This window comes from Rhodococcus sp. DMU2021 (assembly GCF_019641445.1).
Classification (GTDB): Bacteria; Actinomycetota; Actinomycetes; order Mycobacteriales; family Mycobacteriaceae; genus Rhodococcus; species Rhodococcus pyridinivorans.
In genome coordinates, this window is the sequence record NZ_JAIFKB010000003.1 from 230687 (window position 1) to 288357 (window position 57671).

Sequence of the window (57671 nt, forward strand, 5' to 3'; positions counted from 1 at the left end):
GTGCGCCGGGGGCGGGAGCTTCGGGAGGACGTTGCGGCGCACCCAGGCTCCGGCCCGGGTCGGGTCGAACTCGGTCGACACCGCGTAGAACTCGCGGCCGTCCTCGCAGGCGACACCGATCGAGACGAGTTCGATCGTGCGTCCGTCCTCGATGAACTCGCAGTCGTAGAAGTAGCGCACCTGCTCACCCGGCACGCGTGTCGGGAACGCGGTCCGCGACGGGACCGTCCTGCGGCGGGGTCGCGGCACTGCCGTTCGTCGACGCGCCCGTATCCCCGACCCCCGACTCGTCCGCCGAGCCCTTGTTCTTGAGGGAGGCGGCGTAGATGTCGACGTACTCCTGGCCCGACAGCTGCATGAGCGAGTACATGACCTCGTCGGTGACGGTGCGCTCCACGAACCTGTTTCCGCCCATGCCCTCGAACCGGGAGAAGTCGATGGGCTCACCGATCCGGACGGTGATCTTCGCCGGTCGCCACATCTTCGACCCGATGGGGTTCATCCGGTCGGTGCCGATCATGGCGACGGGGATCACGGGGACGCCGGTCTCCAGCGCCAGTCGCGCGAGGCCGGTCTTGCCCTTGTAGAGGCGTCCGTCGGGTGAGCGGGTGCCCTCGGGATAGATGCCGAGCAGCTTGCCCTGGCCGAGCACCCGGACCCCGGCGTTGAGCGCATCCTGCGCGGCGTCGGCGCCGGTGCGGTCGATGGGGACCTGCCCGACGGACGAGAAGAACCAGCGCTGGAAGGCGCCCTTGAGTCCGGTGCCGGTGAAGTACTCACTCTTCGCGAGGAAGGTGATGCGCCGACGTACGAGGAGAGGAAGGTAGAACGAGTCGAGGACGGCCCGGTGGTTACTGGCCAGGATCGCCGGTCCGTGCGCCGGAATGTTCTCGCCGCCTTCGAACTTCGGACGTCCTATGAGCCACAGCAGCGGCCCCAGGAGGGCGTACTTGAACAGCCAGTACCACATGGCATCCTTCCCGAATCCGATCATCCCCCACACGGATCGGTGCAGCACCGCCCGCCGGTCGACTCTACGACGACGCGACTGCCCCTCGCACATCGCCCCAGTGCTCGACCCCACCCTTTCAACGTCGACGTGACGATAATCTCACCTCCGGCGAATCTCACCTCCAGTGGAATTCGACTACAGCGGCGGTCGTGAGGTTTCGATCGCGGATCGGGCGAGATCGGCGGCACCGATGAGCCCGGCGGCGTCGCCGAGCTGCGCGACCCGGACGCGCGCGAGAGGACGATGGCCGGCGCCGGTGGTCACGGCCGCGTAGTGCTCGCGCGCGGCGTCGAGGAACAACGGCGCGGAACCGGAGACCCCTCCCCCGATGACGACGAGCTCGGGGTCGTAGACGTCGGCGACGAGCGCCAGTCCGAGCGCGAGCCTGCGGGCGAAATCGTCGAAGGCCGCGAGAGCGACGGGGTCGCCGTCGTGGGCCGCACCGGCGACCCGCCGGCCGGTGAGCGATCCGGGATCCGAGGCGATCTCGCCCGCGAGAACGGACCGCCCGGGTTCGGCCGCGAGCATCTCGACGGTCGTGTCCACGAGACCCGTTCCGCTGCAATACCTCTCCCAACATCCCTGCTTGCCGCACGGGCAGGGCCGCCCGTCGGGCACGACCTGCAGGTGACCGAGTTCGGGCGCCACACCGTAGGCACCGCGATAGATCCTGCCGTCGAGCAGCAGGGCCGCGCCGATGCCCGTTCCGAGCGCGACCATCACCGCGATCGTGCTGCCCGCGGCGGCGCCGAAGCGGTACTCGGCCCAGGCCGCGGCATTGGCGTCGTGTTCGAGAACGACCGGCAACCCGAAGCGTTCGGTGAGCGTCTCGGCGAGCGGCGTATCGCGCCAGGGCAGATGCGGTGCGAACCGCACGGTGGTGCGGTCCTCGGTGAGGAAACCCGCGACCCCCAGCCCGACCGCGCCGATGTCGTTGCGCTCACGCAGATGCTCGACGAGCCGGTGCAGCGCGTTCTCGAGGGCGACCGCGGAGGACGGCGTCTGCGTGCGCACACTGTCGACGACGTCGCCGTTACGGTCGACGGCTGCCGCGCGGATGCTCGTGCCCCCGATGTCGATCCCGACCGTGAGCCCGGGGTCGTGCGTGTTCACGTGCGGAGGTTGACGGAGATCGGCTCGAAGGCCGGACGATCCCGTGTCGGCGGATCGGGGGTCGGCTCGGGCGGGACGCCACCGGTCGAGGGCAGGAACTGCGCGAGGAACTTCCGCAGCAACGCGATCAACGCCGCCAGTTTCGACGCCAGCCTGCTGACCAGTTCGTGGTTCTCGCCGCGAACCAGGGCTGCGGCGGCACAGAGCGGGCACCACGCGCACCCGTTCGGGGTGGTCGCGGCCTCGGCGTCACCCGGCGCCGTCGAACCGGTCGCGGTATCGGGGGATGTATGGGCCGACGCGTCGCCGGTCGCGGCGACGAACTGCTGCACCGTGCCCTCGACGCGGTCGAGCACGGCGTCGGCGAGCAACAACAATTCGGAGATCAGGGCTTCGTGGTCGTCCCTCACAGCGGCCACACCGCCGGATCCGGTACGAATCGCACCACCAGATCGGTTCCGTCGAACTCGGCGTCGGAGACGGTGCACCGCCGCAGCCCCGAGGCGAGTCGCACCCGGCGTCGCATGCCGTCGGCGCCGACGACGAGGTCGTCGCCGATCCGTCCGAGTGTCAGGGACGCGGGATCGGCGAGCGGCAGGTACATGCGCATCGCGTACACCGACTCCACCCCCGTTCCCGATTCGTGCTGCACCCGGACCGGCTCGTCGGTCTCCGACGAGGGAACGAGTGCATCGCGGCGGAGCGCCGTGGCGAGCTCCTCCAGAGCTGCCAACCCTACCGGCTCCGCGGCACGGCGCTCGCACACGATCACGGGAACGTCGGTGACGGCCGCCCCGATCTCGGCGACGATCGCCTCGTGCGCGGCCCGTTGATCGGCCAGCAGCCGTGCAGCCGCACCCGAACCGCCCACCGCGGGGACGACGCCGTTGACGACGACCGCGTCGACGCGAATGCCGGACAGGGCGAGCCACGATCGCACCCGTGCGAGCTCGGCACGACCGGCGCGGTCGGGCGTCGCCACGATCACCGCGGCGCTGCGTCCACGATCGTCGAGCAGGTCGCGTACCGCGGTGATCCCCGACAGCAACCGATCGAACAGCGCGACGAAGACACCCGTGCGGGGGTCCGGACCGGTGGCCGCCGCGACCCGGCTGTGCTGAGGCCAGATCCGTTCCAGCGAATCGGAGACCGTGCGCGGCGCGGTGAGGGTGCGCAGGGCGTCGGCGGAGGCCGGGGCGTCGACGACGACGAGAGCCCACCGTCCGCTGTCCGCGAGTCGCGCGACCTCGGCGAGCACGAGCAGTTCCTCGACGCCGGGAAGCCCGGTCAGTTCGTCGGGCTCGGGCAGGTCGAACTGGTCTGCGCGCTCGTGCGTCCCGGCGAGCGCCGCCATCGAGGCGAGGACCGCGTAGCGCGTGCGGAGCAGCTGCAGCGAGTCGATCTCGACCATGCCGAGGTTGTCCTCGACGGTGCGGATGTCCGTCGCGCCGGCGTCCCGGTTCGTGGCCGGAGGCAGGTCGAGCACGTCGCCGAGGGAGTGCGCCCGGTCGATGGACACGACGAGCACAGGTTCTCCCGCACGGGCGGTCGCGAGCGCCTCGGCCGCGGCAAGGGTCGTCTTCCCGGCACCGCCCTTTCCGAGGAACCATCGCACGCGGGCCGGGGCGTGCCGGACGTTCAGCCCTCCACCTGCTTCTTGAGTTCCTTCAGCGCGGTGTCGGTGATGACCTTCTCCGCCTTGCGCTTGAACAGACCGATCATCGGGATCGTGAGATCCACGGTGAGCTGGTAGTCGACGACCGTGGTGCCGCCGGGGGCCTCGGTCAGCACGTACGAGCCGGACTGGGCCTTCTGGATCTCACCGCTCTCGAGCTCCCAGCTCACGGCACGGTTGTCGGACGCCCACTTGTACCGCAGGACGTAGGTGTCCTTGACGATGCCGGCGTCGAGGACGAAGCGCACGCGTTCGGCGCGGCCGTCGGGACGATGTTCCACGACCTCCACGGTCTTCGCCGCCGACACCCACGTCGGATAGGCATCGAAATCTGCGATGACCTCCATGACACGCTCGGCCGGCGCGTCGATGGTGATCGACCTCTTCGTCTTCTCGGCCATGTGGTGACGGCTCCCTTTCTCGGTCCCTCGGGTGTGCACCGATCAGTCCCGCCCCGAGGGTCTATCACACACCGTGGGAACAACGGTATCGGGACGACGCTCCTTCGGTGGCTTCAGTGTCGCGGCGGTTCACCTGCCGGACGACCGGCCTCGAGACGCTGCTTGACCTCGAAGGTCATCACCTTCCCTTGGACCCGGCGCGTACGGTTCATTCCCGCGAGGTCGAGACCCGCCACCCGCTCGGGCGCGACACCGGCCGGCTCGCAGTGCAGGAAGTAGTGGATCACCGCGCCGTCGAGAACCGGCTCGATCCACACCTCCATCGTTCCGTCGAGCGGACCCGACACCGTCCACCGGATGCCCTTCTCGGCTCGGTCCTCCCGCACGGTCAGTACGAGATCGGGCCACCATGCACGCCACCGATCGAGGGCCGCGACCTCCTCGGCGATGCGCTCCGGAGGCGCCGCTACGAAGGTCTGGTCCGCCACCTGAATGCTGCTCACGCAGAACAGCTTCACATATCGCGTCGGCGGCCCGTCCGGTCACCCCGCCGACGGCGTCACCGTCTCGTTCGGGGGCGCCGAGGCGTCGAGATAACCGCGCAATCTTGCGCCCAGGACGTCCCATCTCCAATCGCTGGAGACCCACTCTCGACCGGCCGCGCCCATCGCGGCGGCACGATGGGGATCGGCGAGGACACCGGACACCGCGGTCGCGACGGCTGTGACGGAGGTGCCGTCGACGACGTAGCCGGTGCGACCGTCGCGCACCGTTTCCGGGGCACCACCCGACCGGCCTGCCACGACGGGCACCCCGGTCGCGGACGCCTCGAGGTACACGATGCCCAGGCCCTCGACGTCGAGACCGCCGCCGCGGGTCCGGCACGGCATCGCGAACACGTCAGCGATGGTGTGGTGCGCGGCGAGCTCGGCCGACGGCACGGTGCCGGTGAATACGACGTGCTCCTCGACATCCGTGCGGCGCGCGAGCTCCCGCAGGCGCGACTCGTACGGTCCACCGCCGACGATGACGAGGACGGCACCGTCGATCCGCTTCCGGATCGCGGGCAGCGCGCGGATGAGCACGTCCTGTCCCTTGCGCGGCACCAGGCGCGACAGACACAGCACGGTGGGCCGGTCGCCGAGACCGTAACGTGCCCGCAGTTCGGCGCGGGCCGCCGGATCCGGCCGGAATACGTCGGTGTCCACCCCGGACGGCAGGTGTTCGAGACCCGCTTCGGGGCCGAATGCCGAGGCGAACCGCCCCCTCGTGTAACGACTGACGTAGGTGACGGTGTCGGTGTGCTCGCCGATCTGCCGCAGCGCCTGCCGGGCGGCGGGAAGCATCGACCATCCCACCTCGTGGCCGTGGGTGCTGGCGACGATGCGATGAGCGCCGGCGCGGCGCAGCACGGGCGCCAGCAGCGCCAACGGTGCAGCCGCTCCGAACCAGACGGTGTCGCAGTCGTGTTCGGTGAGCAGCCGCGTGGCCCGTCGCGCGACGTCGGGTGTCGGCAGCATCAGTGTCGTGGGATGACGGACGACCTCGAAGGGGACTCGTGCGTCGAACTTCACATGGCTGTCGCCGCGCCACCGCGGCGCGTAGACGACCAGGTCGTCGGACGGCAGCTGGTTCGCGAAGGCGTGCAGATAGGACTGGATGCCCCCCGGTCGGGGCGGGAAATCGTTCGTCACCAGCAGGGTCCGCGACATGAGACCACCGTAGAAGCAGCGCGACGGGAAGGCGCCGACGGGTCCCGAGCTCCGGACGGTGCCGATGGGCCCGGCCCGGACCGTCCCGGTCAGCGGATGTCGCGGATGCGCTCTCCGAGCCAGCGACCCCAACCGCCCACGAAGCCGGCGGTGTCGACGCCGAGCAGGTCTGTGAGCACGTCGTCGAGGTGTTCGTCGGTGACGGGACCCGCGGCGAGGGCGCGGTAGAGGGAGACGAGCGTGTCGTGTCCGAACTGGTCCGCGGTGTACGCGGCGATCGACCAGGAGCTCTCGTAGGCGAGCGTCGACCGGTCGCCGATGAAGTCGCCGTCGGCGGGCAGCGACGTCGGTGCACCCGACGCCCGTACCTGCCGGGTCAGCGTCGGCGCGATCCGCTGCACGTCGACCGGCCCGGTGGCGAGGCCCTCCGCGGCCGTGCGGTGGCCGACGTAGTCGGCGAAGCCCTCGAGGACCCAAATCGGGGAGCCGTCCACGGTGCCGGCGCGTGCGGCGACGTGCACCGTCTCGTGCGCGAGCACGATCCGGCGGGAGGTGTCGTCCAGCCGGTCGCTCGCGGCCGGGTTGAAGACGATGCGCTGCCCGGTGGCGATCCCGCGCTCGTGGTCGACATCGTCGGAGACCGCGACGGCCGCGATGTCGTCGCCGTCGTGTCGTGGCCCGACGAGGTGCGAGAACTCCTCGTGTGAGGACGTCACGACCACCAGTGCGCGTCGCGGCCAGGAATCGCCCCAAAGGTCGTCGACAGCCTCGACCACCGACGGCAGGTCGCCTGCTAGGTCGTCGACGAAGGCGGCGTTGTCCGGGTGTCCGATCACGAGCGAGCGACCACCCTCGGTCTGCGCGGTCGCGAGGTGGAGGCTGCCGTGGTCCCAGGGCCCTCGCCAGGTGACGGTCTGCGCCCCGGCGAGATCGGGTGCGTCGTCGGCGATCCGCCAGCCCTGCGGCCGGTGGACGAACAGCACGGTCACCGGTCGCCGGGTGGGTATGTCGTCGATTCCGTCCACGGCGTACCGCAGGTGGACGCGGTGCGCCCGTACCTCGTCGGCCGCGAACCGGGCGATCGTCTCGGGCGGCAGGGGCAGCGCGGGTTCGGAGGCGAGTTCGTAGCCGAGATCGGCGAGGGGAACGGCGGAGATCGCCGCGATCCGCTCCCGTTCGGCGTCGAGGAGTTCCGGAGACGCGTCGTCGATCAACTCCGCGAGGGACCCGTCGTCGCCGGTCCGGACGGCGTGCGCCCAGTCGTCGAGCACGACCTGCAGTTCGGCCCGTACCCGGCTGTCGGCGTCGTCGGTGTCCACCGGGTCGACGGCCAGCAGCAGTCCTGCCGTGACCAGCGCGACCACGAGTCCGGCCAGGCCGAGACGTTCCCACTTGCGGGTACCGGCGGTGAAGGGCGATCGCGCGGGCACCGCGTCAGTCTAGGTCGGTGTCCGAGGGTGGTCCCGTACGCCCTCGCCCACCGGCTGCGATCCCGCCTCTACCCGGTCAGTACCGCCGGGCGCTGTGGAACGGGAAGCGATCGATCGACTGCACCTTCACCGGCACACCGAAGGTCGACGCGTGCACCATGTTGCCATCGCCGACGTACATGCCGACGTGGGAGGCGTCGTCGTAGAAGATCACGAGGTCGCCGGGCTGCAGATTGTCGCGGGAGACGGGGATGCCGCCCTGCGCCTGGGCCTGACTCGACCGGGGCAGTGATTTGCCGACCTGGTTGTACGCCCACACCATGAGTCCCGAGCAGTCGAACTGGTCGGGGCCGGTCGCGCCCCACACGTACGGCGAGCCGATCCGCGACAGGGCGGCGCGGAGCGCGGCGCCGTTGCTGCCGGGGACGAGGTGCTGCAGGATCTTCTCGGCGTCGAGGCCCGGAGGGAAGGGAGTGCCGGCGAGTTCGGCCTTCTCCGCGTCGCTCAGCGCCTCGAAGGCGTTCAGGACCCCTTCGATCTGCTCCTCGAGTTCGGCCTGTCGCCGCTGGAGTTCGTCGCGGAGGGTCTGGGCCTGCTCGGCGGCGGCACGCGCCTCGTCGGCGGCATGCTGCGCGGCGACGGCCGCCTCGGCCGCAGCGGCGGTGGCCGCCCGGAAGCCCTCGACCTCACGCGAGGTCTGCTCGCCCAGGACGTCGAGCAGGACCATCTGGTCGAGCATCTGCTGGGGCGAGTCGCTCACCATGACGGCGAACAGCCGGTTGGTGCGCGCACCGCGGTAGTTGGCCCGCGCGAGCTTGTCGACGGTGGGCTTGAAGCGGGCGATCTCGGCGCGAGCGGCGCCGAGCGCGTCGTCGGCCTGGCCGGCACGCACCTCTGCCTCGTGCTGCGCAGCGACCTTCGCTTCGAGATCCGCCCCGGCGGCGTGCAACGCCTCGGTGGCCTGTTCGCTGCGACGCGACAGATCCGCGAGGTGCTCGAGGCGTGCTGCCGGGCTCTCCCCTGCGGGTTGCGCCGTCGCCGGCGCCAGGGTGAAACCGAGGACCATCATCACGAGGGCTACGACGAGCGCCGGACGGCCGGTCCGTCGCCTGTCCTGCACTCGTACGAGGTGCTTCGTCCTGTCGGAAACCACGTGGGCTCGCATCCTTTCCCAAAGGTCTCGATCAGGTTACGGAATTGCATAGGTTTGTGTCTACCTGCGAGTAGCCCTCCCACGCAGCGGCCGTTTGTGCAAGCAGTTCCTGCATCGGAAAGGACGTGCAGACACACGAGGAGGGTGGGTCCGGTACGTACCGGACCCACCCTCCTCGGGCAGTGCGTCGGCGCTGGAGCGGGGTGCTCAGCCCGATCGGAAGCGACGGGCGCCGACCGATCAGAAGCGACGGGCGCCGTCGACGGGCATCGAGTTCAGCGGTGCGATCTTGACCGGCTGGCTCGAGGTGGAGGCGTGCACGATGTTGCCGCCGCCGATGTAGATGCCGGTGTGGCTGCCGCCGTAGAACGACACGACGTCCCCGGGCTGCAGAGCCGCGACGTCCACCGGGGCACCGGCGGAGGCCTGCTCGTAGCTGGTGCGCGGGACGCTCAGACCGGCCTGCTTGTAGGCCCACTGCACGAGACCCGAGCAGTCGAAGGAGCTCGGGCCGGCAGCGCCGTAGACGTAGGGGGCACCGATCTTCGACTGCGCGGCGTCGGCAGCGCGCTGGCCGACAGAGCTGAAGGGGGCGGTGAAGGAACCGGACTGAGGCGCGGGGGCGGCCTCGGGGGCCGGCGGAACGATGTTGGCGATCTCCGGCGGCACGGTCACACCGGCCGGGAGGTCGAACGTTCCGACACCGGGAATGTTGATCGGCTCGGCCATCGCCGGGCCGGCCGAGACGGTGACTGCTCCGAGAGCAATGGCACCGGCGACGAGTGCGCGCCGGACGGTGCGCGTGCTGTTGTTCGAAACCACGAGGGGACGTTCTCCGTTTCTTCCGTTCACCCGCCGACCGAGTTAGCTGACGGGTTCGGGCCGGAAGATCAGCCCTACCCCTCCCCGCGAGCAGCGGAGGGGATTCACCCCGAGTACTACGTGTGGGTCCCCGGCTCACCGCTCCCGCAGACGGGAGAAGCGATTAGGCGGTAACCGTGCGGCTCCGACCCGGGGGTGGGCCGGAAACTCTCCGCTCGGTCTCGAAAAGATTACGAAACGGCATCGGTGAAGTCGACCGCCTTGCCGTGCGACCCGACCTTCTCGGCCCACCCCTGGAGGAATGCCGTCGCGGGGCAACGGTCCGATAACGGCGCGGTAACGGCCACTGTCCGGCGCACCTCCGCTCGGGAGAGGCCCGGCGCCCGTTTCACCCGAGTTCCTTCCGGAAGAACCAGGTCAGGGCACGCTGACTCATCGACCGTCGACGAGGCGATGCGCCCGATTCGCCGGATTGTCGTTCCCGGAGGCCGATCGGTCTGTTCTCCGGCCTCCGTTTACCCTTCATCGAGCCGAAAAGAACGCAGTGTGATCCTCGTCTCCCCGTGCTCCGAACCCCGCTCCGAAGCCCGCTCGACGGCGTGTCGGTGACGCTTCCTAGGCTCTGCCGCATGACCTCGCCGCAACCATCCGCCCTCGGCGTGCAACTCGGTTTCGACGAGCTCGACACTCCGCTGCGCGAGACCACCTTCGTCGTCGTCGACCTCGAGACGACCGGCGGGAAGGCAGCCGAGGACGCCATCACAGAGATCGGCGCGGTGAAGATCCGCGGGGGCGAGGTGCTCGGCGAGTTCGCGACCCTCGTCGATCCGGGGCGACCCATCCCCCCGTACATCGTGCAGCTCACCGGCATCACCACCGCGATGGTCTATGCGGCGCCCAAGGTCGAGGAGGTGCTGCCCGCCTTCCTGGAATTCGCGTCCGGAGCGGTGCTCGTCGCACACAACGCCGGATTCGACGTCGGCTTCCTCGAGGCGGCCACGGCGCAGTGCGAACTCGCGTGGCCCCGCTTCCAGGTGCTGTGCACCGTCAAGCTGGCCCGCCGCGTCCTCGGACGCGACGAAGCGCCGTCGGTGAAGCTGTCCGCGCTGGCCGAACTGTTCCGGGTCTCCACCGTGCCCACCCACCGCGCCCTGGACGACGCACGCGCCACCGTGGACGTCCTGCACGCCCTCATCGAACGGGTCGGCAACCAGGGCGTCCACAGCCTCACCGAACTGCGCGACTATATGCCGGTGGTCACCGCCGAGCAGAGGGCCAAACGCGCACTCGCCGCGCATCTGCCGCGCAAACCGGGTGTCTATATGTTCCGCGGCCCGTCGGACGAGGTGCTGTACGTCGGCACGGCGGTCGACCTGCACCGCCGTGTCCGTACCTATTTCACGGGCTCCGAGACGCGACCGCGGTTGCGCGAGATGGTCGCGCTCACCACACGCATCGATCACGTCGAATGCGCCCACGGGCTCGAGGCCGGCGTCCGCGAACTCCGGTTGATCGCGGCCCACACCCCTCCCTACAACCGCCGGTCGAAATATCCGATGCGCGGTTGGTGGATCATCCTCACCGACGAGGCGTTCCCGCGCCTCGCCGTGAGCCGCACCCCCGGACCCGACTCGGTCGGCCCGTTCTCGGTGCGCGCCGACGCCGCGGATGTCGCGGCACTGCTCGCGGAGATGTGCGGTCTGCGCACGTGCACGCGCAGGATCGGCCGTACGGCCCGCCACGGCGACCGCTGCCCGCCCGTCGCGGTCGGGGGCTGCGCCGCAGCCGCCTTCGGGGTCCAGGACGCCTCCGCCTACGCAGCCCAGGTCGAGCGTGCGCGCGCGGTCGTCCGCGGAACCGCCGACGACGCCGTCGAATCGGCGCAGCAGCGACTCGACGCCCTCGTGCGCGACCAGCTGTTCGAGAACGCCGCCCGCCTGCGCGACCGCCTCGCCGCCGCCCTCGTCGCGCTGCGGCGCACGCAACGCCTCGCGGCACTGGCGGCCGTCGACGAACTCGTCGCCGCGCGACCGCGGGCCGAGGGCGGGTGGGAGTTCGCCGTCGTGCGCGCCGGTCGTCTCGCGTCCGCCGGAGTGGCACCGCGCGGTGTGCGCCCGATGCCCGTCGTCGAGGCGATCGTCGCCGCGGCCGAGACGGTGCGGCCGTCACCCGGCCCGCTCCGGGGCGCGTCCCCGGAGGAGATCGGTCTGGTCGCACGATGGCTCGACGGCGAGGGCATCCGCATCGTCCGGGCGAGCGAGGGCTGGTGCGAACCGACACGGGGTGCGGGCCGGTGGAGCACGTGGGCCGAGCTCGCCCGCGACGCCCGCGCGGTCCGCAGGCTCCTCTCCGCCGACGACCCGCACCGCTTAGGCTGATGCAATCCCCGAGGAAGGTTGAAGGAGACCACATGATCAACGCGATCGTCCTGATCGATGCCGAGGCGAACCGTATCCCCGAGACCGCGCAAGCGGTGGCCGACCTCGACGGTGTCGACACGGTGTACTCCTGCGCGGGCGACGTCGACCTCGTGGCCGTGGTCCGGGTCCGCGACCACGAGAAGATCGCGGAGGTCGTCACCCGGGGCATCAACAAGATCGACGGCGTGACGAAGACCGTCACCCACATCGCGTTCCAGTCGTACTCGAGCGCCGACGTCGAGGCCGGTTTCTCGATCGGGAACTGACACCCCGCAGCACCACCGACGACCGCCGGGCCCGCACCGATGCAGTGCGGGCCCGTCGTTCGTGTGTCCTTACTCTTCTCCGGTCATTTCTGTCCGGAACCGGCACCCAGCCGCGTGGTGACCTCGGCCCACTGCTCCAGGACGGCCGTGGCCCGGCCGCTGTCGATCGCTTCTGCCGCCGTCTCGAGCCCGGCCGTGAGGGCATCCTCGAGAACGCCGTCGACGCCCCGGAAAGCCGCGATTGCCCCGGCGGCGTTGAGGAGCACGGCATCGCGCACCGGCCCTGTCTCCCCCGCCAGCATCGCCCGCGCGATCGCCGCGTTCTCCGTGGCGTCGCCTCCGCGGAGTGCCTCGAGCGGAACCCGTTCGATACCGAGATCGCGCGGATCGAGCGTCACGACCCGGACCTCGCCGCCGTGGACGACGTGCACGCGCGAGGTCGTGGAGGTGGTCAGTTCGTCGAGACCGTCGTCGCCTCGGACGACGAGCGCCGAATTGCCGCGCTGCGCGAGCACACCGGCGACGGTCGGGACGAGCGGTTCGAAGGCGCACCCGATCAGGCCGGCGCTCGGGCGGGCCGGATTGGTGAGCGGGCCGAGGACGTTGAAGACCGTCGGGATGCCGATCTGCTTGCGCGGTGCGGCCGCGAAACGCAGCGCCGGGTGGTAGACCGGCGCGAAGCAGAATCCGATCCCGGCCTCGGCGACCGAGCGGGCCACCTCGTCGGGTCCGAGATCGATGTGCACTCCGAGCGCTTCGAGCACGTCGGCGCCGCCGCTCTTGGACGAGGCGGCGCGGTTGCCGTGTTTGACCACGCGAATACCCGCTGCGGCGACGACCAGCGAGGCCATCGTGGAGATGTTGACGGTGTTCGCCCGGTCGCCACCGGTGCCCACGACGTCGACCACGTCACCGTCGACCGGGACCAACCGGGCGTAGTCGAGCATCGTGTCGGCGAGTGCCCGCACCTCCTCGGGTGTCTCGCCCTTCATCTTCAGAGCGACACCGAAGGCCGCGATCTGAGCGGGAGTGGCGTTGTCGGAGAAGATCTCGCTCATCGCCCATCGCGCCTCCGCTGCGGACAGGTTCTGCCCGGCCGTGAGCACTCCCAGGACGGAGGGCCAGTTCTGCGTCACCTCGTCCGCGTCTCGCGTCGCGTTCATCGCACCTGCCCTCGCCGCATCTCGCTCCTCACCGGGCACCGGCGTGCCCTCCGACCGGTCAGCTTAGCCAGCGGAATCCTGCGGTTGCAGAGCGTCCCATCCCAGGCCCGTTCCACCGAGCCGCTGGGCGAGCGAGGCCATGCGCGACTTCTCCTGCGCACAGTGCAGTGCATCGAGGACCTGCACGCGCTGCAGGATCACCGAGGCGCCCGCGACGGCCGCGGCTGGGACGTTCCCGCCGCCGGTCCCGGCCACGACGTAGCCGTCCTGCCCGGCCAGTTCCGCCGCCCGGTCCACCCTGTCGGCGGGCAGGGCGAGGTGGTGCCGCAGAACCGCCTCGTCCTCGGCCTGCCACACAGGTGTCGCCTCGGCGGCACGCTCGAGCGCCGTCGAACACGCCTCCGCGTCGTCGAAGGACGAGACGACCACGACCAGATCGGGCCGGTTCGCGTCGAGCGGTTCGCTGCGCCGACCGATCAGGGACCGCAGCCACCCCCGAACACCCTTTCCGGTACTCATGTCACCACGATCGCACGTGACCTCCGCGACCCTCCGAAATGTCCCGTGTGGCACCCCTCCGAGCACCCGCCACCGAGTGCCCACCTGGAGAAATACAGGTCCGGGACCTGCACGGACGCGCCGATTTCGGCCCCGATTGCCCAAGACGTACTACGACGGGTCATACTAGCCAGCGTGACGAGCGCAGTAGGGACTTCAGGATCTGCAATCACACAGCGCGTGCACTCGTTGAACCGGCCCAACCTGGTCAGCGTCGGCACCATCGTGTGGTTGTCCAGTGAGCTCATGTTTTTCGCAGGGCTCTTCGCCATGTACTTCGTGGCACGGGCACAGGCCCCGGAGGGCATGTGGCCGCCCCCGCCCACCCACTTGAACCTGTGGTTGGCGGTACCGATCACCATGGTGCTGATCGCTTCTTCCTTCACCTGCCAGCTGGGCGTCTTCGCCGCCGAGCGCGGCGACGTCTTCGGCCTGCGACGGTGGTACATCATCACCCTCGGCATGGGCACCTTCTTCGTGCTCGGTCAGGGCTACGAGTACATCACCCTGGTGAAGGACGGCACGACCATCCCCGGCAGCGTGTACGGCTCGGTGTTCTACATGACCACCGGTTTCCACGGCCTGCACGTCATCGGCGGCCTCATCGCATTCGTGTTCCTGCTGTTCCGCACGAAGGTCAGCAAGTTCACGCCTGCACAGGCCACTGCGGCCATCGTCGTTTCGTATTACTGGCACTTCGTCGACATCGTTTGGATCGCGCTGTTTGCCACGATTTATTTCATCCGTTAGCCAGCTGAACGCCCAGGCAGCCCCCTGACGTCCAGTCCGTCCCGACATAAAAAAAGGGATACAGATGAGTTCATCCCCACCTCTCGCCTCCGAGGGTGACATGCCCGGTCGATCCTCTGCAGCCGATGCTGCGAAGTCCCGCCGCCAGCGCAAGATGCGCCGGCGCGTCACCGGAGCGTTGGTCCTTGCGCTCGGTCTCCTCAGCGCAGGCTTCATCGCCTCCGCGCTGACACCTGCCCCGCAGGTGGCTACAGCGCAGGACGACCAGAGCGCTCTGATCCGCGAGGGTCAGCAGCTCTACGAGACCTCCTGCGTGACCTGCCACGGTGTCAATCTTCAGGGCGTCCAGGACCGCGGTCCCAGCCTCATCGGTGTCGGCGAGGCCGCCGTCTACTTCCAGGTCTCCTCGGGCCGCATGCCGATGATGCGCAACGAGGCCCAGGCCCTCCGCAAGGACCCGAAGTTCGACGCTGCGCAGACCGACGCGCTCGGCGCGTACATCCAGGCCAACGGTGGAGGCCCGACGGTCATCCGCGACGAGAACGGCGAGATCGCCCAGTCGTCACTGCGCGGCAACGACATCGGACGCGGTTCGGAGCTCTTCCGCCAGAACTGCGCGTCCTGCCACAACTTCACCGGACGCGGCGGCGCGCTCTCGTCCGGCAAGTTCGCACCGAACCTGGATCCGGCCAACGAGCAGCAGATCTACACCGCGATGCTCACCGGCCCCCAGAACATGCCGAAGTTCTCCGATCGTCAGCTGACGGTCGAGGAGAAGAAGGACATCATCGCGTACATCAAGTCCGCCAGTGAGACGAGAGACCCGGGTGGCTACGGGCTCGGCGGCTTCGGCCCCGGTGCCGAAGGGCCGACCATGTGGGTCGTCGGCATGGTCGCCGTCGTCGGCGCTGCACTGTGGATCGGAGCAAGGTCATGAGTGGCGGCGAAACGCCGAACAAGCACACGGTCGAAGATCTCGACCGGATGAGCCGGGACGATCTCGTCACGCTCGGCACGAACCTCGACGGCGTCGACGTCGCGTTCCGCAAGGATCGCTGGCCCGTCGAAGGCACGCGTGCCGAGAAGCGGGCCGAGCGCAACGTCGCATTCTGGTTCGCCCTCGCGGGCATCGCGGGTGTCGCGTTCATCGCGATCTACCTGTTCTGGCCGTGGGAGTACCAGGGCATCGGCGACGAGAACTACGGCTGGTACAGCCTCTATACCCCGATGCTCGGACTGACCCTGGGTCTGTCCATCCTCGGCATCGGCGTGGGCGCGGTGCAGTTCACCAAGAAGTTCATCCCCGAGGAGGTGTCGATCCAGGATCGGCACGACGGCGGCTCGCCCGAGGTCGATCGCAAGACGATCGTCGCCGAGCTCTCCGACTCGCTCGAGACGTCCACCCTGCCGCGCCGTAAGCTGATCAAGCGCACCGCGATCTTCGGTGGTGGCGCGCTCGGCCTCGGTCTGATCATGCCGCTCGGCGGCCTGATCAAGAATCCGTGGGCCGAGGGTGACCAGTCGTCGCTGTGGGTGTCGGGCTGGACTCCGCGCTACCCCGGCGAGACCATCTACCTGCGTCGCGACACCGGTCGCCCCCAGGACATCGTCCTGGTGCGCCCGGAGGACCTCGACGCCGGCGGTATGGAGACGGTGTTCCCGTTCCGCGAGTCCGATCGCGGTGACGACCACGCTCTGCTGCAGAGCCTGCGCGGCATCCGCAACGCCGTCATGCTCATCCGCCTGCGCACCGAGGACACCGAGCGTGTCGTCAAGCGCAAGGGCCAGGAGAGCTTCAACTACGGCGACTACTTCGCGTACTCGAAGATCTGCACGCACCTCGGCTGCCCGACCTCGCTCTACGAGCAGCAGACGCACCGCATCCTGTGCCCGTGCCACCAGTCGCAGTTCGATGCGCTGGAGTACGGCAAGCCGATTTTCGGTCCCGCTGCTCGCGCACTGCCGCAGCTTCCGATTACAGTGAACGAAGAGGGCTTCCTGGTCGCCAACGGTGACTTCATCGAGGCACTCGGCCCGGCATTCTGGGAGCGTCGCCCGTGAGTACTGCAACCCCGTCCCGCGCCGCACAGATCGGCGAGAATCTCGATTCTCGCTACCACCTGTCCGCGGGCATCCGCCGCCAGATCAACAAGGTGTTCCCCACCCACTGGTCCTTCCTCCTGGGTGAGATCGCGCTCTACAGCTTCGTCATCCTGTTGATCTCGGGTATCTTCCTCACCCTGTTCTTCGACCCCTCGATGGCGCACGTCATCTACGAGGGCGTCTACACGCCGCTGCGCGGTGTGGGTATGTCCCGCGCCTACGAGACGACCCTGAACCTCTCCTTCGAGGTCCGCGGTGGTCTGTTCGTGCGACAGATCCACCACTGGGCAGCACTGATGTTCGCAGCGTCGATCGTCGTCCACCTGCTGCGCGTGTTCTTCACCGGTGCGTTCCGGCGTCCGCGTGAGGCCAACTGGGTGATCGGCTCGCTGCTGCTCATCCTGGCGATGTTCGAAGGCTTCTTCGGTTACTCCCTCCCCGACGACCTGCTCTCGGGCACCGGCCTCCGCGCCGCGTTCTCGGGCATCACGCTCTCGATCCCGATCATCGGTTCGTGGATGCACTGGGCGATCTTCGGTGGCGACTTCCCGGGTGAGCTGATCATCCCGCGCTTCTACGTCCTGCACGTGCTGCTCGTCCCGGGCATCATCCTGGCCCTGATCGCCGCGCACCTCGCGCTGGTCTGGTACCAGAAGCACACGCAGTTCCCCGGCCCCGGCCGCACGGAGCAGAACGTCGTCGGCGTTCGTATCCTCCCGGTCTTCGCCGTCAAGTCGGGTGCTTTCTTCGCGATGACCTTCGCGGTGCTCGCCCTGATGTCCGGCCTGCTGCAGATCAACCCGGTCTGGAACATCGGCCCGTACAACCCGTCGCAGGTATCCGCCGGCTCGCAGCCCGACATCTACATGATGTGGACGGACGGCATGGCCCGTATCTGGCCCGCCTGGGAGCTGTACCTGTTCGGCCGGTACACGATCCCGCAGCCGTTCTGGATCGCGCTGATCATGGGCCTGGTGTTCGTTGTGCTCACGGTCTACCCGTGGATCGAGAAGAAGTTCACGAAGGACGACGCACACCACAACCTGCTGCAGCGTCCGCGCGACGTGCCGGTCCGCACCGGCATCGGGTTCATGGCCCTGGCGTTCTACGCCGTCGCCACGATCATGTGTATCAACGACATCATCGCGTACAAGTTCGACATCTCGATCAACGCGACGACCTGGATGGGCCGCATCGGTCTCGTCCTGCTCCCGCCGCTCGCCTACTACATCGCGTACCGGTTCTGCCTGGGTCTGCAGCGCAGCGACCGTCAGGTGCTCGAGCACGGCATCGAGACGGGCATCGTCCGTCGCCTGCCGACCGGCGAGTACATCGAGATCCACCAGCCGCTCGGCCCGGTGGACGAGCACGGCCACCCGATCCCGCTGGAGTACCAGGCCGCCCCGGTTCCGAAGCGGATGAACAAGCTCGGCACCGCCGGCAAGCCCGGCTCCGGCAGCTGGTGGAGCGCGGACCCGGCCGACGAGGCCGCCGCTCTCGAGGCCGCCCACCACGAGGCCGAGCTCGAGCTGCGGAACACGCTCCGCGAGTACCAGGAGCGCGTCCACGGCAACGGAGACGGCGCAGCCCAGCTGCCCGACAAGTCGCAGCACTGATCCGCATCAGCGGCTCGTAACGGGGCCCCGGACCATCACGGTCCGGGGCCCCGTTCGTCGTTCGGGGGTTCTCCCATCCCCCACCGGATATCGTCCGGAGCGTACGTCTTGACCTTGACACTGTGACAAGCGCTCGAATGGGTCGTGAAGGAGGTGCCTCCCATGCGCACACATCAGGACCCGTCCACCCGCCTCGTCGAGGCCCTGTCCACCCGCCTCGTCGAGGCCCTGTCCACCCGCCTCGTCGAGGCCCTGTCCGCCGACGACGCCTCCGTGCGTCTGCGCGCCGCACTCGAGTCGGGTACCGCACCCGATCCCGAAACGGTGACCGCTCTCGTCGACCGGTGCGCGGTGGAGCCGGACTTCTTCGTCCGCGACATGCTGACCTGGGCGCTGTGCCGTCTGCCGGCCGGGGTGACCGTGCCGCGTCTGCTCGCCGAGCTCGGTTCGGATGTCTCGCAGGCACGCAGTCAGGCCCTGCACACGTTGTCGAAGATCGGCGATCCCGTCGCATGGCCGAAGGTTTCGGGGATGCTCCACGACGAGCACGACGAGGTGGCACGCAGCGCGTGGCGCGCGGCGGTCGCTCTCGTGCCACCGGGCTCGGAAAGCGGCCTCGCTGCGGCTCTCGGCGCCGAACTGGGCCGCGGCGACCGCGACCTACAACTGAGCCTCGGTCGCGCTCTCGCGGCACTCGACGAGGCCGCGGCGCCGGTCCTGGACACGGCGATGAACAGCCCCGACCCGCGCGTCCGCGCTCACGCGGAGGCCACCGAACGGATCCGCGTCGACCCCGACAGCGCGTTCGTCCTCTCTGTGGAGTCGGCGAAACGCGTCGCCGCACTCGGCGCGGACGGTATCCGGGAGTGAGCCGGTGCTGATCGGTGAGGTCTCGCGGCGCTCCGGTGTCAGCAGCCGCATGCTGCGGCACTACGACCGCCTGGGGCTGGTGACGCCGACTGGCCGTACCTCGGGCGGCTACCGCGAGTACACCGAGGACGACCTCAGGAGGCTCTTCCACGTGGAGAGTCTCCGGAGTCTCGGCCTGTCGCTGAACGAGGTCGGACGTGCGCTGGGGGAACCGGATTTCGCTCCGGCGGATCTGGTGCAGGAGCTGATTCGGCACACGCGCGGACGGATCGCCGCCGAGACCGAACTCCTCGCTCGTCTCGAAGGCGTCGACTCGGCCTCCCCCAGCGGTTGGGACGACGTCCTGCGCCTCGTCGCGCTGTTGCGCGCGTTCGAATCCGATTCCGGCTCCCGCCGCCAGCAGGCGATCCTGTCCCAGGACGAGGACACGACGCTGCCGGTCGCAGCGCTGGTCCGGGCGGCGCTGTCGGAGGAGGATCCGTTCGTCGCCGGCGCGCTGCGCTGGTCGCTCGCCCGAGCAGCGGAGGCATTCGACGCTGCGCTGCCGGCACTCGCGGAGGGCCTTCACTCCGACGAGGTGCCGGTGCGGCGACGGGCGATCGCGACACTCGCGGAACTCCGTGTGCCCGAATCGACGAGGCTCCTGGAGGGGACCCTCGACGACACCGATCCCAAAGCACGTTCCACGGCGGCTCTGACGCTCGGGGCGCGAGGGGTGGACGTGGCCGTCCCCGTGCTCGTAGAGATGATCGTGGAGGGCCGGTCGGACGTCGAGGCCGCCGAGGTACTCGGCCTGCTCGCAGATCGGCCGCTGTCGTCCGCCGAGATCGTGCGGTTGCTGCAGCACGCGCTCGGCGGCTCGGACGATGCCGGTGTCCGGCTACGTCTCACGCAGGCACTCGCGGAGATCCCCGGGTCGGCCGCCGACGACGCGCTCGAGGCTCTGACCGACGATCCGAATCGTACGGTCGCAGCGACCGCGAGGGTCGTCCTCACCACGCGTCGGGCTCCCTGAAGAACTGAACCTCGAGAACGACGACGGAAACGACGCAGGCGCCGCACCCGAAGGTGCGGCGCCCGTGTGGTCGAGGGTACCGGCTCAGTGCTTCTCGGGTCCGATGTGGTACTCGAACACCAGGCCGGCTGCTGCCGCGATGATGAGCGCGACCGCGAGGACGATCATCCACGGCTGGTAGAAGGCCAGTGCGACGGCGGCGAACGCTGCTGCGCCGGCGAGCAGGATCGGCCAATAGCTACCCGCACTGAAGAAACCGAGGTCGCCCGCACCGTCGCTGATCTCGGCGTCCTCGTAGTCCTCGGGACGGGTGTCGAGACGACGAGCAACGAAGCGGAAGTACGTTCCGACGATCAGGGTCAGACCGGCGGAGAGGACGATGGCCGTGAGGCCGGCCCATTCGATGCCCTTGTCCGAGAGCCCGGTGAACACGCCGTACACGATGGCGACGAGCACGAAGAACACCGTCACGACCTCGAAGAGCTTGGCTTCGATCTTCATATCAGCACTTGTCCTTGTCGGAGGGGGTGGCCGTCACTCGCCTGCGGCGACGGTCGCCGACCGATCCGTGCGGTCGGTCTTGAACGGAGTCGTCGAGGTCGCGATCGGGCTCTGGCCGATGGCTTCGAGCGCACGAGCGTTCGACAGGCCTTCGCCGCCGTCCTCGACCGGCTTGCGGAGCTCGATGTACCGGGCGAAGTCCTCCGGGCTGACCGCGCGGACCTCGAAGTTCATCATCGCGTGGTAGGTGCCGCACATCTCGGCGCAGCGGCCGACGAACGCGCCCTCACGCTCGATCTCGGAGATCTGGAAGACCGGATCGGAGTTGTTCTCACGCGGGTTCGGGTTCACGTCGCGCTTGAACAGGAACTCCGGCACCCAGAAGGCGTGGATGACGTCGGAGGACGCCAGCTGGAACTCGATGCGCTTCCCGGTGGGAAGAACGAGCACCGGAATCTCTTCGCTGGTGCCGATCGTCTCGATCTTGTCGTAGTGCAGGTAGGACAGGTCCTCGGCGGGCTTGCCGTGGATCGCTCCCGGAGCCTCGTGCTCCTCACCCGATTCACCGTGCGCGGTGGACGGGTCGAACGGCTCCTGTGCGACTGCCGCCTCGGCGACCTCGTCGATACCGTTGTAAGGGGCCGTGCCGTCCTGCAGATCGATCGTCCGGTAGCCGAACTTCCAGTTCCACTGGAACGCCGTCACGTCGACCACGACGTTCGGGTTGTCTTCCTTCTCCAGGACGTAGTTCTGCACCACGACCGTGAAGTAGAAGAGGACACACACGGCGACGAACGGCGCCGCGGTGTAGGCCAGCTCGAGCGGCACGTTGTATGCCGTCTGACGCGGGAACTCCGGATCGTCCTTCCGACGCCGGTAGGCAATGATCACCCAGAAGGTGAGTGCCCACACGAGAATTCCCATGACGAGGGCGGCGACAACCGACCACGTCCACAGTTCACGCATACGCTCGGCCTGAGGAGTGATGCCCTCCGGCCAGCCGAAACGAAGGATTTCTTCGCTCGAGCACCCGGTCAGCACCAAGGCTGCAATGCCGAGTGATGCTGCGAGCCCGAACCGCCGAAGGATCCGACCTTGCGCCACGTTCACGCCTTCCTGATCGCCGCAATTCCACTAGGGCACACCCGGAGGGCCGGCCCAATTACTACGCAGCGTAGACCAAACCCGGGCGCTATCCATCGCCGGGGCACGAAGAAAGTGTCGGACTGGGCGTTTCGACCGGAAGACCCGGCTCGTGACGTCGGTTTTCTCCTGTCGGGCGAGTGATCGTCGGTGGCGTCCGGGCGCGGCTGCCCGATGTCGACCGTCTGCGGCATACTTCGGTAGAACCAACGCCGGACCCCGAGTGGTAGTTCCCGGTGTCATGCGCGGTGCGGTGTCCCGCGCTGGGCACCCACCGGGGTTCTTCGCGACACCCCCGACCGGAATGAGGTAACCCACGCGTGTGCGGATTGCTCGGGTTTCTGACCACTGACGGCACCAGCGACGACGCCGTCGCGAAGGTGGACTCCGCGATGCACTGCCTGCGCCATCGCGGCCCCGACGAGCACGGCACCTGGCACGACGCCGACCTCGTCTTCGGATTCAACCGGTTGTCGATCATCGACATCGCGCACTCGCACCAGCCGCTGCGCTGGGGCCCGCCGGAGCAGCCCGACCGCTACGCGCTGACCTTCAACGGTGAGATCTACAACTATCTCGAACTGCGCAAGGAGCTCACCGAGACGTTCGGTACCTCCTTCGCGACCGAGGGCGACAGCGAGGCGATCGTCGCGGCCTACCACCACTGGGGAGTGCGCGCGGTCCAGCGCCTGCGGGGTATGTTCGCCTTCGCGATCTGGGACACGCACACCCGCGAGCTGTTCGTCGCCCGCGACCCGTTCGGCATCAAGCCGCTGTTCCTCGCGACCGGCACCGGCGGTACCGCCTTCGGCAGCGAGAAGAAGAGTCTGCTGGAGCTCGCCGACGTGATCGGCATCGACACCGAGCTCGATCCTCGTGCGATCGAGCACTACACGGTGCTGCAGTACGTTCCCGAGCCCGAGACGCTGCACCGGCGGATCCGCCGCCTCGAGTCGGGCTGCTACGCGCGTATCACGCCCGGCGCCGAGCCGGAGATCACGCGATACTTCCATCCCACCTTCCCGGTCCGGCCGTTCGCGGCGGGCCGCGAACAGGATCGTTACCGCGAGATCGCCGAGGCCCTCGAGGACTCGGTGGCCAAGCACATGCGCGCCGACGTGACCGTCGGGTCGTTCCTCTCGGGTGGCATCGATTCGACGGCCATCGCCGCGCTGGCGATGCGCCACAACCCGAAGCTCATCACCTTCACCGCGGGTTTCGAGCGGGAGGGTTACTCCGAGGTCGACGTCGCCGCAGAGTCGGCGGCCGCGATCGGTGCCCGGCACGTGGTGCGGGTGGTCTCCCCCAGCGAGTTCGCCGCGGCTATCCCCGAGATCATCTGGTACCTCGACGACCCTGTGGCCGACCCGGCGCTCGTGCCGCTGTGGTTCATCGCCCGGGAGGCCCGCAAGCACGTCAAGGTCGTGCTGTCGGGTGAGGGCGCCGACGAGCTGTTCGGCGGTTACACGATCTACCGCGAGCCGCTGTCGCTGCGTCCGTTCGAGTTCCTGCCGCCGGCGCTGCGCCGGGCTGCCGGGAAGCTTTCGGAGCACATCCCCGAGGGCACCCGAGGCAAGAGCCTGCTGCACCGTGGCTCGATGACGCTCGAGGAGCGCTACTACGGCAACGCCCGCAGCTTCAACGACGCGCAGCTGCGCTCGGTGCTGCGCGACTTCCGTCCGGAATGGACGCACCAGGACGTCACCGCCCCGATCTACGCGCAGTCTGCCGGCTGGGATCCGGTGGCACGGATGCAGCATCTCGACCTGTTCACGTGGCTGCGCGGCGACATCCTCGTCAAGGCCGACAAGATGACGATGGCCAACTCGCTCGAGCTGCGCGTGCCGTTCCTGGACTCCGAGGTGTTCCGGGTGGCGTCGCAGGTTCCGCTGGACCAGAAGATCACGAAACAGACGACGAAGTATGCGCTGCGGCAGGCGCTGGAGGGCATCGTCCCGCCACACGTGCTGCACCGCGCGAAGCTGGGCTTCCCGGTGCCGCTGCGGCACTGGCTGGCCGGCACGGAGCTGTTCGACTGGGCGCACGAGGTGATCGCCGAGTCGCAGACCGATCACCTGCTCGACAAGGGCGCGGTGGCGAAGATGCTCGACGAGCACCGGACCGGCCCGATCGATCACAGCCGTCGTCTGTGGACGGTGCTGTGCTTCATGGTCTGGCACGGCATCTTCGTGGAGAAGCGCATCGTGCCGCAGATCCAGGAGCCGGCCTACCCGGTCGAGATCTGATCACCCGACCCGTACGCGACGGCCGCGAACATCCCCAGGGATGTTCGCGGCCGTCGCGTTTCCAGGATCGGGTGTTCCGCCGCTCAGGCGCCGAGAATCGCGCCGATCTCGTCGGCGGCGGCGGTGCCGTAGGCGTCGGCGAGACGCTTGAGGGCGTCGGTGCGGTCGAAGTTCCACTCCTGCGTGCCGGTGGTCTCGAGGACGTGCACCGCGACCAGCGAGCCCAGCTGCGCGGCCCGTTCGATGCTCAGACCGGAGCGGTGTCCGAGCAGGAAGCCGGCGCGGAAGGCGTCGCCCACACCGGTGGGGTCGACCTTTGCGCGCTCGGGCACCACACCGACCTGCACCTGGTTGCCGTCGCGGTCGACGATCGTCGCGCCGTCACCGCCGAGGGTGGTGATGCGCATGCCGACCTTCGCCTGCACCTCGTCCTCGGTGAGACCGGTCTTCTGCAGCAGCAGTCCCCACTCGTACTCGTTGGTGAACAGGTACTCGGCGCCGTCGATGAGCTGCTCGGCCTGCTGCCCGTCCAGGCGGGCGAGCTGCTGGGACGGGTCGGCGACGAACGGGACGCCGAGCCGGCGGCACTCCTCGGTGTGCCGGATCATCGCGTCGGGATCGTTGGCGCCGACGAGCACGAGGTCGACGCTGTGCTTGCTCACCACGTCGGCGATGGAGATCTCGCGGGCCTCGGACATCGCACCGGGGTAGAACGAGGCGATCTGCGCCATGTCCAGGTCGGTAGTGCACACGAAGCGGGCGGTGTGGGCGGTCTGCGAGATCCGCACCGACGAGCAGTCGACCCCGTGGTCCTCGAGCCAGGTGCGGTACTCGGTGAAGTCGGCGCCGACGGCGCCGACGAGCACCGGCGTTCCGCCCAGGACACCCATCGCGAAGGCGATGTTGCCGCCCACTCCGCCGCGCCGGACGACGAGGTCGTCGACGAGGAAGCTCAGGGAGATGTGCGCGAGCTGGTCGGCGAGCAGCTGCTCGGCGAACCGGCCGGGAAAGCGCATGAGGTGGTCGGTGGCGATGGAGCCGGTCACGGCGATGGTCACGTGGCTGAGCCTTTCCGCGGATGTCGATGGTGTGGCTGCTCACACGGAGAGCCGGAGCGGTCCCACGGTACTACCGCGGAAACGACGGAACCCCGGCGCCGTGAAGCGCCGGGGTTCCGAGGTGCGTTCTCGGTTCAGTTGAACGAGTCGCCGCAGGCGCACGACCCCGTGGCATTCGGGTTGTCGATGGTGAAGCCCTGCTTCTCGATGGTGTCGACGAAGTCGATCGACGCACCCTCGACGTACGGCGCGCTCATCCGGTCGACGGCGAGCGTCACACCGGCGAATTCTTTCGTGAGGTCGCCGTCCAGCGTGCGGTCGTCGAAGAACAGCTGGTACCGCAGACCGGCACAGCCTCCGGGCTGCACGGCGATACGCAGTGCGAGGTCGTCGCGGCCCTCCTGATCGAGCAGTGCCTTCGCCTTCGCAGCGGCGGCCTCGGTCAGGATGACGCCGTGAGTATCGGTCTCTTGCTGCACAGTCATGGGCGCTCCCTGTCGTTCGTGTCGAAACCCGATGGTTCAACGGTACCGCGCCGGAATCTATTCCTCGTGGACGAGTTGCGCCGAGCGTGGTATGGCGTGCGGAATTTCCCGCTTCTCTCCACTATCCCATAGCCTGGTGGTGTGAAGTTGCTACGCCGCGGTGGTTCCGACGACTCCGCCGATCACCAGGTTCCTGCGACCGAGGACTCCCCGGCCGCGACTCCCGACGATTCCGCGTCCGCGAAGACGACGACCGGTAAGGGGCGTCCGACGCCCAAACGGCGCGACGCCGAGAACCGTCGTCGCGGTCCCGTCGCCCCCGCTCCACTGACTGCGAAGGAAGCCCGCGAGCGCCGCAAGGCCGCGCGCAAGTCGCAGAGCAAGGAGGAGCGCAAGGCGGCCGCCGCGCAGCGTCGCGCCGACGCGTCCGAGCGTCGCAACCGGATGCTCGCGGGCGAGGAGAAGTACCTGCTCCCCCGCGACCGCGGCCCAGTGCGCGCCTACGTGCGCGACATCGTCGACAGCCGGCGCAATCTCGTCGGCCTGTTCATGCCGCTCGCGCTCGTGCTCATCATGTCGATGTTCCTCGGGCCGGTGGTGCAGCAGTACGTCACGCTCGCGATGTTCGTGATGATGTTCCTGATGATCATCGAGGGCATCTATCTCGGGCGAATGGTCAACAAGAAGGTGCGCGAGCGCTTCCCCGATTCGACCGACGGTGGCTTCGGCCTCGGCTGGTACGCCTTCGTGCGCGCCTCCCAGATCAAGAAGCTGCGTGCACCGCTCCCCCGGGTCGGCCCGGGGGACGCCGTCTGACCTCCCGGCGACCTCAGTTGTGAGGCGCCCCGCACACCACCGGCGGTAGCTCCGGATCTCGGCCGCGGCCTGCACGTCCTGCGACATGCGGTGCCGCGGCCGAGTCGTCCGTGCGGGGCGCTCCCAGTGGAGTCGCCAGGGCGCGCGCCGGACCCAGGCCGGCGCGGTAGCGGTCCGCCGGCGGAGCACCTCGAGACCGATGATCAGGGTGGACAGGACCAGGACGGTGACTGTGAGTTCGATCATGTCTCGATCCTCCGACCGAATCCGATCGCCGAGAAGTGGCAGTGATGACGCATAGCATCGGATTTCTGCCAGAGCGGGCGGTTGATAGCGTTCTCGCGTGAAGATCCGTCCGAGAGGTGACCTGTGACCAGCGGTTCCGATTCCCCCGCCGACGTCGAGTTCCCGCGCGTCGACCCACCCGATCTCGAAGCACGCGTCGCCGCCGAGGAACGCCAGCGGGATCTGACGAAACCCGCCCGCTCACTCGGACGGCTCGAGGAACTCGGGTGCTGGGTCGCCGCCTGTCAGGGCGAGGTCCCGCCCCATCCCTTCCGCCGACCGCGGGTCGTGGTCTTCGCAGGTGACCACGGCGTCGCGCGCAACGGGGTCTCGGCCTATCCGCCGGAGGTCACCGCGCAGATGGTGGCGAACCTGTCCGCGGGTGGCGCCGCCGTGAACGTGCTCGCCGCCGCCGCGGGCGCAGGAGTGCGGGTCGTCGACATGGCAGTCGAGAGCGACACCTCCCCCGAGGTGTCCGAGTTCAAGATCCGTCACTCGAGCGGCAGCATCGACCGCGAGGACGCGCTCACGCACGACGAGACGGTCCGCGCGATCGAGGCCGGCCGTGCGCTCGCCGACCGCGAGGTCGACGAAGGCGCCGATCTCCTCGTCGCGGGCGATATGGGGATCGGGAACACCACTCCTGCAACCGTTCTCATCGCCATCCTCACCTCCACCGAACCCGTGGCCGCGGTCGGCCGCGGCACCGGCGTCGACGACGCGGGGTGGATGCGCAAGGTCACCGCGATCCGCGACGCCATGTGGCGGGCGCGGCCCCACGTACGCAATCCCGTCGCCCTGCTGCGCACCGCCGGTGGCGCGGACTTCGCTGCGGTGGCGGGATTCCTCGCGCAGGCCGCGGTCCGCCGGACGCCGGTGATCCTCGACGGCGTCGTCGTCACCGCTGCTGCGATGGTCGCCGAGGAACTCGCACCCGGCGCGGCACGCTGGTGGGTGTCCGGTCACCGGTCGGCCGAACCCGCCCACACCATCGCGCTGCGTCATCTCCGGCTCGAACCGATCGTCGACCTCGGTATGCGCCTCGGCGAGGGATCGGGAGCCGTGACGGCGCTGCCGGTGCTGCAAGGTGCGGTCGCGATTCTCGCGCAGATGGCCACCTTCTCCGAAGCGGGCGTGAGCACCCGCGACGAGAGCGTCCCGGCAAACGCCGACTGATGATCCGCGCCTGGCTCGGCGGGGTCGCGCTGGCCCTGTCGTGGTTGACGGTCCTGCCCGCGCGAGGCCCGACGGAGATCGACCGGACGGTCGCCGGACGTGCGATCTCCGCGGCGCCGATCGCCGGTGCCGTACTCGCCGCCGCGGCCACAGCCCTCTGCCTGATCGGTTCCGCCGTCGGGACGCCACCACTGGTGACGGGCCTGGTGTGTGTCGGGGTGCTGGCGGTCGGCACCCGCGGAATGCACGTCGACGGCCTGAGTGACACCGCCGACGGTCTCGGCTGCTACGGCCCGCCCGAGCGGGCGCGCGAGGTGATGCACAGCGGCGGCGCGGGTCCCTTCGGTGTGGCGGCGCTCGTCGTCGTCCTCGGTCTGCAGGCCGCCTCGTTCGGTGCGCTCGTCGACACCGACGCGTGGGGGGCGGTCGGGTTCGCGGTCTTCTCCGGACGTGTGGCCGTGGTCGTCGCGTGCCGGCGCGGTGTCCCGGCAGCGCCCGGCAGCGGCTTCGGCTCGCTCGTGGCGGGGACGCAGGGTGTCGTGCCGATCACGGTGTGGACGGTGGCCGCGGTGGCACTGTCGCTCGTGTGCCTGCCCGGTCCGCTCTGGGTGGGACCGCTCGTCGTCACGGTGGTGCTGGTCGCCTCGGTGCTTTTCGCCCGTCACTGCGTCGCGCGCTTCGGCGGCATGAACGGCGACGTGCTCGGCGCGGTCACCGAGGGCACGGTCTCTGCCGTCGCGGTGGCTGCGGCGGCCTTGCTCTAGATCGCACTGCGTCCGGAAACGACGAAGGGGTGCTGCCGGAAATCCGGCAACACCCCTTCGCGTTCGTGGCTACGTCACTTGCGCAGCGTCGTCATCCATCCGTGGGTGTCGGCGAAGGTACCGCGCTGGATGCCGGTCAGGGTGTCGCGCAGGGCCATCGTGATGGGGCCGGGCTCGCCGTCGGCGATGGTGAACTCGCCGTCCTTGTCCTTGACGCTGCCGACCGGCGTGATGACCGCGGCGGTACCGCACGCGAATACCTCGGTGATCTCACCGCTGCCGGCCTTCTCGCGCCACTCGTCGGTGCTGATGCGTCGCTCCTCGACCGAGAGACCGGAGTCCTTGGCGAGGGTGAGCAGCGAGTCGCGGGTGATGCCGGGGAGCAGCGAGCCGGACAGCTCCGGGGTGACCAGACGCGCGTCGGCACCGGACCCGTACACGAAGTACAGGTTCATGCCGCCCATCTCCTCGACGTACTTGCGCTCGATCGCGTCGAGCCAGACCACCTGGTCGCAGCCCTGCTCGGCAGCGTGCGCCTGCGCGACGAGCGAAGCCGCGTAGTTGCCGGCGAACTTCGCGGCGCCCGTGCCGCCCGGGGAGGCGCGCACGTACTCGCGGGAGAGCCACACGTTGACCGGCTTCACGCCGCGCGGGAAGTAGGCACCCGCCGGGGACGCGATGACGAGGAACTTGTACTCCTTCGCGGGCCGCACGCCGAGAGCCGGCTCGGTCGCGAAGGCGAAGGGACGCAGGTAGAGCGAATCCTCGCCGCCGGCGGCGGGAACCCACTCGTTGTCGACCTCGACCAGCTCGGTGATCGCCTTCACGAACAGCTCCGGCGGCAGGTACGGCATCGCGAGCCGCTCCGCGGACCGGTTCATGCGCGCGGCATTGGCGGTCACGCGGAACGACGCGATGCTGCCGTCGGCCTGCCGGTAGGCCTTGAGACCCTCGAAGATCGCCTGCCCGTAGTGCAGGACCATCGCGGCCGGGTCCAGGGATATCGGGGCGTACGGCTCGACTTTCGCGTCGTGCCAACCGATCCCGCCGGTGTAGGTGATCGACACCATGTGATCGGTGAAGTACTGCCCGAAACCGGGATTCGACAGAACCTCCTGGCGCCGCTCCGCAGAGCTCGGTGAAGGATGCTGGACGCGGGCGAATTCGAGGACACCTGTCATGGAGGACAATGGTACAACCGCCTGCAGAAGCCCTATCTGGTGTGGTCCTCGACGAACGGCGGAGCCACCACTTCGGCGCGCAGCGACCGTCCGCGCACGTCCACGCTCACTTCGTCGCCGGGTTCGAGTCCGGCGGCGGTGTCGAGGAGTGCGAGGGCGATGCCGATCTTGAGGGTCGGCGAGAAGGTGCCCGAGGTGGTCCGCCCGACCTCGTCACCGTCGCGACGCACGGTCAGGTCCTGACGCAGGACGCCGCGGTCGAGCGCCCGCAGGCCCCACAGTTTCCGTGCCGGGCCCGCCTCCTTCTCGCGGACCAGCGCGTCGCGACCCCAGAACTGCGGCTTCTTCCAGCCCACGGCCCAGCCGACCCGCGCTTCGAGCGGCGAGATGTCGACGGACAGCTCGTGCCCGTGCAGCGCGTAGCCCATCTCGGTGCGCAAGGTGTCGCGGGCGCCGAGACCGGCGGCCTGACCGCCCTGTGCGCGGACGGCGTCGAGCAGCGCGCGGAAGACACCTTCGGCGTCGTCCCAGCGCGGCAGCACCTCGTAGCCCCGTTCACCGGTGTAGCCACTGCGGCACACGCGCACCGGAGCACCCTCGTACTCGGCGTCGGCGAAGCCCATGTAGGCGATGTCGGTGGGCAGGCCGAGCGCCTCGAGGACCTCGACGGCCTTCGGCCCCTGGACGGCGAACACCGCGTGGTCGCGATGCTGGTTCGTCACTGTGACGCCGGCCGGTGCCGCGGCGGTCAGCGCCTCGACGACCGCTGCGGTGTTGGCCGCGTTCGGAACGAGGAAGAGCTCGTCGTCGGAGACGTGGTAGACGATCAGGTCGTCGACGACACCGCCGTTCTCGGTGCAGCACAGGGTGTACTGCGCCTTGCCGGGACCGATGCGGGTGAGGTCGTTGCTGAGCGTGGTGTTCAGGAACTGGGCGGCATCCGGTCCGGCGACGAGTGCCTTGCCCAGGTGGCTGACGTCGAACAGTCCCACGTTCTCGCGCACGGCCGTGTGCTCGGCGACCGTCCCTGCGTAGGAGACCGGCATCTCCCAGCCGCCGAACGGAGCGAAGGTCGCACCGAGTTCGACGTGCACGGTGTGGATGGGGCCCTGCTTCAGTTCCTCGTCGCTCATGGCGTACGACGCTATCCCACCGCCACCGTGTCCGACAGCGACGCCGGGCGTCGTTGTCATTAGGGTCGATTACATCGAGGCGATTCCCCTCGCACCGAACGACGCCGCAAGAGAACGACTCGCTCGTTCCCGACCAAGCTCCAAGGAGATGCCCTGTGAGTGCACCCACTCCCGATCTTCCCGAACTCGTTCTCGCCGGTTCGGTTTCCAAACGAGCCGATGTCCTGGTGATCGGCGTGACCTCCGCCGACGGCACCCCCGAGATCCTCGCGGGCGATGCCCCGATCGACGAAGCGGTTCTCGGCGAACTGCTCGACTCCCTGGTCGCCGTGGGCGCGAAGGGCCGCGGCGAGGAGCTCACCCGCGTGCCGGCGCCTGCCTCCCTGCCCGTGGCGAGCGTGCTCGCCGTCGGTCTCGGCGACGCCGACAAGATCGACGCCGAGCAGGTCCGCCGCTCCGCCGGTACCGCGGCGCGCGCACTGACAGGTGTGGAGACGGTCGCGACCACGCTGTCCGCCGTCGACCTCGGTGCCGCGGCGGAAGGTTTCGCGCTCGGCGCCTACACCTACACCGAGTTCCGGTCGGAGAAGTCCGCACCCAAGAAGGACGCGCAGCCGGTCGCGCGGGTGGAACTGCTCGTGCCCTCGACCCGCGACCGCGCGGCGAAGGCGGCGCTCTCCCGCTCCGTCGCGATCGCCGAGGCCGTCGCGACGGCCCGGAACTTCGTGAACACCCCGCCGAGCCACCTGTTCCCGGCCGAGTTCGCCGAGCGCGCGAAGGCACTCGGCGAGGCCGCCGGTCTGAAGGTCGAGATCCTCGACGAGAAGGTGCTCGAGAAGAAGGGCTTCGGCGGCATCGTCGGCGTCGGCAAGGGCTCGTCGCGTCCCCCGCGTCTCGTGCGCCTGTCCTACTCGTCGAAGAAGCGCAAGGCCCCGAAGGTCGCGCTCGTGGGCAAGGGCATCACCTTCGACACCGGCGGCATCTCCATCAAGCCCGCCGCCGGCATGGAGGCGATGACCTCCGACATGGCCGGCGCCGCCGCGGTCGTCGCGACCGTCGTGCTCGCCGCGAAGCTCGGTGTCGCCGCCGACGTCACCGCGACCGTGCCGATGGCCGAGAACATGCCGTCGTCGACCGCGCAACGTCCGGGCGACGTGCTGACCCAGTACGGTGGAACCACCGTCGAGGTCATCAACACCGACGCCGAGGGTCGCCTGATCCTCGCCGACGCCATCGTGCGCGCATGCGAGGACGATCCCGACTACCTCATCGACACCGCGACCCTCACCGGCGCACAGATGGTCGCCCTCGGCACCCGGACGCCGGGCGTCATGGGTCACGACGAGTTCCGCGACCGCGTGGCCGCGCTGTCCCAGGAGGTCGGCGAGAACGGCTGGGCGATGCCCTTCCCGAAGGAACTGCGCGGTGATCTCGAGTCCCGCGTGGCCGACCTCGCGAACGTCTCCCCCCACCGGTGGGGCGGCATGCTCACGGCCGGCATCTTCCTGAAGGAGTTCGTCGCCGAGGGTGTGCAGTGGGCGCACATCGACGTCGCCGGCCCGGCCTTCAACACCGGCGGACCGTTCGGTTACGTCGGCAAGGGCGGCACCGGCGTGCCCGTGCGCACCATGCTCGCCGTGATCGAGGACATCGCCGCCAACGGATGATCTTCCGCACCGGTCCTCTCCCCGCCTGGCCCCGCCCCGGGGCGAGGGAGAGGACCGGTGTGATCGGTAACAGCGGAACCCCGGTGTGAGGTGATCCGCCCCTCCCCGAACATCACCGAAAGATAGGTGCAAGGATGGGAGGGGCCATGCCCCGCCGGTATCGGCCCGACCGAACACGTGAACCAGCAGGCACGGGGTTCCTGGCCCGCGCACAATGGTCAACGACCACACAATGGTCGGCGACCACGAGTCGGTACAACTCAACACACACGAACACAACCGTCGAGGAGTCAACAGACATGGCCTTCTCCGTCCAGATGCCAGCGCTTGGTGAGAGCGTCACCGAGGGAACTGTCACGCGATGGCTCAAGCAGGAAGGAGACACGGTCGAAGTCGACGAGCCCTTGCTCGAAGTCTCCACGGACAAGGTCGACACCGAGATCCCGTCGCCTGCAGCCGGCGTGCTGGTCAAGATCGTCGCCCAGGAGGATGACACGGTCGAGATCGGTGGCGAACTGGCGGTGATCGGTGACGCCGGTGAGGAAGCCGGCGAAGAGTCCGCACCCGCCGCCGAAAAGGCACCGGCCGAAGAGGCTCCCGCGGAGGAGCCCGCCGCGGAGTCCGCCCCCGCGCAGCCCGCATCCTCGGGTGGTAGCGGCGAGGGCACCCCGGTCACCATGCCGGCACTGGGCGAGTCGGTCACCGAAGGCACCGTCACCCGCTGGCTCAAGGCCGTCGGCGACGAGGTCGCCGTGGACGAACCGCTCCTCGAGGTCTCCACCGACAAGGTCGACACCGAGATCCCCTCCCCGGTCGCCGGCATCCTCACCGAGATCACCGCTCAGGAGGACGAGACCGTCGAGGTCGGTGGACAGCTCGCCGTCATCGGCAGCGAGGCCCCGGCCCAGCAGTCCGCTCCCGCCGAGCAGTCCGCCCCGGCCGAGGAGTCGGCGCCGGCCGCCGAGCCCACCACCGAGCCGTCCGAGGAGGCCGCTCCGGCTCCGTCCGCCCCCGCGCAGCCCGCATCCTCGGGTGGTAGCGGCGAGGGCACCCCGGTCACCATGCCGGCACTGGGCGAGTCGGTCACCGAAGGCACCGTCACCCGCTGGCTCAAGGCCGTCGGCGACGAGGTCGCCGTGGACGAACCGCTCCTCGAGGTCTCCACCGACAAGGTCGACACCGAGATCCCCTCCCCGGTCGCCGGCATCCTCACCGAGATCACCGCTCAGGAGGACGAGACCGTCGAGGTCGGTGGACAGCTCGCCGTCATCGGCAGCGAAGCCCCGGCCCAGCAGTCCGCTCCCGCCGAGGAGAAGCCCGCGCCGAAGCAGGAGGTTCCGAAGCAGGAGACTCCGAAGCCCGCCGAGCAGAAGCCCGCCGCACAGCAGCAGGCCCCGAAGGTCGAGCAGGCCACCCCGGCTCCCGCACCGAAGCCGGTCGGGACCGCGGCGACGACCCCGAAGCCCGCGCCTCAGGAGGAGTCCACCCCGAGCGGTGCGACCCCGTACGTCACCCCGCTCGTGCGCAAGCTCGCCTCGCAGCACGGCGTCGACCTGTCGACGGTGAAGGGCACCGGTGTCGGTGGCCGCATCCGCAAGCAGGACGTCCTCGCTGCCGCCGAGGGTGGCAAGGCCGCCGGTGGCGAGCAGCAGAAGTCTGCTGCTCCGGCGAGTCCGGCTCCGGGTGTGCGCCCCGAGCTCGCCAAGCTGCGCGGAACGACCCAGAAGATCAACCGCATCCGCCAGATCACGGCGAAGAAGACCCTCGAGTCGCTGCAGACCACCGCGCAGCTCACCCAGACCTTCGAGGTCGACGTCACCAAGATCGCCCAGCTGCGGGCCCAGGCGAAGAAGGCGTTCTCCGAGCGCGAGAGCGTCAACCTCACCTTCCTGCCGTTCTTCGCCAAAGCCGTCGTCGAGGCGCTGCGCGCGCACCCGAACGTCAACGCCTCCTTCGACGACAGCAAGAAGGAGATCACCTACCACGCGGCCGAGCACCTCGGCATCGCGGTGGACACCGAGCAGGGCCTGCTCTCCCCGGTGATCCACAACGCCGGAGACCTGTCGCTGGCCGAGCTCGCCCGCGCGATCGCCGACATCGCCGAGCGTGCCCGCAAGGGTGGTCTCAAGCCCGACGAGCTGGCCGGTGGCACCTTCACCATCACCAACATCGGTAGCCAGGGCGCGTTGTTCGACACCCCGATCCTCGTGCCGCCGCAGGCCGCGATGCTCGGAACCGGCGCGATCGTCAAGCGTCCGGTCGTGGTGATCGACGAGACCGGCAACGAGTCCATCGGCGTCCGCTCGATGTGCTACCTGCCGCTTACCTACGATCACCGCCTGATCGACGGTGCCGACGCGGGCCGCTTCCTCAAGACGATCAAGCATCGTCTCGAGGAGGGCGCGTTCGAGTCCGATCTGGGACTGTAGGTTTCCGGATCCGGACTATCCGTCCGACGACCTCCGACGGGGGCATCACCACTGCGGTGATGCCCCCGTCGGCGTCCGCGCCACAGCGGGTGCCCTCCCCCTGCGGTGCGGCGTAGAGTTCAGGAACATGAGTGATCCCTCGTCTTCCGCCCGTTCCGATTCGGCTCCCGTCGCCGTCGCATGTCTCGGAACCCTCGGTTATCTCGAGGCCTGGGAGAGGCAGCGCGAACTCGCGAACGAGCGCGCCGACGGCATCGGCGCCGACACCCTGCTCCTGCTCGAACACCCGCCCGTCTACACGGCCGGGCGCCGCACCGAGGACGGCGACCGCCCCACCGACGGCACGCCCGTCATCGACGTCGACCGCGGCGGCAAGATCACCTGGCACGGCCCCGGGCAGCTCGTGGGCTACCCCATCGTCAAGCTCGCCGAGCCGATCGACGTCGTCGGCTACGTGCGTCGCATCGAACAGGGCCTGATCCGCGTCTGTACCGACATGGGCCTGAACTGCGGCCGCGTGGAAGGACGCTCCGGTGTCTGGCTTCCCGCCGAGCTGCGCGACGGGCACTGGCTCCCCGAACGCAAGATCGCTGCGATCGGCATCCGGGTGCAACGTGGTGTCGCCATGCACGGCTTCGCACTCAACTGCAATTCGGCTCTCGACGCGTTCGACTCGATCGTCCCGTGCGGCATCCGCGACGCCGGAGTCGCGTCGCTCACCGGCGAACTCGGCCGGGAGGTCACCGTCGACGACGTGATCCCGGCCGTCACCGAGGCCGTCATCGCCGCTCTCGACGGCCGAATCCCCGTGACCGAGTGCGACATCGAGCGGGTCACCTTCGAGCACGCCGTCGGGGCGTCCGGAATTCCCACCACCACCCCGGAATTCACGACACACCGGTTCTGAGGGTCGGTCGCACCCGCCGGGTCCGGGCAGGACCGGCGGCGTACGATCGAGTGCGTGACTGTGGCCCCAGAAGGACGCAAGCTGCTGCGGATCGAGACCCGAAACGCGCAGACGCCGATCGAACGCAAACCCAACTGGATCAAGACCCGGGCGAAGATGGGCCCGGAGTACACCGACCTCAAGGGCCTGGTGCGACGCGAAGGTCTGCACACGGTCTGTGAGGAAGCCGGTTGTCCCAACATCTACGAGTGCTGGGAAGACCGCGAGGCGACATTCCTCATCGGTGGCGAGCAGTGCACCCGTCGCTGCGACTTCTGCCAGATCGACACCGGTAAGCCCGCCGCGCTCGACCGCGACGAGCCGCGTCGTGTCGCCGAGTCGGTCCGCTCGATGGGTCTGCGCTACTCCACGATCACCGGCGTCGCCCGCGACGATCTGCCCGACGGCGGCGCATGGCTGTATGCCGAGACGGTGAAGCAGATCCACGCGCTCAACCCGGGCACCGGCGTCGAGAACCTCATCCCCGACTTCAACGGCAAGCCCGACCTGCTGCAGGAGGTCTTCGAGTCGCGTCCCGAGGTGCTCGCGCACAACGTCGAGACCGTGCCGCGGATCTTCAAGCGCATCCGTCCGGCCTTCCGCTACGAGCGGTCGCTCGACGTGATCCGGCAGGCCCGCGACTTCGGACTGGTCACCAAGTCCAACCTCATCCTCGGCATGGGCGAGACCCCCGAGGAGGTCACCGAAGCGCTGCACGACCTGCACGACGCCGGCTGCGACATCATCACGATCACCCAGTACCTGCGGCCCTCCCCGCTCCACCATCCGGTCGAGCGCTGGGTCAAGCCGCAGGAGTTCGTCGATCACTCCGAGACCGCCCGCGAGATCGGGTTCGCCGGTGTGATGGCCGGTCCGCTGGTGCGTTCGTCGTACCGCGCCGGTCGCCTGTACGCGCAGGCGATGGCCCACCACGGACGCGAACTTCCCGCCGACCAGGCGCATCTCGCCGAGGAGGGCACGGCGTCCCAGGAAGCCGGCGCCGTTCTCGCGCGCTTCGGCAACTGACCTCCCGCCGCTCGTCGCGGCAGGTCCTCAGGCGGCCCCGGTGGTGGTAAACGTGCCACCACCGGGGCCGTATCCTTGAGTACATGGCGAAGGGCAGCAAGACCGACAAGGAAGCGAAGGCCGCGGCGAAGGCCGCACGCAAGCAGGCGTCGAAGGAGCGTCGAACCCAGCTGTGGCAGGCGTTCCAGATCCAGCGCAAGGAGGACAAGGCACTCCTGCCGTGGATGATCGGTGCCCTCGTCGGTTCGATCGTGGTGTTCTTCCTCGTCGGCCTGATCTTCGACATCCAGTGGTTCCTGCTGCCGGTCGGCATCCTCGTCGGCGTCCTGTTGGCCTTCATCATCTTCGGGCGCCGCGTGCAGAAGAGCGTGTACGCGAAGGCCGACGGCCAGGCCGGTGCGGCCGCGTGGGCGCTCGACAACCTGCAGGGCGCGTGGCGCGTGAGCCAGGCGGTCGCGGGCACCACCCAGCTCGACGCCGTGCACCGCGTCATCGGACGTCCCGGCATCATCCTCGTCGGTGAGGGCAACCCCGGTCGCGTGAAGGGCCTGATGGCCCAGGAGAAGAAGCGGGTCGCGCGTCTCGTCGGCGACACCCCGATCTACGAGTTCGTCGTCGGCAACGAGGAGGGCCAGATCCAGCTCTCCCAGCTGCAGAAGCGTCTGAACAAGCTGCCCCGCAACATCGATACCAAGCGGATGGACACCATCGAAGGTCGCCTGTCGGCGCTGAGCACGAAGAAGTCCGGGCCGGCCATGCCCAAGGGCCCGCTTCCCGCCGGCGCGAAGATGCGCAGCGTGCAGCGCACCATGCGCCGCCGCTGATCTTCCGAACTACGCCGAAGGCCGCCTCTCGTCCCGGGGACGAAGGCGGCCTTCGGTGTATGCGGAGAAGTTTGCGTGTGGTCGCGGTCAGCGCGAACGGACGACCGCGCGTCAGCGCGAACGGACGACCGCGGTGCCCGTGGCGCGATCCTGCAGGCCGCGACCGTCGATGTCGGTGACGAGCGCCGGGGCGATGAACACCAGTAGCACCTGACGTGCGAGCGCGCGCACGATGCCGACCCTCGCGGGGGCGTCCACCCGCACGACCTGCAGCCCGGCGACGAACTGTCCGGGGGTGAACGAGAACAGGCTCACGCATCCCACGCCCACCACGAACCAGATGATGAGGGTGTACGACGACAGCAGCGGACTCTCGAGCGGGTTGCCCCCGACGAGGCCGGCCGCGATCGCCATGGACATGAACCAGTCGACCGCGAGGGCGAGTACCCGGCGGACGGTGGGCACCATGGAGCCGGGGCCGTGTTCGGGGAGGCCGAGCAGTTGCCCGGGATAGTCCTGCTCCTGCTGGAGACCTTTGGGAAGCGCCGCAGCAGGCCCGGAAAGCCAACTGCCCGTCATGCGTGCCATGGCACCAGGATAAGCTCTCATGGGCGGACCAGCGTCGACCCGTGTTGGCCGCGGTGACTTATACCACCTTTTCGACCTCACAGCAGGACGAAGGCATGTGTAACACCCGCGAAACATAGGCTTGATGGACGGGCAACACCAGATCCATAACGTCTGATCCGACGCAGGCGCCCAGCACCCATGGCGCGCACCGACTGAAGGAGCACAAGCGTGGCGTTCACCACGGCCGAAGAGGTCTTCAAGTTCATCGCGGAAGAGAACGTCGAATACGTCGACGTCCGCTTCAGCGACCTGCCCGGCATCGAGCAGCACTTCTCCATCCCGGCCAAGGCCTTCAACGAGGACGTGCTCGAGGACGGTCTGGCATTCGACGGTTCCTCGGTCCGTGGGTTCCAGTCGATCCACGAGTCCGACATGCTGCTGCTCCCCGACGTGACGACTGCGCGTCTGGATCCGTTCCGCGCCGCCAAGACGCTCAACATCAGCTTCTTCGTCCACGACCCCTTCACCCGCGAGTCCTACAGCCGCGACCCTCGCAACGTCGCGCGTAAGGCCGAGGAATATCTGATCAGCACCGGCATCGCCGACACCGCCTTCTTCGGCGCCGAGGCCGAGTTCTACATCTTCGACTCGATCGCCTACGACTCGAAGATGAACGGTGCCTTCTACGAGATCGACGCGATCTCCGGTTCCTGGAACACCGGCGCCGAGTACAACGCCGACGGCACCCCCAACCGCGGCTACAAGGTCCGGGCGAAGGGCGGCTACTTCCCCGTCGCGCCGTACGACCACTACGTCGACCTGCGCGATCAGATCGCCACCAACCTGTCCAACGCCGGCTTCGAACTCGAGCGCGGCCACCACGAGGTGGGCACCGGCGGTCAGGCCGAGATCAACTACAAGTTCAACACGCTGCTCGCCGCGGCCGACGACCTGCAGCTGTTCAAGTACATCGTCAAGAACACCGCGTGGCAGGCCGGCAAGACCGTCACCTTCATGCCGAAGCCGCTGTTCGGCGACAACGGGTCGGGCATGCACGTGCACCAGTCGCTGTGGAAGGACGGCAAGCCGCTGTTCCACGACGAGGCCGGCTACGCGGGCCTGTCGGATGTGGCCCGCTGGTACATCGGTGGCATCCTGCACCACGCGCCGTCGCTGCTCGCCTTCACCAACCCGACGATCAACTCGTACCACCGCCTGGTGCCGGGCTACGAGGCTCCGATCAACCTCGTGTACAGCCAGCGCAACCGTTCGGCCGCCGTGCGTATCCCGATCACGGGCAACAACCCGAAGGCCAAGCGCCTCGAGTTCCGCGCTCCCGACTCCTCGGGTAACCCTTACCTGAACTTCGCGGCGCAGATGATGGCCGGCCTCGACGGCATCAAGAACAAGATCGAGCCGCTCGCTCCGGTCGACAAGGACCTCTACGAGCTCCCGCCGGAGGAGGCCAAGAACATCCCGCAGGCCCCCACGAGCCTGTCGGCCGTGATCGACAACCTCGAGCGCGACCACGAGTACCTCACCGAGGGCGGTGTCTTCACCACCGACCTCATCGAGACCTGGATTTCGCTCAAGCGCGAGCAGGAGATCGCTCCGGTCAACCTGCGTCCGCACCCCTACGAGTTCCAGCTGTACTTCGACTGCTGAGTCGAGTCCGGTAAGAGAGGCCGTCCGTCCCTTCCGGGAGGGGCGGCCTCTCGCCTTGTCTGCGCCCTTCCGCTCCGGCATCCTCGCGCGCCGCACCGGGGTTCGCCCCTGCTGCAGCAGTAGCAAGCCCCGGTTCGGCGCGCGAGATGCGTTCGTTCGTCATCGAATCCGGCGAAATCGCGACCGGTTCCAGAAAAGTGGTCCATAGTGGGCACGTGCCCTCGACGCGGGATTTCTCCGAGCGGTTACGCGCGGCCGGTCTTCGCGTGACCCGACAGCGTCTGGCGGTGCTCGATGCGGCGCACGAGCACCCGCACGCCGATGCCGATCGCATCTTCGACGCGGTCGGCGCCGTCGTTCCCGGCATCGGTCGGCACACCGTGTACGACATCCTTCACGCACTCTCGGCACACGGCCTGCTCCGACGAATCCGGCCCGCAGGTTTCCACGCGCGGTACGAGGTGCGTGTCGGCGACAGTCATCACCACCTCGTCTGCCGGTCCTGCGCCGTGATCTCGGATGTCGACCACACCGTCGGTGACTCGCGTTGCCTGTCACCGGTGGACGACGCAGGTTTCGACGTCGACGAGGCCGACGTCGTCTTCTGGGGCCTGTGCCGCGACTGTTCGACAGACGATCCACGACAACAGCCCTGAATCGGTCCGATCGACCCTGATCCGGAAGGAAACCGCAGTGTCCGAAAGCGAAAACCCGGCAGTCCCCTCCCCCGAGCCGTCACCGCACCGGCCGAGGACCAATCAGGACTGGTGGCCGGACCAGCTGGATTTGACGGTCCTGCACCAGCATTCACCGCTGTCCAATCCGTTGGAACCCGACTTCGACTACTCGAAGGAAGTCGAATCCCTCGACGTCGAGGCGCTCCGTCAGGATCTGATCGACCTGATGACGGATTCCCAGGACTGGTGGCCGGCCGACTTCGGTCACTACGGGGGTCTGTTCATCCGTATGAGCTGGCACTCGGCCGGCACCTACCGCATCGCCGACGGTCGCGGTGGCGGCGGCAAGGGCGCGCAGCGGTTCGCTCCGCTCAACAGCTGGCCCGACAACGTCAGCCTCGACAAGGCCCGTCGTCTCCTGTGGCCGATCAAGCAGAAGTACGGCCGCAAGCTCTCCTGGGCCGACCTGCTGGTCTTCGCCGGCAACTGCGCCTACGAGTCGATGGGGTTCACGACGTTCGGCTTCGCGTTCGGCCGCGAGGACATCTGGGAGCCCGACGAGGTCTTCTGGGGCCCGGAGGACACCTGGCTCGGCGACGAACGCTACGCCGGTGAGCGCGAACTCCAGGGCCCACTGGGTGCCGTCCAGATGGGTCTGATCTACGTCAATCCCGAAGGCCCCAACGGCAACCCGGAGATCCTCGCGTCCGGACGCGACATCCGTGAGACGTTCGCCCGGATGGCGATGAACGACGTCGAGACGGCCGCGCTCATCGTCGGCGGTCACACCGTCGGCAAGACGCACGGTGCCGCTCCCGCCGACAATCTCGGTCCCGAACCCGAGGGTGCCCCGCTCGAACAGCAGGGTCTCGGCTGGAAGAACTCGTACGGCACCGGTGTCGGTGGCGACACGATCACCAGCGGTCTCGAGGTCACCTGGACGCCCACTCCGACCAAGTGGGACAACAGCTTCCTCGAGACGCTGTACGCCTACGAGTGGGAGAAGACCAAGAGCCCCGCCGGTGCGTGGCAGTGGACGCCGAAGGGCGGTGCCGGCGCGGACACCGTGCCCGACGCCCACGACCCGACGAAGAAGCACGCGCCGGGCATGCTCACCAGCGACCTCGCGTTGCGCTACGACCCCGTCTACGGCGAGATCACCCGGCGCTGGCTCGACCATCCCGAGGAACTCGAGCAGGAGTTCGCCAAGGCGTGGTTCAAGCTGCTGCACCGCGACATGGGTCCGATCTCGCGGTACCGGGGGCCGTGGATCCCGGAACCGCAGATCTGGCAGGACCCGGTGCCGGAGGTCGACCACGAGCTGATCGACGACAGCGACGCCGCCTCCCTCAAGGCGAAGATCCTCGACTCGGGAGCGACGATCCCGCAGCTCGTCGCCACCGCCTGGGCGTCGGCTGCGAGCTTCCGCGGCACCGACAAGCGCGGCGGCGCGAACGGCGCGCGCGTGCGGCTCGAGCCGCAGAAGAACTGGGAGGCCAACGAACCCGAACAGCTCGCACAGGTGCTGCAGATCCTCGAGGGCATCCAGCAGGACTTCAACGGCTCCGGCGGCAACAAGAAGGTCTCCCTGGCGGACCTGATCGTGCTCGCCGGTAACGCCGCGGTGGAGAAGGCCGCCAAGGATGCGGGACACGACATCACGGTTCCGTTCTCCCCCGGCCGCACCGATGCGACGCAGGAGTGGACCGACGTCGAGTCGTTCGAGGTGCTCGAGCCGAAGCACGACGGTTTCCGCAACTACCTGCGCGGCGGCGAGAAGCTCCCGCCCGAGAAGTTGTTCCTCGAGCGCGCCAACCTGCTGACGCTGACCGCTCCCGAGACGACGGTGCTCGTCGGCGGTCTGCGTGCGCTCGGCGCGAACCACGGCGGCAGCAAGCACGGGGTCTTCACCGACCGGCCGCAGACCCTGACGAACGACTTCTTCGTCAATCTGCTCGACATGGGGACCGAGTGGAAGGTCTCGCAGAACAGCGAGGGCGTCTACGAAGGACGCGCTCGGGGTTCGGACCAGGTCAAGTACACCGCGACCGCCGTCGACCTCGTCTTCGGGCACAACTCGCAGCTGCGGGCGCTCGCCGAGGTCTACGCGACCGACGATGCCGGCCCGAAGTTCGTCCACGATTTCGTCGCGGCCTGGACGAAGGTGATGAACCTGGATCGTTTCGATCCGAAGAAGTGACCGCGCCGGCGGTCCACGACCGCGCCTGACGCACCGTCCCGGAGCCACCCCTCGTATTCGGCGGGTGGCTCCGTCGTGTGCAGGGGGGTCGTGCGCAGGTCGGCCGAGCCGAAACCGACGGGACCGCCGTACTGCACACGGGTGTACCGTGAGGATACAGCTTTGGTGATGTTCGTCACGCCCGCTCGCGGGGGAGTGGATGCGACGTGGTCCGTATCCGAACGACAAGTCTCCTCGGGAGGCCACCATGCGTAGATCCCTCGTTTCAGCAGCATGCGCCGCCGTCATGCTGTCCTCCGTCCCTCTATCCGTCGCACTCGCGGGCACCGCAGCGGCGCAGACCGACATTTCTGTCGTCGGCATGTCGCAGGAGCAGGCACAGCACGTGCTCTCCGACGCGGGAGTCCCCTACATCATCCTCAACCGTTCCGGCAGCACCATGCAGAACTGCCGGGTGACCGAGCAACGCGACCGTGGCTACGACGTCGAGGTCGAGTACGACTGGGACCACGAGAACAAGGAGTGGGACAAGACCGAGGTCGAGGTCTGGCGAGGACTCGCACTCGTCGTCTTCTGCGACTGACGCTCGGCTAGTCCCAGAACACCCGCTCGACGACCGCCCGCGCACGACGCGTGACGCGCAGGTAGTGGTCGAGAAACTCCGACGCGTCCTCACCACGCCAACCCGTCACGCGGGCAACGGCTTCGAGCTGCCGTCCCGGCCCCGGGAGCTGGTCGGTCGGCTTGCCGCGGACGAGCACGAGACAGTTCCGCGCATCCGTCGCGGTGATCCATGCCGTGCGCAGGAGTTCGACGTCGGTCGCGCTGAGCAGCTCGGCGGCGCCGATGCCGCCGAGCGCCTCGAGCGTCGAGGTCGTGCGGAGCGCCGGGAGCCGGTAGGCGTGCTGGAGCTGCAGCAACTGCACGGTCCATTCGATGTCGGCGAGACCGCCCCGTCCGAGTTTGGTGTGGGTGGCCGGGTCGGCCCCGCGCGGCAGCCGCTCGGAATCCACGCGTGCCTTGATGCGCCGGATCTCGCGGACGGCCTCCTGCGAGACCCCACCCTCGGGATAGCGCACGTCGTCGATCATGTGCAGGAAGCGGGTGCCGAGCTCGCGGTCACCCGCGACGGCGTGTGCACGCAGCAGCGCCTGTACCTCCCACACCTCGGCCCACTGCGTGTAGTACGCCCGGTAGGAAGCGAACGTCCGGACGATGGGACCGCTGCGACCTTCCGGACGCAGATCCAGATCGACCTCGAGCGGTGGGTCGGTGCTCGGCGCGCCGAGCAGTCGCCGCACCTGCTCGGCGATGCTCGTGGCCCACTTGACCGCATCGGTCTCGTCGGCGTCCGGCAGCGGGTCGCACACGAACAGCACGTCCGCGTCGGATCCGTAGCCGAGTTCGCCACCTCCGAGCCGGCCCATCCCGATCACCGCGATACGCGCCGGCGCCGGTCCGCGGGACTGTTCCGAGCCCCGGATCACCGCGTCGAGCGCGGCTTCGAGGACACCCGCCCATACCGTGGACAACGCCCGGCACACCTGCGGCACGTCGAGCATGCCGAGGATGTCGGCGCTCGCGACGCGCGCGAGTTCGGCGCGGCGCAGCGAACGCGCGGCGGCGATGGCACGAGCGGGATCGGAGTAGCGCGACGACGATGCGACGAGGGCGCGCGCCACCTCGGGCGGGTTCGCCTCGAGCAGCCGCGGCCCGGTCGAGGCGTCGGCGTACAGGCGGATGACGTCGGGAGATTTCACCAGCAGGTCGGCGACATAGGCCGACGAGCCGAGAACCGTCATGAGGCGTTCGGCCACCGCCGGTTCGTCGCGCAGCACCCGCAGGAACCAGACGGTGTCGTAGAGCGCATCGGACAGCCGTCGATAGGCGAGCAGGCCGGCATCGGGATCGGTTGTCTCCCCGAGATATTCGAGCAACTGCGGGAGCAGCAGTGCCTGAATGCGCGCCTTGCGGGAGGCTCCCCCGGACAACGCCGCCAGATGTTCCATCGCGTGCTGCGGGGCGTTGTAGCCGAGCGCCGCGAGCTGACGGACCGCCGCGTCGGGCGACAGGCGCAGGGCTTCCTTGTCGAGCTTGCTCACCGAGTCGAGCAGCGGCCGGTAGAACAGGCGCGCGTGCAGTTTGCGGATCCGCGACGAGTTGCGCTTGATCTCCGATTCGAGAACGCCGAGCGCGTCCTTGCGTCCGTCCGGTCGCATGTGGGCGGCACGGGCGAGCCAGCGCAGCGCCTCGCGGTCCTCCGGGGGAGGCAGGGTATGGGTCCGCTTGAGCCTCTGCAACTGCAACCGGTGTTCGAGCAGGCGGAGGAATTCGTAGGACGCCCGCATGTTCGCCGCATCGTCGCGGCCTACATAGCCGCCGTCGGCGAGCGCGCACAGCGCTTCGACGGTGTTGGGGACGCGGAGCGACTCGTCGACGCGGCCGTGCACGAGTTGCAGCAACTGCACGGCGAATTCGACGTCGCGGAGGCTGCCGCGTCCGAGCTTGAGTTCGCGCTCGCGCAGTTCGGGCGGGACCATCTCCTCGACCCGGCGCCGCATCGCCTGCACATCGGGGACGAAGTCCTCGCGTTCGGAGGCGGTCCACACCATCGGGCTCATGGCGTCGATGTACCGGCGGCCGAGGTCGAGATCCCCGGTCATCGGTCGCGCCTTGAGCAGTGCCTGGAACTCCCAGGTCTTGGCCCACCGGTTGTAGTACGCGACATGGGATTCGAGGGTGCGGACGAGTTCGCCGCGCTTGCCCTCCGGGCGCAGCGCGGCATCGACCTCGAAGAACGCCGACGTGCCGATGCGCATCATCTCGCCGGCGATCCGGCTCGCCCGGGCATCGGCGGGTTCGGCGACGAACACGACGTCGACGTCGCTGACGTAGTTCAGTTCGCGCGCACCGCACTTGCCCATCGCGATGACGGCGAGGTCGATCGGGCACGGGCCGTCCGGAATCACCGTGGACACGGCCACCGCGAGCGCCGCGGTCAGCGCCGCATCGGCGAGGTCGGCGAGCAGCGCACCGACCTCGAGATAGGGCACCACCGGTTCGTTCTCGACCACCGCGGCGAGATCGGCGGCGGCGATCAGCATGAGCTGGTCGCGGTAGGTGGTCCGCAGCGCCGCGACCGCGTGTGGGCCGACGAGTCCGGCCCGGTGGATCAACCGGCCGGGCCGCCCGTCGGGCTCGGGCTCGGCGTCGACGCTGTCGAGCATCCGCGCCGTGAAGGTGTGCTTGTCGGGCAGCGCCGCGCTGCCCGCGAGCATCGTCCAGCGATCCGGATTGGCGACGACGTGGTCGCCGAGCGCCGACGACGCACCGAACAGCCCGAACAGCCGGCCGCGCAGGCCTGTGTCCGAGCGGAGCGCCGAGTCGAGGTCCGTCCAGTCGTCACCGAGCGCGTCGGCCAGTCGCACGAGAGTGCGCAACGCCAGATCCGCGTTCGGGGCACGGGACAGCGACCACAGCAGTTCGACGCTGTCGGCGTCGTTCCATCCGAGTCGAGCGAGTTCGGCAGGGGCGGTCGGCTCGACGAGGCCGAGCCGACCGGGGCCGGGAACTACCGAACGCGCGCTGGGCGGTCTCACCACGTTTCCATCGTCGCTTACAACCCCAGGTACTGCTCGAGTTCGAACGGGGTGACCTGGCTGCGGTAGTTCTCCCACTCCCGCCACTTGTTGCGCAGGAAGTAGTCGAAGACGTGCTCACCGAGGGTCTCGGCGACGAGTTCGGACTTCTCCATCTCGCGCAGCGCGATGTCGAGATCGGTGGGCAGTTCGCGGTAACCCATGGCGCGACGCTCGGCGGAGGTCAGCGACCACACGTCGTCCTCTGCCTCGGGTGCGAGCTCGTAACCCTTCTCGATGCCGCGCAGACCGGCCGCGAGCAACACCGCGAAGGTGAGGTAGGGATTGCACGCCGAGTCGGGGGTGCGGATCTCGACGCGCCGCGACGACGCCTTGTTCGGGGTGTACATCGGGACACGCACGAGCGCGGAGCGGTTGGACGGACCCCAGCAGGCGGCCGTCGGTGCCTCTCCCCCGTGCACGAGACGCTTGTACGAGTTGACCCACTGGTTGGTGACGGCGCTGATCTCGTTGGAGTGTTCGAGGATGCCGGCGATGAACGCCTTGCCGGTCGCCGAGAGCTGCAGCGGGTCGTCCGGGTCGTGGAAGGCGTTGGTCTCACCTTCGAACAGCGACATGTGGGTGTGCATCGCCGAACCGGCGTGGTCGCGGAAGGGCTTGGGCATGAAGGTGGCCCGCACGCCCTCCTGCATCGCGATCTCCTTGACCACGTAGCGGAAGGTCATGACGTTGTCGGCCATGGACAGCGCATCGGCGTAGCGCAGGTCGATCTCCTGCTGGCCCGGTGCGGTTTCGTGGTGGCTGAACTCCACCGAGATACCCATGGATTCGAGCGCGTCGATGGCGTGACGCCGGAAGTGCGGGGCGGAACGGTGCACCGACTGGTCGAAGTAGCCGCCGATGTCGGCCGGCACGGGTGCACTGCCCTCGGGGCCGTCCTCGACGAGGAAGAACTCGATCTCGGGGTGCACGTAGCAGCTGAACCCGAGATCGGAAGCCTTGTTGAGCTGACGCCTCAGCACGTGGCGGGGATCGGCCCAGCTCGGGGTGCCGCCGGGCATGGTGATGTCGCAGAACATCCGGGCCGAGTACTGGTGGCCCCGGTCGTCGCTCCAGGGCAGCACCTGGAAGGTGGTGGCGTCGGGACGCGCAACCATGTCGGCTTCGGAGATGCGGGAGAAGCCCTCGACGGCCGAGCCGTCGAAGCCGATGCCCTCCTCGAAGGCCCCTTCGAGTTCGGCAGGCGCGATCGCCACCGACTTGAGAGTGCCGACGACGTCGGTGAACCACAGACGCACGAACCGAATGTCGCGCTCTTCGAGGGTGCGGAGCACGAACTCCTTCTGGCGATCCATACCCGCGAGACTAGGCACAATCCGTTAATTCCGTGTTACATCGGCAGGCGCATCCGGATGGCGTGTCGCTCACACGCCCCTCCGGTCAACAGCGAGGATCCCGCGCGGGCACCTCGAGATCCACCAGATAGCTGGTCACAGCGGTGTCCACGCACTCGTTGCCGTCCAGGGCGACGGTGTGCTGCGTTCCCTCGAAGGTCACCAGGACACCACCGAGCCGGGCGGCGAGTTCGACCCCCGCGTCGTAGGGGGTCGCGGGATCCCCGGTCGTCGAGACCACGAGCACGGGCGGCAGCTCGCGAACGTCGGGAGTGTGCGGTTCCCCGGTGGCCGGGACCGGCCAGAAGGCACAGACGTCGAGGGCCGCCGATCCGGTGCCGCGGCCGTCGTCGAGGAAGGGTGCGGCCGCGCGGAACCGCGTGTCGAGTTCGCCCGCGAGCGCCCGGTCGGTCACCGGTGGGTCGTCCACGCACCGGATCGCGTTGAAAGCGTCGGTGATGTTGCTGTAGGTGCCGTCCTCGCCGCGCCCTTCGTAGAGATCGGCGAGCCGCAACAGGGTGTCGCCGGTGCCGGTGGTCGCGAGCGCCTCCAGCCCACCGCGCAGCGAACCCCACAGGGTCGGCGAATACAGGCCCTGCTGCACACCGGTGATGGCGTCGCGGTGGCTCAGTCCGCGCGGATCGGTGGTCGGTGCCGGAGCGTCGAGCAGCGGGTCGACGAGCCCCCGGAACCGCTCGGCGGCCCGGGCCGGATCGGTCCCGAGCGGGCACCCCGCGTACTGTGCGCAGTACGCCGCGAACTCGTCGAAGGCCTTCTGGAAGCCCACGGCCTGCAGCACGATCTCCTCGACCGGGTCCTGCTCCGGATCGATCGCACCGTCGAGCACCATCGCCCGCACCCGGCCCGGGAAGGCCTCGGCATAGAGGGTGCCGAGCCGGGTGCCGTAGGAGTAGCCGAGATAGGTCAGCGCGTCGTCCCCGAGGACCCCGCGGAGGACGTCCATGTCCTGCACGACCTCGCGCGTGCCGAGGTGCGCGAGCAGATCCGTGCCGTTGCGTTCGGCGCACAGCTCCGCGTACTCCTGATTGCGCTTCTCCGTCGCGGCGATGCCCTCAGGGCTCGTGTCCCCGTCGTCCACAGCACGGTCGGCGTCGAACTCGGCGTCGGTGAGGCAGCGGACCGCCGGTTCGGACGATCCGACACCGCGGGGGTCGAAGCCGACCACGTCGAAGCGGTCGGCGAGGACGGTGCCGTCGGCCGCGAGCGCGGTGGACAGTCCCGAGGCGCCCGGGCCGCCGGGGTTGACCAGCAGGGAACCGATCCGGTCGCCGCCGGCGGGCAGTCGCGACACCGCGAGGGTGATCACCTCACCGTCCGGGTCCTCGTAGTCGAGGGGGACCTCGATGCGTGCGCACTCCACACCCTGCCGCACCATCATCGGCCCGTCGGCGTCGTACGGCCCGCACGACTCCCAGTCGACGTCCTGCTCATAGAACCGTTCGAGGCCCGGAACCACTCCGACCGCCGACGGCTGTCGTTGTTCCTGCGCGGTGTCACCGCACGCGGTCGCCGCGGCAGCGGCCACGAGCGCCAGGACGGACAGACGACGGATGCGCGCGCGAGCAGGGTGGGGCACGATCCGATCGTGCCATGCCCCGGTCGGCCTGCAGCGACACGACCTGCACTCTCTTCCGAGCGGTCGTTCGGTGTGACGAATCGCACCGCTGCGCGGCCTTCGCGCTCTCCGGGCCGAGTGGCATACTGAGACAGTCATCACCCGACCCGGGGACCCCGAGGGCCTCGAGGAAGAAAGGGACAGTGATGTCCGACAACGTGACGTCCGTATACGGCGGCGCGGCCTCCGCTGCAGCCCCTGCCGACATCCCCAAGCGCAAGACACGAGTCCATCACCTGCAGGCGATGAAGGCCGAAGGTCGCCGCTGGGCAGAGTTGACGGCCTACGACTACTCCTCCGCCCGCGTCTTCGAGGAGGCGGGTATCCCCGTCCTGCTCGTGGGCGATTCCGCAGCCAACGTCGTCTACGGCTACGACACCACGGTGCCCGTGACCGTCGACGAACTCCTCCCCCTCGTCCGCGGCGTCGTGCGCGGTGCTCCGCACGCGCTCGTCGTCGCCGACCTGCCGTTCGGCTCGTACGAGGCCTCGCCTGAACAGGCCCTCGCCACGGCCGTGCGGTTCATGAAGGAGGGCGGCGCCCACGCGGTGAAGCTCGAGGGTGGCGAGCGGATGGCTCCGCAGATCGCCGCGATCACCGCCGCCGGCATCCCCGTGCAGGCACACATCGGCTTCACCCCGCAGTCCGTGAACACACTCGGCGGGTTCCGGGTGCAGGGCCGCGGCGACGGCGCCGAGCAGCTCGTCGCCGACGCGATCGCCGTCCAGGAGGCAGGCGCCTTCTCCGTCGTGATGGAGATGGTGCCGGCCGACCTGGCCGGGCAGGTCACCCGCAAGCTGAGCATCCCGACCGTCGGCATCGGCGCCGGCAACGAGTGCGACGCCCAGGTCCTCGTCTGGCAGGACATGGCCGGCTACACGAGCGGGAAGACCGCGAAGTTCGTCAAGAAGTTCGGACAGGTGGGCGACGAACTGCGCCGCGCCGCAACACAGTACGCAGCAGAGGTCGGGCAGGGCACCTTCCCGGGGCCCGAGCACTCCTTCTGAGGATCTGCGACGACGGGCACCATCGACGAGTTCGGTGGTGCCCGTCGCATTCTTCGGGCACCTTCCGGATCGGTGGCAGACTCGACGACGACCCGACCGTACGAAACCACGAGGTGTCCATGCAGCTCCGCTTCAGTCTCGTCCCCGCCGTCACCGCCGCACTGGCCGGTGTTCTCGTCGGCTGCGCACCGGCTCAGGATCCGGCACCCAGCGGAACGTCGACCGACGCCACGGTCGAGACGTCGCGGTCGACGGAGCCCACGCGTTCGCCGTCCGCGGCAGGCTCACCCTCGGAAGCCGGAGCCGGGGGCTTCACCGAAGCGCAGACCGCCGACCTGTGTGCTCGTCTCGAAGGTCAGTTGTCGAACTGGCGCACCTACACCCCGTCGGTGGGTCGCGGCGGCCTCAACATCCTCGTCGGTGAATGGGGTGCGGCGAACGGTGTCGATCTCGTCGTGCTCGCGGGCGACCGGGGCCGCATCGACGCGGCGACCTCCTCGCAGTGCCCGCAGGTGCGCGAGGAGGCCCTGCGCGGCCTCGACATTCCCGATCTCGCGTCGGGTCTCGTCGGGTTCTGACCCGTGGAGCGACGCGAACTGTATCCGCCGATCGAGCCGCACGAGACGGGCATGCTCGACGTCGGTGACGGCCAGCAGCTGTACTGGGAGGTCAGCGGTAACCCGCAGGGCAAGCCCGTGGTCTTCCTCCACGGTGGTCCGGGTGGCGGCACCGCACCCCTGCACCGGCGCTTCTTCGATCCGGGCGCCTACCGGATCGTGTTGTTCGACCAGCGCGGCTGCGGCCGGTCGCAGCCCCACGTGGCCGACGGCGCCGATCTGTCGGTCAACACCACCGACCATCTGGTCGCCGACATCGAGCGGCTGCGCACCTTCCTCGGTGTGGACCGGTGGATGGTCTTCGGCGGGTCGTGGGGCTCGACGCTCGCCCTCGCCTACGCCCAGCGGCACCCCGAGCACGTCACCGAACTCGTCCTGCGCGGGATCTTCCTGCTGCGCCGCAGCGAGATCGACTGGTACTACAACGGCGGCGCCGGGCAGCTGTTCCCTGAGGCGTGGGAAGGATTCTGTGCCCCGCTCGCCACCACTGGGCCCGGCGAGCATCCCGTGGACGTCTACCACCGCCTGCTGCACTCGACCGATCCGGACGTCGCCCTGAACGCGGCGATCGCGTGGTCCACCTGGGAGGGCGCCACGAGTTCACTGCTGCCGAACCCGGATCGCGTCGCGGAGACGGCCGAACCCCGGTTCGCGTTGGCCTTCGCTCGTATCGAGAACCACTACTTCCACCACCGTGGCTTCTTCGACGAGGGGGCACTCCTGCGCGACGCGCATCTGCTGCGCGACATCCCGGGCGTGATTGTGCAGGGCCGCTACGACGTGGTGTGCCCGACGCGCAGCGCGCACGACCTGCACGAGGCGTGGCCGTTCTCCCGCCTGCACATCGTCGACGACGCGGGCCATGCGGCGACCGAACCGGGAATCGTGCACCGGCTCGTCGAGGCCACCGACACCTTCCGCTGACCCGGATCAGCCCGGCAACCGCCCGAAGCCGACCACGGCGTCGTCCCCGGTCACGTCGAGTTCGTGGACGCGGATGCGGCCCATCTCGTTTCCGCCGACGGTGATCGCGGAATCACCGTCGACGGCGACGACGATGTTCGTGTGCTCGCGCTGACCGACACCGATCCTGTTGTGGTACAGCACCACATCGCCGACCTCCGGCCGGTACCCCGTGCCCGCTGGTTCGTAGCGGTCGGCTTGCTCGTAGAACTCACCGAGCGTGAACACGCCGGGGATCCGCCAGTGGCCCGAATGCGGATTGGACAGCGGCACACCGGCTTCCCGCATGATCCAGCTGACGAAGTCGGCGCACCACGGTTCGCGGACACCCTCCGAGTAGAACGTGCCGGGATTCTGCGCCTCGTGCTGCTCCTCGAGCAGTTCGACGATCCGCACCTGCGTCGGTGTCAACGCCGACGTGTCGATCTCGGGGAACGACGCACTGTCCCAGGGGAACAGCCGGTTCGGCAGGATCCACCACACGAGCACCGCGAGCGCCGCGCACAACGCGACCGCGACGGCGAGGACGGCAGCGACCGGACGTCGCCGCCGCGTGGTCTCACCGGTCATGGCCGAAGCGGATCTTGCGGGCCTGCGGGTCGGCGAGGGTGAGCCGCACCCGCACGGTGCTGCCCTCCTCGGGTGCCCCGCCGCACGGGCCGATGACGGTCTCGGAGGCGACGAACACCTCGGCGTCATGCCGGTCGGTGGCTTCCTTCAGCACCGTCGCCTCGAAGGTCTCTCCCACTCGCGGCGCGAGCACGACGGCCTCGGCCAGGTCGATGCACGCCCGGTTCACCTTGCCGGCGAGCGAATCGGTCGACGACATGATCTTCGGCATCGCAGCCAGTGCGGTGCGGACCTCGTTCGGGACGTCCCGGCCCGACGACACCGCGAGGCACACCTCGGTGGCGTACCGGTCGGACAACCGGCGCAGCGGCGCGGTGACGTGCGCGTAGGGCGCACCGATCGCGCCGTGCAGGATCGTCTCGGGCAGGTCACCGTCGAAGGCCGCGTAGGACGCACCGCGCAGCAGTGTCGGCGCTTCGCTCATCAGCACGAGCGTCTTCGGGTCGTTGGCGTCGAGCGAGGCGAGGAAGGCACCGACACCCAGCCCCGTCGGCCACGGCATGTCGAGCGACCGCGCGGTGCGGCGCAGAGCATCGACCGCGGCGGGATCGGTGGGTGGGAGCGTGCGCAGCAGCCCGACCCGCGCGCCGATCATGATCTGCGCGGCGCACATCCCGGTGAGCAGCGAGATCTCGGAGTTCCACTCGTCGGCCTCGGTGCGCGGTTCGATCTGCAGCGTCCAGCCGTCGCCGTCCTGCACGACGTCCTGCGTGGGCAGGCGCAGTTCGATCGCTCCACGGGCGAGCGCTGCGGCCTCCCGCAACCGCCCGAAATCGGGCAACGCCTCGACGGACGGATGCAACCGGCCCGCGTCGGCGTCGCGTTGCACTCCGGCGTAGTGCATACGTGCGACCGATTGGACGCGGGCACGACGCACGCTCACCGCGACGGGCTCGGCGCGGTGGTCGGTCTCGATGCGCCACAACACCGCCGGACGGACGGCGTCCGGCAGCAGGCTCGCGGTGCCCTCGGACAGCTCGCGCGGATGCAACGGCACCGAGCCGTCGGGCAGGTAGTAGGTCTGCCCGCGGCGGTGCGTCTCGGCGTCCAGTGCGCCACTCGGTTCGACGAGTGCGTACACGTCGGCGATCGCATAGTGCAGCACGAAGCCGTCGTCAGTGCGTTCGAGGTGCAGCGCCTGGTCGAGATCCATCGACCCGAGTGGGTCGATGGTCACGAGAGGCAGATCGGTGCGGTCCTCACGTACGTCCGCGAAGCGGTCGCCCGCCCGCCGCGCCTCGGCGAGGGCCTCCGGCGCGAACTCGTCGACGAGGTCGAACTCGGCGCGCACGTCGGCGAAGTCGATCGCGGGCGCGACGACGATGGGAGTGGTCACCACGATGCTCGTGAACTCCTGGTGGTTCGGGTGCTCGTCGTCGGACTCAGCCGTTCTTCCAGTCGTCATCGGCGGCGTCGGCCGCCTTGTTCCGTTCTGCCGCGATCTCCAGCGCCCGCTGAGCGGTCTCCCTGTCCGGATAGGGACCCATGCGGTTGAGGGCGTGCGGATCCTTGCCCTGGGAGACCTTCCCAGTGCGCACGTCGTAGTACCAGCCGTCGTCGCTCATGGTCTCAGTGTGCCCGAATCGCATCTGTCTGTACGGACAACCCGACGGTTGGCGTGGCGCGGTACTGTCGGGCCGCACGCATGTGCTCGACGTCCGAACGAAGGAGCAAGCAATGTCCTACATCCTCTACGACGCGTTGCTGCCCTGGCTGGGTCCGGATGCGGCCTCCTACTGGGCGCACCTGCTGGTCATCTATCCGATCTGACCCGACCGGTAGCAACGCGGTGGGATCGGGAGACGCCGGGCGAACGAGCCGGCCTGTAAGCCGGATCCTGTCCCCCGCCGAAACGGGGTGGCGACCATCCATCTGGGCACACCGTCGCCGGGTACCTCGAGCGGTTCACCCGCAGGCTCGGGCGAGCAGCCCTCGAACACCTGCGCAGCCGCACCGCACGCGGTGCGACCTTCAACCTTGCTCCGGGCGGGGTTTACCTAGCCGCCCCGGTCACCCGGGGCGCTGGTGCGCTCTTACCGCACCCTTTCACCCTTACCTGCCGTACGGCAGGCGGTTTGCTTTCTGTGGCACTGTCCCGCGAGTCACCTCGGGTTGCCGTTAGCAACCGCCCTGCTCTGTGGAGTCCGGACTTTCCTCGATTCAGGGCCTGGCACCATCCGGTACCGGTTCCCTGCTCCGCGGCCGCCCGGCCGACTCGTTCGCTCGACCAGACTATCCCGCGGCGTATCGGCGCCGCCAACTACGGTGCACTCATGACGCGACTCGTGGCCCTGCTCCGCGGAATCAACGTCGGCGGCATCCGCATCCGGATGGCCGATCTGAAGAAGGTCTTCGTCGGCCTCGGCTTCGAGAACGTCCGCACCGTACTCGCGTCCGGCAACGTGCTCTTCGACTCCGAGGACGACCCCGCCACCGCGAAGGCCCGGATCGAGGCCGCACTCACCGAGCGGTTCGGTTACGAGGCCTACACCTTCGTCGTCGAGCAGTCGTATCTCGCGCGGGTCGTCGAGGCGTATCCCTTCGACGACGCACGCGCCGACCGGCATTCGTACGTCGTGTTCGTCTCCGATCCCGCCGTACTCGAATCGCTGGCCGCCCTGTCGGACGATCTCGATCCGAATCTCGAGTGCATCGAGGTAGGCAAGAGGGTCCTCTACTGGCAGGTCGTGAAGGGCTCGACGCTCGACAGTGCCGTGGGGAAACAGTCGGGTTCGGCCCGGAACAAGGCGACGACGACCGTCCGGAACCTCAACACGCTGCGTCGACTGGCCTGACAGGGCACGTCGCCGGCCATCGCACCTGCGTACAGACTGCAGGTAGCGTCCCTCCTCGACATTCGGCCCGCCGGAAGGTCCAGGATGCGCAGACGCACCGGAGCATTCGCCTCGATCGCCGCGGCTGCACTCCTCGCGACCACACCGACGGTGGAGACCGCCGAGTCCGATACCGACTTCTACACGTCCCCCCGGGCCTTCGAGACGGCGCCGCTCGGCGACGTCCTGCGCACCGCATCGTCGGTCGCCGCCGTCGTCCCGAAAACCCCGGCCGTCCTCGACGCGGCCGTCACCCGCGTGATGTACCGCAGCGGTCTCGACCCCGACGACCCGATCGCGTTCTGGGGATATTCGCAGGGCGGCATGGCATCCGCCTCGGCCGCCGAACTCGCCGCCACGTACGCCCCCGAACTGTCGGTGGTCGGCGCCGTGGCCGGTTCACCGCCCGCCGACCTGGGCGACCTCGCCGTGGCCGGCGACGGATCCCTCCTCTCCGGCGGGATCGGCTGGGTCGTCGACGGTTTCATCTCGGCGACGAGCCGTGGGCGTCGCTGGTCGTCGAGCAGCAACTCAGCAACCGCGCCCCGGCAATGCCGGTCTTCGTGGCGCAGAGCACGGGCGACGACTTCGTGATCGTCCAAGGGGTCGACCCCATGGTCGACAAGTGGTGCTCGGCCGGCGCCGACGTCACCTACCGCCGCTACGACGTCGGACCCGTTCTGACGAAGACCGGGACGGGCCATCTGATCGGCATGTTCCCGGCCGTCGTCGAAGGCCTCGACTGGCTCGATCAGCGGTTCTCCGGCCGGGAATCCCAGTCCGGCTGCACCGCCTGACATCCCGCCGGAAGAATTTCTCGGGACCGTGTAACACCCTCGGTCGGCCGACAGATAGACCTGATGAGTGGCCGCGCAGGCAACCCCCCGACATGTCTGCGCGGCCACTTGTCGTTTCGCGACCGCTACGGGTTCACAGGTGCGAGGTGTCGTTGACGAGCCGCACGGACGAGCCGCCGTCCGCGTAGAACTCGGCGATGCTGAGCGACGCGAGATCCAGGTGCAGGCGGTACAGCAGCGACGGGCCGGACTCGAGCGCCATCTGCAGGAACGTCTTGATGGGCGTGACGTGCGAGACGACCAGCACGGTCGAGCCGGCGTAGTCGGTCAGCAGGTCGTCGCGCACCGAGGCGATCCGCTTGGCGACCTCGTCGAAGCTCTCGCCGTTCGGGGGTCGCACGGAGGTGTCGCCGAGCCAGCGGCGGTGCAGTTCGGGATCGCGACGCGCGGCCTCGGCGAAGGTGAGACCCTCCCAGTCGCCGAAATCCGTCTCGATCAGCCCGTCGTGCACCGTCACCGGGAGATCGAGGGCGTCGGCGGCCGCAGCGGCCGTCTCCCGCGCTCGCCCCAGCGGTGACGCCAGCACGGCGGTGATCCCGCCGCGGGCACCGAGTCGCCGGGCCGCGGCGACCGCCTGGTCGCGACCGAGTTCGGTCAGCTCCGGGTTGCCCCGCCCCGAGTAGCGACGCTCGACCGACAGCGAGGTCTGCCCGTGACGCAGCAGCAGAAGACGGGTCGGTGACCCGACCGCACCGGTCCAGCCGGGTGAAGGCGGCACTGCCGGATCGGGCACAGGCACGGCCGGCGGGGTGGCGACGTTCTCGGTCCCCGCATTCGACGGCGCCACGGGACGCGTCACAGTGTCGGACGCGACGTCCAGCAGCGCTTCGGCGGCCGCGTCCATCGCGGCGTTGGCCAGCCGGTCGGCGTGGGCGTTCTCCGCACGCGGGATCCACGTGAAGTCGACACTGCGGAACCCGCCGGCCAGCTCACGTGCCTGCGCGGCCAGCGGGATCATGTCGACATGTTTGACCTGCCACCGTCCGCTCATCTGCTCGACGACGAGCTTGGAATCCATGCGGACGTGCACCTCGTCGGCGCCGAGCTCGGCGGCGGCCGTGAGACCGGCGATCAGACCCTTGTACTCGGCGACGTTGTTCGTCGCGCGCCCGATGCTCGCCTGGCGTTCGGCGAGGACGGTCCGATGGTCGGCATCGAAGACCACGGCACCGTAACCGGCCGGTCCGGGATTCCCGCGAGAACCACCGTCCGCTTCGACGACGACCGTCGTCACAGTCCGGATTCCTTGGTGCGGACCAGGAT

Annotated in this window: 55 protein-coding genes, 1 other RNA gene and 1 riboswitch (2 of these 57 running past the window's edge); of the genes, 27 read left to right on the top strand and 29 right to left on the bottom strand. The window is 68.9% G+C overall.

Annotated features, from left to right (window positions below):
• The 11 genes from K3M35_RS07045 to K3M35_RS07095 form a co-directional block, all read right to left on the bottom strand.
• Positions 1–180, bottom strand: the start of a protein-coding gene (locus K3M35_RS07045; RefSeq protein ID WP_006554164.1) for a polyadenylate-specific 3'-exoribonuclease AS. 312 nt of this gene lie to the left of the window's left edge; 180 of the gene's 492 nt are visible here — the first part of the coding sequence; it begins with the start codon at positions 178–180; its stop codon lies off the left edge, out of view.
• A 4-nt stretch (positions 181–184) separates the two neighbouring features.
• On the bottom strand, positions 185–970 hold the full coding sequence (locus tag K3M35_RS07050) for a 1-acyl-sn-glycerol-3-phosphate acyltransferase (RefSeq protein WP_006554165.1): 786 nt from the start codon (positions 968–970) through the stop codon (positions 185–187).
• A gap of 177 nt (positions 971–1147) precedes the next feature.
• On the bottom strand, positions 1148–2125 hold the full coding sequence (locus tag K3M35_RS07055; protein WP_006554166.1) for an ROK family glucokinase: 978 nt from the start codon (positions 2123–2125) through the stop codon (positions 1148–1150).
• The gene (locus K3M35_RS07060; RefSeq protein ID WP_064061298.1) at positions 2122–2544 is read right to left on the bottom strand and encodes a hypothetical protein; all 423 of its coding nucleotides are present in this window, start codon (positions 2542–2544) and stop codon (positions 2122–2124) included. Before K3M35_RS07060 ends, K3M35_RS07055 begins: the two co-directional genes overlap by 4 nt.
• Complete coding sequence (locus tag K3M35_RS07065; RefSeq protein ID WP_220666193.1) at positions 2532–3740, bottom strand: ArsA family ATPase; 1209 nt, start codon at positions 3738–3740, stop codon at positions 2532–2534. Before K3M35_RS07065 ends, K3M35_RS07060 begins: the two co-directional genes overlap by 13 nt.
• A gap of 23 nt (positions 3741–3763) precedes the next feature.
• Entirely contained in the window at positions 3764–4201 is a 438-nt protein-coding gene (locus tag K3M35_RS07070) for an SRPBCC family protein (RefSeq protein WP_006554169.1), read from the bottom strand.
• Between the two features lie 113 nt (positions 4202–4314).
• Positions 4315–4704, bottom strand: coding sequence for a hypothetical protein (locus K3M35_RS07075; protein WP_024101289.1), 390 nt, complete (start codon positions 4702–4704; stop codon positions 4315–4317).
• Between the two features lie 39 nt (positions 4705–4743).
• Positions 4744–5913 (bottom strand): glycosyltransferase family 4 protein, encoded by a 1170-nt coding sequence (locus tag K3M35_RS07080; RefSeq protein ID WP_220666194.1) that lies wholly within the window; start codon positions 5911–5913, stop codon positions 4744–4746.
• Between the two features lie 89 nt (positions 5914–6002).
• Complete coding sequence (locus K3M35_RS07085) at positions 6003–7343, bottom strand: hypothetical protein (protein WP_220666195.1); 1341 nt, start codon at positions 7341–7343, stop codon at positions 6003–6005.
• Positions 7344–7419: 76 nt separating this feature from the next.
• On the bottom strand, positions 7420–8463 hold the full coding sequence (locus tag K3M35_RS07090) for an NlpC/P60 family protein (protein WP_006554173.1): 1044 nt from the start codon (positions 8461–8463) through the stop codon (positions 7420–7422).
• 273 nt (positions 8464–8736) lie between these two features.
• Positions 8737–9318, bottom strand: a complete 582-nt coding sequence (locus K3M35_RS07095) for a C40 family peptidase (protein WP_024101293.1) — start codon at positions 9316–9318, stop codon at positions 8737–8739.
• Positions 9319–9333: 15 nt separating this feature from the next.
• Positions 9334–9498, bottom strand: a riboswitch (cyclic di-AMP (ydaO/yuaA leader).
• 449 nt (positions 9499–9947) lie between these two features.
• Here K3M35_RS07095 and K3M35_RS07100 point away from each other — a divergent pair.
• Both K3M35_RS07100 and K3M35_RS07105 read left to right on the top strand, forming a co-directional pair.
• On the top strand, positions 9948–11696 hold the full coding sequence (locus K3M35_RS07100; RefSeq protein WP_033097588.1) for a DEDD exonuclease domain-containing protein: 1749 nt from the start codon (positions 9948–9950) through the stop codon (positions 11694–11696).
• Positions 11697–11728: 32 nt separating this feature from the next.
• Complete coding sequence (locus K3M35_RS07105; protein ID WP_006550005.1) at positions 11729–12004, top strand: Lrp/AsnC family transcriptional regulator; 276 nt, start codon at positions 11729–11731, stop codon at positions 12002–12004.
• Between the two features lie 83 nt (positions 12005–12087).
• Here the strand turns inward: K3M35_RS07105 and trpD are convergent, their stop codons facing one another.
• Together trpD and K3M35_RS07115 are read right to left on the bottom strand one after the other, a co-directional pair.
• Entirely contained in the window at positions 12088–13167 is a 1080-nt protein-coding gene (gene trpD / locus K3M35_RS07110) for an anthranilate phosphoribosyltransferase (protein WP_024101295.1), read from the bottom strand.
• Positions 13168–13230: 63 nt separating this feature from the next.
• The gene (locus K3M35_RS07115; protein WP_220666196.1) at positions 13231–13686 is read right to left on the bottom strand and encodes a hypothetical protein; all 456 of its coding nucleotides are present in this window, start codon (positions 13684–13686) and stop codon (positions 13231–13233) included.
• 174 nt (positions 13687–13860) lie between these two features.
• Here K3M35_RS07115 and K3M35_RS07120 point away from each other — a divergent pair, with 174 nt between their 5' ends.
• The 6 genes from K3M35_RS07120 to K3M35_RS07145 all read left to right on the top strand — a co-directional run bounded on the left by K3M35_RS07120 (position 13861) and on the right by K3M35_RS07145 (position 20079).
• Positions 13861–14475, top strand: coding sequence for a heme-copper oxidase subunit III (locus tag K3M35_RS07120; RefSeq protein WP_006550008.1), 615 nt, complete (start codon positions 13861–13863; stop codon positions 14473–14475).
• Positions 14476–14575: 100 nt separating this feature from the next.
• A complete protein-coding gene (locus tag K3M35_RS07125) occupies positions 14576–15412 on the top strand; it encodes a c-type cytochrome (RefSeq protein WP_183079267.1) in 837 nt (278 codons plus the stop codon).
• Positions 15409–16536: a ubiquinol-cytochrome c reductase iron-sulfur subunit gene (locus K3M35_RS07130; RefSeq protein WP_006550010.1), complete on the top strand. Its 1128-nt coding sequence runs from the start codon at positions 15409–15411 to the stop codon at positions 16534–16536. Before K3M35_RS07125 ends, K3M35_RS07130 begins: the two co-directional genes overlap by 4 nt.
• Entirely contained in the window at positions 16533–18194 is a 1662-nt protein-coding gene (locus K3M35_RS07135) for a cytochrome bc complex cytochrome b subunit (protein WP_220666197.1), read from the top strand. The genes K3M35_RS07130 and K3M35_RS07135 overlap by 4 nt, the downstream gene beginning before the upstream one ends.
• 162 nt (positions 18195–18356) lie before the next feature.
• Positions 18357–19064 (top strand): HEAT repeat domain-containing protein, encoded by a 708-nt coding sequence (locus K3M35_RS07140; protein ID WP_228044532.1) that lies wholly within the window; start codon positions 18357–18359, stop codon positions 19062–19064.
• 4 nt (positions 19065–19068) lie between these two features.
• Entirely contained in the window at positions 19069–20079 is a 1011-nt protein-coding gene (locus K3M35_RS07145) for a HEAT repeat domain-containing protein (RefSeq protein ID WP_220666198.1), read from the top strand.
• 84 nt (positions 20080–20163) lie between these two features.
• On the opposite strand, the gene K3M35_RS07150 is transcribed toward K3M35_RS07145, so the two are convergent.
• Positions 20164–20580 carry a cytochrome c oxidase subunit 4 gene (locus tag K3M35_RS07150; protein ID WP_220666199.1) on the bottom strand — a complete coding sequence of 139 codons (417 nt, stop codon included), beginning with the start codon at positions 20578–20580 and terminating at the stop codon, positions 20164–20166.
• A 33-nt stretch (positions 20581–20613) separates the two neighbouring features.
• Positions 20614–21690, bottom strand: coding sequence for a cytochrome c oxidase subunit II (locus tag K3M35_RS07155; RefSeq protein WP_006554397.1), 1077 nt, complete (start codon positions 21688–21690; stop codon positions 20614–20616).
• 353 nt (positions 21691–22043) lie between these two features.
• On the opposite strand from K3M35_RS07155, the gene asnB reads away from it, so the two are divergent.
• Positions 22044–23969, top strand: coding sequence for an asparagine synthase (glutamine-hydrolyzing) (gene asnB / locus K3M35_RS07160; protein ID WP_220666200.1), 1926 nt, complete (start codon positions 22044–22046; stop codon positions 23967–23969).
• An 83-nt stretch (positions 23970–24052) separates the two neighbouring features.
• On the opposite strand, the gene K3M35_RS07165 is transcribed toward asnB, so the two are convergent.
• The gene (locus K3M35_RS07165) at positions 24053–25027 is read right to left on the bottom strand and encodes a carbohydrate kinase family protein (protein WP_006554399.1); all 975 of its coding nucleotides are present in this window, start codon (positions 25025–25027) and stop codon (positions 24053–24055) included.
• Between the two features lie 134 nt (positions 25028–25161).
• Entirely contained in the window at positions 25162–25512 is a 351-nt protein-coding gene (locus K3M35_RS07170; RefSeq protein WP_006554400.1) for an iron-sulfur cluster assembly accessory protein, read from the bottom strand.
• 141 nt (positions 25513–25653) lie between these two features.
• Here K3M35_RS07170 and K3M35_RS07175 point away from each other — a divergent pair, with 141 nt between their 5' ends.
• The 3 genes from K3M35_RS07175 to K3M35_RS07185 all read left to right on the top strand — a co-directional run bounded on the left by K3M35_RS07175 (position 25654) and on the right by K3M35_RS07185 (position 28553).
• Positions 25654–26328 carry a DUF3043 domain-containing protein gene (locus K3M35_RS07175; protein WP_220666201.1) on the top strand — a complete coding sequence of 225 codons (675 nt, stop codon included), beginning with the start codon at positions 25654–25656 and terminating at the stop codon, positions 26326–26328.
• Positions 26329–26697: 369 nt separating this feature from the next.
• Positions 26698–27789: a nicotinate-nucleotide--dimethylbenzimidazole phosphoribosyltransferase gene (gene cobT, locus K3M35_RS07180; protein ID WP_220666202.1), complete on the top strand. Its 1092-nt coding sequence runs from the start codon at positions 26698–26700 to the stop codon at positions 27787–27789.
• Positions 27789–28553, top strand: coding sequence for an adenosylcobinamide-GDP ribazoletransferase (locus K3M35_RS07185; protein ID WP_220666203.1), 765 nt, complete (start codon positions 27789–27791; stop codon positions 28551–28553). Before cobT ends, K3M35_RS07185 begins: the two co-directional genes overlap by 1 nt.
• Positions 28554–28627: 74 nt before the next feature.
• Here the strand turns inward: K3M35_RS07185 and K3M35_RS07190 are convergent, their stop codons facing one another.
• A complete protein-coding gene (locus K3M35_RS07190) occupies positions 28628–29734 on the bottom strand; it encodes a branched-chain amino acid aminotransferase (protein ID WP_024101305.1) in 1107 nt (368 codons plus the stop codon).
• Between the two features lie 32 nt (positions 29735–29766).
• Positions 29767–30867: a glycine cleavage system aminomethyltransferase GcvT gene (gene gcvT, locus K3M35_RS07195; protein WP_033097582.1), complete on the bottom strand. Its 1101-nt coding sequence runs from the start codon at positions 30865–30867 to the stop codon at positions 29767–29769.
• Positions 30868–31022: 155 nt separating this feature from the next.
• Here gcvT and K3M35_RS07200 point away from each other — a divergent pair, with 155 nt between their 5' ends.
• The 5 genes from K3M35_RS07200 (at position 31023) to K3M35_RS07220 (ending at position 37759) form a co-directional block, all read left to right on the top strand.
• Positions 31023–32534, top strand: coding sequence for a leucyl aminopeptidase (locus K3M35_RS07200; protein ID WP_138843606.1), 1512 nt, complete (start codon positions 31023–31025; stop codon positions 32532–32534).
• Between the two features lie 299 nt (positions 32535–32833).
• Positions 32834–34963 (top strand): 2-oxoglutarate dehydrogenase, E2 component, dihydrolipoamide succinyltransferase, encoded by a 2130-nt coding sequence (gene sucB / locus K3M35_RS07205; protein WP_220666204.1) that lies wholly within the window; start codon positions 32834–32836, stop codon positions 34961–34963.
• A 127-nt stretch (positions 34964–35090) separates the two neighbouring features.
• Positions 35091–35870 carry a lipoyl(octanoyl) transferase LipB gene (gene lipB, locus K3M35_RS07210; protein ID WP_064061308.1) on the top strand — a complete coding sequence of 260 codons (780 nt, stop codon included), beginning with the start codon at positions 35091–35093 and terminating at the stop codon, positions 35868–35870.
• A gap of 54 nt (positions 35871–35924) precedes the next feature.
• Positions 35925–36935, top strand: coding sequence for a lipoyl synthase (gene lipA / locus K3M35_RS07215; protein WP_024101310.1), 1011 nt, complete (start codon positions 35925–35927; stop codon positions 36933–36935).
• A gap of 83 nt (positions 36936–37018) precedes the next feature.
• Positions 37019–37759: a DUF4191 domain-containing protein gene (locus K3M35_RS07220; protein ID WP_033097792.1), complete on the top strand. Its 741-nt coding sequence runs from the start codon at positions 37019–37021 to the stop codon at positions 37757–37759.
• Between the two features lie 111 nt (positions 37760–37870).
• Here K3M35_RS07220 and K3M35_RS07225 read toward each other — a convergent pair whose 3' ends face one another.
• A complete protein-coding gene (locus tag K3M35_RS07225; protein WP_033097791.1) occupies positions 37871–38347 on the bottom strand; it encodes an RDD family protein in 477 nt (158 codons plus the stop codon).
• Between the two features lie 210 nt (positions 38348–38557).
• Here K3M35_RS07225 and glnA (K3M35_RS07230) point away from each other — a divergent pair, with 210 nt between their 5' ends.
• The 4 genes from glnA (K3M35_RS07230) (at position 38558) to K3M35_RS07245 (ending at position 43454) form a co-directional block, all read left to right on the top strand.
• Positions 38558–39994: a type I glutamate--ammonia ligase gene (gene glnA / locus K3M35_RS07230; RefSeq protein ID WP_138843610.1), complete on the top strand. Its 1437-nt coding sequence runs from the start codon at positions 38558–38560 to the stop codon at positions 39992–39994.
• Between the two features lie 215 nt (positions 39995–40209).
• Entirely contained in the window at positions 40210–40650 is a 441-nt protein-coding gene (locus K3M35_RS07235; RefSeq protein WP_052040105.1) for a Fur family transcriptional regulator, read from the top strand.
• Between the two features lie 37 nt (positions 40651–40687).
• Complete coding sequence (katG, locus tag K3M35_RS07240) at positions 40688–42871, top strand: catalase/peroxidase HPI (RefSeq protein WP_208635794.1); 2184 nt, start codon at positions 40688–40690, stop codon at positions 42869–42871.
• A gap of 247 nt (positions 42872–43118) precedes the next feature.
• Positions 43119–43454, top strand: a complete 336-nt coding sequence (locus K3M35_RS07245; protein WP_248690309.1) for a hypothetical protein — start codon at positions 43119–43121, stop codon at positions 43452–43454.
• Positions 43455–43461: 7 nt separating this feature from the next.
• Here K3M35_RS07245 and K3M35_RS07250 read toward each other — a convergent pair whose 3' ends face one another.
• From K3M35_RS07250 to K3M35_RS07260, 3 genes are all read right to left on the bottom strand, one after another.
• On the bottom strand, positions 43462–46473 hold the full coding sequence (locus K3M35_RS07250) for a bifunctional [glutamine synthetase] adenylyltransferase/[glutamine synthetase]-adenylyl-L-tyrosine phosphorylase (RefSeq protein ID WP_138843612.1): 3012 nt from the start codon (positions 46471–46473) through the stop codon (positions 43462–43464).
• Positions 46474–46487: 14 nt separating this feature from the next.
• Positions 46488–47825, bottom strand: a complete 1338-nt coding sequence (gene glnA, locus K3M35_RS07255; RefSeq protein WP_006554416.1) for a type I glutamate--ammonia ligase — start codon at positions 47823–47825, stop codon at positions 46488–46490.
• Between the two features lie 85 nt (positions 47826–47910).
• Complete coding sequence (locus K3M35_RS07260; RefSeq protein WP_220666205.1) at positions 47911–49461, bottom strand: alpha/beta hydrolase; 1551 nt, start codon at positions 49459–49461, stop codon at positions 47911–47913.
• A gap of 185 nt (positions 49462–49646) precedes the next feature.
• On the opposite strand from K3M35_RS07260, the gene panB reads away from it, so the two are divergent.
• From panB to pip, 3 genes are all read left to right on the top strand, one after another.
• Positions 49647–50507 (top strand): 3-methyl-2-oxobutanoate hydroxymethyltransferase, encoded by an 861-nt coding sequence (gene panB, locus K3M35_RS07265; protein WP_220666206.1) that lies wholly within the window; start codon positions 49647–49649, stop codon positions 50505–50507.
• A 119-nt stretch (positions 50508–50626) separates the two neighbouring features.
• Positions 50627–51085 (top strand): hypothetical protein, encoded by a 459-nt coding sequence (locus K3M35_RS07270; RefSeq protein WP_019289796.1) that lies wholly within the window; start codon positions 50627–50629, stop codon positions 51083–51085.
• Positions 51086–51136: 51 nt separating this feature from the next.
• Positions 51137–52048 (top strand): prolyl aminopeptidase, encoded by a 912-nt coding sequence (pip, locus tag K3M35_RS07275; RefSeq protein WP_052227279.1) that lies wholly within the window; start codon positions 51137–51139, stop codon positions 52046–52048.
• A 6-nt stretch (positions 52049–52054) separates the two neighbouring features.
• Here the strand turns inward: pip and K3M35_RS07280 are convergent, their stop codons facing one another.
• The 4 genes from K3M35_RS07280 to rnpB all read right to left on the bottom strand — a co-directional run bounded on the left by K3M35_RS07280 (position 52055) and on the right by rnpB (position 54935).
• Positions 52055–52657, bottom strand: a complete 603-nt coding sequence (locus tag K3M35_RS07280; RefSeq protein ID WP_220666207.1) for a CHAP domain-containing protein — start codon at positions 52655–52657, stop codon at positions 52055–52057.
• Positions 52647–54056, bottom strand: a complete 1410-nt coding sequence (locus K3M35_RS07285; protein ID WP_220666208.1) for an RNB domain-containing ribonuclease — start codon at positions 54054–54056, stop codon at positions 52647–52649. Before K3M35_RS07285 ends, K3M35_RS07280 begins: the two co-directional genes overlap by 11 nt.
• A 43-nt stretch (positions 54057–54099) precedes the next feature.
• Positions 54100–54282, bottom strand: a complete 183-nt coding sequence (locus K3M35_RS07290) for a hypothetical protein (RefSeq protein WP_006554424.1) — start codon at positions 54280–54282, stop codon at positions 54100–54102.
• Between the two features lie 245 nt (positions 54283–54527).
• Positions 54528–54935: RNase P RNA component class A (gene rnpB / locus K3M35_RS07295), an RNA gene on the bottom strand.
• 55 nt (positions 54936–54990) lie between these two features.
• Here rnpB and K3M35_RS07300 point away from each other — a divergent pair.
• The 3 genes from K3M35_RS07300 to K3M35_RS26080 all read left to right on the top strand — a co-directional run bounded on the left by K3M35_RS07300 (position 54991) and on the right by K3M35_RS26080 (position 56348).
• A complete protein-coding gene (locus K3M35_RS07300) occupies positions 54991–55512 on the top strand; it encodes a DUF1697 domain-containing protein (protein WP_019289801.1) in 522 nt (173 codons plus the stop codon).
• An 84-nt stretch (positions 55513–55596) separates the two neighbouring features.
• Positions 55597–56145, top strand: coding sequence for a lipase family protein (locus K3M35_RS07305; RefSeq protein ID WP_259443689.1), 549 nt, complete (start codon positions 55597–55599; stop codon positions 56143–56145).
• Positions 56103–56348: a lipase family protein gene (locus K3M35_RS26080; RefSeq protein ID WP_259443690.1), complete on the top strand. Its 246-nt coding sequence runs from the start codon at positions 56103–56105 to the stop codon at positions 56346–56348. The genes K3M35_RS07305 and K3M35_RS26080 overlap by 43 nt, the downstream gene beginning before the upstream one ends.
• Positions 56349–56481: 133 nt before the next feature.
• On the opposite strand, the gene K3M35_RS07310 is transcribed toward K3M35_RS26080, so the two are convergent.
• Positions 56482–57642, bottom strand: a complete 1161-nt coding sequence (locus K3M35_RS07310) for a bifunctional RNase H/acid phosphatase (protein ID WP_220666209.1) — start codon at positions 57640–57642, stop codon at positions 56482–56484.
• On the bottom strand, positions 57639–57671 hold the 3' end of the coding sequence (locus tag K3M35_RS07315; RefSeq protein ID WP_006554428.1) for a zinc ribbon domain-containing protein. The gene runs 705 nt beyond the window's last position; 33 of the gene's 738 nt are visible here — the last part of the coding sequence; its start codon lies off the right edge, out of view — the gene reads right to left on this strand; its stop codon occupies positions 57639–57641. The genes K3M35_RS07310 and K3M35_RS07315 overlap by 4 nt, the downstream gene beginning before the upstream one ends.

What these genes read in the sequence shown, in the direction of transcription:
- K3M35_RS07050 (WP_006554165.1), bottom strand. Translation starts at nt 970, where the DNA reads ATGTGGTACTGGCTGTTCAAGTACGCCCTCCTGGGGCCGCTGCTGTGG.
- K3M35_RS07070 (WP_006554169.1), bottom strand. Translation starts at nt 4,201, where the DNA reads ATGGCCGAGAAGACGAAGAGGTCGATCACCATCGACGCGCCGGCCGAG.
- K3M35_RS07080 (WP_220666194.1), bottom strand. Translation starts at nt 5,913, where the DNA reads ATGTCGCGGACCCTGCTGGTGACGAACGATTTCCCGCCCCGACCGGGG.
- K3M35_RS07100 (WP_033097588.1), top strand. Translation starts at nt 9,948, where the DNA reads ATGACCTCGCCGCAACCATCCGCCCTCGGCGTGCAACTCGGTTTCGAC.
- K3M35_RS07105 (WP_006550005.1), top strand. Translation starts at nt 11,729, where the DNA reads ATGATCAACGCGATCGTCCTGATCGATGCCGAGGCGAACCGTATCCCC.
- trpD (WP_024101295.1), bottom strand. Translation starts at nt 13,167, where the DNA reads ATGAACGCGACGCGAGACGCGGACGAGGTGACGCAGAACTGGCCCTCC.
- K3M35_RS07115 (WP_220666196.1), bottom strand. Translation starts at nt 13,686, where the DNA reads ATGAGTACCGGAAAGGGTGTTCGGGGGTGGCTGCGGTCCCTGATCGGT.
- K3M35_RS07125 (WP_183079267.1), top strand. Translation starts at nt 14,576, where the DNA reads ATGCCCGGTCGATCCTCTGCAGCCGATGCTGCGAAGTCCCGCCGCCAG.
- K3M35_RS07130 (WP_006550010.1), top strand. Translation starts at nt 15,409, where the DNA reads ATGAGTGGCGGCGAAACGCCGAACAAGCACACGGTCGAAGATCTCGAC.
- K3M35_RS07140 (WP_228044532.1), top strand. Translation starts at nt 18,357, where the DNA reads ATGCGCACACATCAGGACCCGTCCACCCGCCTCGTCGAGGCCCTGTCC.
- K3M35_RS07150 (WP_220666199.1), bottom strand. Translation starts at nt 20,580, where the DNA reads ATGAAGATCGAAGCCAAGCTCTTCGAGGTCGTGACGGTGTTCTTCGTG.
- K3M35_RS07170 (WP_006554400.1), bottom strand. Translation starts at nt 25,512, where the DNA reads ATGACTGTGCAGCAAGAGACCGATACTCACGGCGTCATCCTGACCGAG.
- K3M35_RS07185 (WP_220666203.1), top strand. Translation starts at nt 27,789, where the DNA reads ATGATCCGCGCCTGGCTCGGCGGGGTCGCGCTGGCCCTGTCGTGGTTG.
- K3M35_RS07190 (WP_024101305.1), bottom strand. Translation starts at nt 29,734, where the DNA reads ATGACAGGTGTCCTCGAATTCGCCCGCGTCCAGCATCCTTCACCGAGC.
- gcvT (WP_033097582.1), bottom strand. Translation starts at nt 30,867, where the DNA reads ATGAGCGACGAGGAACTGAAGCAGGGCCCCATCCACACCGTGCACGTC.
- sucB (WP_220666204.1), top strand. Translation starts at nt 32,834, where the DNA reads ATGGCCTTCTCCGTCCAGATGCCAGCGCTTGGTGAGAGCGTCACCGAG.
- lipB (WP_064061308.1), top strand. Translation starts at nt 35,091, where the DNA reads ATGAGTGATCCCTCGTCTTCCGCCCGTTCCGATTCGGCTCCCGTCGCC.
- K3M35_RS07220 (WP_033097792.1), top strand. Translation starts at nt 37,019, where the DNA reads ATGGCGAAGGGCAGCAAGACCGACAAGGAAGCGAAGGCCGCGGCGAAG.
- K3M35_RS07225 (WP_033097791.1), bottom strand. Translation starts at nt 38,347, where the DNA reads ATGGCACGCATGACGGGCAGTTGGCTTTCCGGGCCTGCTGCGGCGCTT.
- K3M35_RS07245 (WP_248690309.1), top strand. Translation starts at nt 43,119, where the DNA reads ATGCGTAGATCCCTCGTTTCAGCAGCATGCGCCGCCGTCATGCTGTCC.
- glnA (WP_006554416.1), bottom strand. Translation starts at nt 47,825, where the DNA reads ATGGATCGCCAGAAGGAGTTCGTGCTCCGCACCCTCGAAGAGCGCGAC.
- panB (WP_220666206.1), top strand. Translation starts at nt 49,647, where the DNA reads ATGTCCGACAACGTGACGTCCGTATACGGCGGCGCGGCCTCCGCTGCA.
- K3M35_RS07270 (WP_019289796.1), top strand. Translation starts at nt 50,627, where the DNA reads ATGCAGCTCCGCTTCAGTCTCGTCCCCGCCGTCACCGCCGCACTGGCC.
- pip (WP_052227279.1), top strand. Translation starts at nt 51,137, where the DNA reads ATGCTCGACGTCGGTGACGGCCAGCAGCTGTACTGGGAGGTCAGCGGT.
- K3M35_RS07280 (WP_220666207.1), bottom strand. Translation starts at nt 52,657, where the DNA reads ATGACCGGTGAGACCACGCGGCGGCGACGTCCGGTCGCTGCCGTCCTC.
- K3M35_RS07290 (WP_006554424.1), bottom strand. Translation starts at nt 54,282, where the DNA reads ATGAGCGACGACGGCTGGTACTACGACGTGCGCACTGGGAAGGTCTCC.
- K3M35_RS07300 (WP_019289801.1), top strand. Translation starts at nt 54,991, where the DNA reads ATGACGCGACTCGTGGCCCTGCTCCGCGGAATCAACGTCGGCGGCATC.
- K3M35_RS07305 (WP_259443689.1), top strand. Translation starts at nt 55,597, where the DNA reads ATGCGCAGACGCACCGGAGCATTCGCCTCGATCGCCGCGGCTGCACTC.
- K3M35_RS26080 (WP_259443690.1), top strand. Translation starts at nt 56,103, where the DNA reads ATGCCGGTCTTCGTGGCGCAGAGCACGGGCGACGACTTCGTGATCGTC.